The sequence below is a fragment of the Mesorhizobium sp. M8A.F.Ca.ET.165.01.1.1 genome (assembly GCF_004792065.1).
Taxonomy (GTDB): Bacteria; Pseudomonadota; Alphaproteobacteria; order Rhizobiales; family Rhizobiaceae; genus Mesorhizobium.
On record NZ_SRTH01000004.1, the window covers coordinates 284,306 to 341,976 of the forward strand.

Annotated in this window: 47 protein-coding genes and 1 riboswitch (2 of these 48 running past the window's edge); of the genes, 21 read left to right on the forward strand and 26 right to left on the reverse strand. The window is 64.4% G+C overall.

Annotated elements, in window-relative coordinates; genetic code table 11:
- The 9 genes from EN808_RS14625 to EN808_RS14665 all read left to right on the forward strand — a co-directional run.
- Positions 1-182: the end of an extracellular solute-binding protein gene (locus tag EN808_RS14625; protein WP_127276374.1), read on the forward strand. Its footprint begins 1,264 nt before the window's first position; the window shows 182 of its 1,446 coding nt (coding positions 1,265-1,446); the start codon falls outside the window, past its left edge; its stop codon occupies positions 180-182.
- Positions 183-341: 159 nt separating this feature from the next.
- Positions 342-1,265 (forward strand): sugar ABC transporter permease, encoded by a 924-nt coding sequence (locus tag EN808_RS14630; RefSeq protein WP_127870623.1) that lies wholly within the window; start codon positions 342-344, stop codon positions 1,263-1,265.
- A 9-nt stretch (positions 1,266-1,274) separates the two neighbouring features.
- Positions 1,275-2,132 (forward strand): carbohydrate ABC transporter permease, encoded by an 858-nt coding sequence (locus EN808_RS14635; protein WP_127276378.1) that lies wholly within the window; start codon positions 1,275-1,277, stop codon positions 2,130-2,132.
- 2 nt (positions 2,133-2,134) lie between these two features.
- Positions 2,135-3,253: an ABC transporter ATP-binding protein gene (locus EN808_RS14640; protein ID WP_127276379.1), complete on the forward strand. Its 1,119-nt coding sequence runs from the start codon at positions 2,135-2,137 to the stop codon at positions 3,251-3,253.
- Positions 3,250-4,374: an ABC transporter ATP-binding protein gene (locus EN808_RS14645; RefSeq protein ID WP_135916214.1), complete on the forward strand. Its 1,125-nt coding sequence runs from the start codon at positions 3,250-3,252 to the stop codon at positions 4,372-4,374. Before EN808_RS14640 ends, EN808_RS14645 begins: the two co-directional genes overlap by 4 nt.
- Entirely contained in the window at positions 4,374-5,927 is a 1,554-nt protein-coding gene (locus EN808_RS14650) for an FGGY-family carbohydrate kinase (RefSeq protein WP_135916215.1), read from the forward strand. Before EN808_RS14645 ends, EN808_RS14650 begins: the two co-directional genes overlap by 1 nt.
- Positions 5,928-5,937: 10 nt before the next feature.
- Positions 5,938-6,978: a 2-hydroxyacid dehydrogenase gene (locus EN808_RS14655; RefSeq protein ID WP_135916216.1), complete on the forward strand. Its 1,041-nt coding sequence runs from the start codon at positions 5,938-5,940 to the stop codon at positions 6,976-6,978.
- A gap of 40 nt (positions 6,979-7,018) precedes the next feature.
- Positions 7,019-8,536, forward strand: coding sequence for a glycerol-3-phosphate dehydrogenase (locus EN808_RS14660; protein WP_135916217.1), 1,518 nt, complete (start codon positions 7,019-7,021; stop codon positions 8,534-8,536).
- A gap of 48 nt (positions 8,537-8,584) precedes the next feature.
- Positions 8,585-9,526 (forward strand): TIM barrel protein, encoded by a 942-nt coding sequence (locus EN808_RS14665; RefSeq protein WP_135916218.1) that lies wholly within the window; start codon positions 8,585-8,587, stop codon positions 9,524-9,526.
- 63 nt (positions 9,527-9,589) lie between these two features.
- Here EN808_RS14665 and fba read toward each other — a convergent pair whose 3' ends face one another.
- Positions 9,590-10,654 (reverse strand): class II fructose-bisphosphate aldolase, encoded by a 1,065-nt coding sequence (gene fba / locus EN808_RS14670; RefSeq protein WP_135916219.1) that lies wholly within the window; start codon positions 10,652-10,654, stop codon positions 9,590-9,592.
- 272 nt (positions 10,655-10,926) lie between these two features.
- On the opposite strand from fba, the gene EN808_RS14675 reads away from it, so the two are divergent.
- Genes EN808_RS14675 through EN808_RS14685 form a run of 3 tightly spaced genes read left to right on the forward strand, consistent with a single transcriptional unit; the run spans position 10,927 to position 12,953 of the window.
- The gene (locus EN808_RS14675) at positions 10,927-11,697 is read left to right on the forward strand and encodes a DeoR/GlpR family DNA-binding transcription regulator (protein ID WP_135916220.1); all 771 of its coding nucleotides are present in this window, start codon (positions 10,927-10,929) and stop codon (positions 11,695-11,697) included.
- Between the two features lie 18 nt (positions 11,698-11,715).
- Positions 11,716-12,474 (forward strand): triose-phosphate isomerase, encoded by a 759-nt coding sequence (locus EN808_RS14680; protein WP_135916221.1) that lies wholly within the window; start codon positions 11,716-11,718, stop codon positions 12,472-12,474.
- 38 nt (positions 12,475-12,512) lie between these two features.
- A complete protein-coding gene (locus tag EN808_RS14685; RefSeq protein WP_127276395.1) occupies positions 12,513-12,953 on the forward strand; it encodes an RpiB/LacA/LacB family sugar-phosphate isomerase in 441 nt (146 codons plus the stop codon).
- On the opposite strand, the gene dhaL is transcribed toward EN808_RS14685, so the two are convergent.
- From dhaL to EN808_RS14705, 4 genes are all read right to left on the reverse strand, one after another.
- On the reverse strand, positions 12,950-13,585 hold the full coding sequence (gene dhaL / locus EN808_RS14690) for a dihydroxyacetone kinase subunit DhaL (protein ID WP_127276397.1): 636 nt from the start codon (positions 13,583-13,585) through the stop codon (positions 12,950-12,952). The two genes, EN808_RS14685 and dhaL, sit on opposite strands and share 4 nt — an antisense overlap.
- A gap of 9 nt (positions 13,586-13,594) precedes the next feature.
- Positions 13,595-14,602, reverse strand: a complete 1,008-nt coding sequence (locus EN808_RS14695; protein WP_135865205.1) for a dihydroxyacetone kinase subunit DhaK — start codon at positions 14,600-14,602, stop codon at positions 13,595-13,597.
- Positions 14,603-14,677: 75 nt separating this feature from the next.
- Complete coding sequence (locus EN808_RS14700) at positions 14,678-15,151, reverse strand: 6,7-dimethyl-8-ribityllumazine synthase (RefSeq protein WP_135916222.1); 474 nt, start codon at positions 15,149-15,151, stop codon at positions 14,678-14,680.
- A gap of 77 nt (positions 15,152-15,228) precedes the next feature.
- A riboswitch (FMN riboswitch) is annotated at positions 15,229-15,430 on the reverse strand.
- A 59-nt stretch (positions 15,431-15,489) separates the two neighbouring features.
- Complete coding sequence (locus tag EN808_RS14705; protein WP_135916223.1) at positions 15,490-16,704, reverse strand: MFS transporter; 1,215 nt, start codon at positions 16,702-16,704, stop codon at positions 15,490-15,492.
- A gap of 48 nt (positions 16,705-16,752) precedes the next feature.
- On the opposite strand from EN808_RS14705, the gene EN808_RS14710 reads away from it, so the two are divergent.
- A complete protein-coding gene (locus EN808_RS14710) occupies positions 16,753-17,292 on the forward strand; it encodes an Lrp/AsnC family transcriptional regulator (RefSeq protein ID WP_135865212.1) in 540 nt (179 codons plus the stop codon).
- On the opposite strand, the gene EN808_RS14715 is transcribed toward EN808_RS14710, so the two are convergent.
- Together EN808_RS14715 and oiaX are read right to left on the reverse strand one after the other, a co-directional pair.
- A complete protein-coding gene (locus EN808_RS14715; RefSeq protein ID WP_135916318.1) occupies positions 17,289-18,611 on the reverse strand; it encodes a four-carbon acid sugar kinase family protein in 1,323 nt (440 codons plus the stop codon). The genes EN808_RS14710 and EN808_RS14715 overlap by 4 nt on opposite strands.
- Before the next feature lie 8 nt (positions 18,612-18,619).
- Positions 18,620-19,870 carry a 3-oxo-isoapionate-4-phosphate decarboxylase OiaX gene (gene oiaX / locus EN808_RS14720; protein ID WP_135865214.1) on the reverse strand — a complete coding sequence of 417 codons (1,251 nt, stop codon included), beginning with the start codon at positions 19,868-19,870 and terminating at the stop codon, positions 18,620-18,622.
- A 258-nt stretch (positions 19,871-20,128) separates the two neighbouring features.
- On the opposite strand from oiaX, the gene EN808_RS14725 reads away from it, so the two are divergent.
- Positions 20,129-20,842 (forward strand): transcriptional regulator NanR, encoded by a 714-nt coding sequence (locus tag EN808_RS14725; RefSeq protein WP_127277231.1) that lies wholly within the window; start codon positions 20,129-20,131, stop codon positions 20,840-20,842.
- A 4-nt stretch (positions 20,843-20,846) separates the two neighbouring features.
- Here the strand turns inward: EN808_RS14725 and EN808_RS14730 are convergent, their stop codons facing one another.
- The 9 genes from EN808_RS14730 to mtnK form a co-directional block, all read right to left on the reverse strand.
- Positions 20,847-22,685 carry a hypothetical protein gene (locus EN808_RS14730; RefSeq protein WP_135916224.1) on the reverse strand — a complete coding sequence of 613 codons (1,839 nt, stop codon included), beginning with the start codon at positions 22,683-22,685 and terminating at the stop codon, positions 20,847-20,849.
- Positions 22,682-23,716 carry a Gfo/Idh/MocA family oxidoreductase gene (locus EN808_RS14735; protein ID WP_135916225.1) on the reverse strand — a complete coding sequence of 345 codons (1,035 nt, stop codon included), beginning with the start codon at positions 23,714-23,716 and terminating at the stop codon, positions 22,682-22,684. The genes EN808_RS14730 and EN808_RS14735 overlap by 4 nt, the downstream gene beginning before the upstream one ends.
- Before the next feature lie 2 nt (positions 23,717-23,718).
- Entirely contained in the window at positions 23,719-24,783 is a 1,065-nt protein-coding gene (locus tag EN808_RS14740) for an ABC transporter permease (RefSeq protein ID WP_127277225.1), read from the reverse strand.
- Entirely contained in the window at positions 24,783-26,339 is a 1,557-nt protein-coding gene (locus tag EN808_RS14745; protein WP_135865218.1) for a sugar ABC transporter ATP-binding protein, read from the reverse strand. The genes EN808_RS14740 and EN808_RS14745 overlap by 1 nt, the downstream gene beginning before the upstream one ends.
- Positions 26,336-26,980 (reverse strand): DUF2291 family protein, encoded by a 645-nt coding sequence (locus tag EN808_RS14750; RefSeq protein WP_135916226.1) that lies wholly within the window; start codon positions 26,978-26,980, stop codon positions 26,336-26,338. Before EN808_RS14750 ends, EN808_RS14745 begins: the two co-directional genes overlap by 4 nt.
- A gap of 79 nt (positions 26,981-27,059) precedes the next feature.
- The gene (locus EN808_RS14755) at positions 27,060-28,001 is read right to left on the reverse strand and encodes a D-ribose ABC transporter substrate-binding protein (protein ID WP_127277218.1); all 942 of its coding nucleotides are present in this window, start codon (positions 27,999-28,001) and stop codon (positions 27,060-27,062) included.
- 264 nt (positions 28,002-28,265) lie between these two features.
- Complete coding sequence (locus tag EN808_RS14760) at positions 28,266-29,093, reverse strand: phosphogluconate dehydrogenase C-terminal domain-containing protein (RefSeq protein ID WP_127277215.1); 828 nt, start codon at positions 29,091-29,093, stop codon at positions 28,266-28,268.
- A gap of 552 nt (positions 29,094-29,645) precedes the next feature.
- A complete protein-coding gene (gene mtnA, locus EN808_RS14765; RefSeq protein WP_127277213.1) occupies positions 29,646-30,740 on the reverse strand; it encodes an S-methyl-5-thioribose-1-phosphate isomerase in 1,095 nt (364 codons plus the stop codon).
- Positions 30,737-32,008 carry an S-methyl-5-thioribose kinase gene (gene mtnK, locus EN808_RS14770; protein WP_135916227.1) on the reverse strand — a complete coding sequence of 424 codons (1,272 nt, stop codon included), beginning with the start codon at positions 32,006-32,008 and terminating at the stop codon, positions 30,737-30,739. The genes mtnA and mtnK overlap by 4 nt, the downstream gene beginning before the upstream one ends.
- A 137-nt stretch (positions 32,009-32,145) precedes the next feature.
- Between mtnK and EN808_RS14775 the strand changes: the two genes are divergently transcribed.
- The 3 genes from EN808_RS14775 (at position 32,146) to EN808_RS14785 (ending at position 35,833) form a co-directional block, all read left to right on the forward strand.
- The gene (locus EN808_RS14775; RefSeq protein WP_135916319.1) at positions 32,146-33,657 is read left to right on the forward strand and encodes a sugar ABC transporter ATP-binding protein; all 1,512 of its coding nucleotides are present in this window, start codon (positions 32,146-32,148) and stop codon (positions 33,655-33,657) included.
- Between the two features lie 81 nt (positions 33,658-33,738).
- The gene (locus EN808_RS14780) at positions 33,739-34,734 is read left to right on the forward strand and encodes an ABC transporter permease (RefSeq protein ID WP_127277593.1); all 996 of its coding nucleotides are present in this window, start codon (positions 33,739-33,741) and stop codon (positions 34,732-34,734) included.
- A gap of 49 nt (positions 34,735-34,783) precedes the next feature.
- The gene (locus EN808_RS14785; RefSeq protein ID WP_127277596.1) at positions 34,784-35,833 is read left to right on the forward strand and encodes a substrate-binding domain-containing protein; all 1,050 of its coding nucleotides are present in this window, start codon (positions 34,784-34,786) and stop codon (positions 35,831-35,833) included.
- Between the two features lie 68 nt (positions 35,834-35,901).
- On the opposite strand, the gene EN808_RS14790 is transcribed toward EN808_RS14785, so the two are convergent.
- The gene (locus tag EN808_RS14790) at positions 35,902-37,956 is read right to left on the reverse strand and encodes a bifunctional aldolase/short-chain dehydrogenase (protein ID WP_135916228.1); all 2,055 of its coding nucleotides are present in this window, start codon (positions 37,954-37,956) and stop codon (positions 35,902-35,904) included.
- Between the two features lie 87 nt (positions 37,957-38,043).
- Entirely contained in the window at positions 38,044-39,009 is a 966-nt protein-coding gene (locus tag EN808_RS14795; RefSeq protein WP_127870638.1) for a sugar-binding transcriptional regulator, read from the reverse strand.
- Positions 39,010-39,211: 202 nt separating this feature from the next.
- Between EN808_RS14795 and EN808_RS14800 the strand changes: the two genes are divergently transcribed.
- The 4 genes from EN808_RS14800 (at position 39,212) to EN808_RS14815 (ending at position 46,250) form a co-directional block, all read left to right on the forward strand.
- Entirely contained in the window at positions 39,212-40,852 is a 1,641-nt protein-coding gene (locus EN808_RS14800) for an acyl-CoA synthetase (RefSeq protein ID WP_135916229.1), read from the forward strand.
- Between the two features lie 191 nt (positions 40,853-41,043).
- Positions 41,044-41,649: a TetR family transcriptional regulator gene (locus EN808_RS14805; RefSeq protein WP_127277604.1), complete on the forward strand. Its 606-nt coding sequence runs from the start codon at positions 41,044-41,046 to the stop codon at positions 41,647-41,649.
- Between the two features lie 54 nt (positions 41,650-41,703).
- On the forward strand, positions 41,704-42,846 hold the full coding sequence (locus EN808_RS14810) for an efflux RND transporter periplasmic adaptor subunit (RefSeq protein ID WP_135916230.1): 1,143 nt from the start codon (positions 41,704-41,706) through the stop codon (positions 42,844-42,846).
- Between the two features lie 257 nt (positions 42,847-43,103).
- Positions 43,104-46,250, forward strand: a complete 3,147-nt coding sequence (locus EN808_RS14815) for an efflux RND transporter permease subunit (protein WP_127870641.1) — start codon at positions 43,104-43,106, stop codon at positions 46,248-46,250.
- Between the two features lie 73 nt (positions 46,251-46,323).
- Here the strand turns inward: EN808_RS14815 and EN808_RS14820 are convergent, their stop codons facing one another.
- The 8 genes from EN808_RS14820 to EN808_RS14855 all read right to left on the reverse strand — a co-directional run.
- A complete protein-coding gene (locus tag EN808_RS14820) occupies positions 46,324-48,033 on the reverse strand; it encodes an APC family permease (RefSeq protein WP_135916231.1) in 1,710 nt (569 codons plus the stop codon).
- Between the two features lie 252 nt (positions 48,034-48,285).
- Positions 48,286-50,655 (reverse strand): aminomethyltransferase family protein, encoded by a 2,370-nt coding sequence (locus tag EN808_RS14825; RefSeq protein WP_135916232.1) that lies wholly within the window; start codon positions 50,653-50,655, stop codon positions 48,286-48,288.
- 265 nt (positions 50,656-50,920) lie between these two features.
- Positions 50,921-51,544, reverse strand: coding sequence for a sarcosine oxidase subunit gamma family protein (locus EN808_RS14830; RefSeq protein WP_127277898.1), 624 nt, complete (start codon positions 51,542-51,544; stop codon positions 50,921-50,923).
- Positions 51,537-54,509 (reverse strand): sarcosine oxidase subunit alpha, encoded by a 2,973-nt coding sequence (locus EN808_RS14835; protein WP_135916233.1) that lies wholly within the window; start codon positions 54,507-54,509, stop codon positions 51,537-51,539. The genes EN808_RS14830 and EN808_RS14835 overlap by 8 nt, the downstream gene beginning before the upstream one ends.
- Before the next feature lie 52 nt (positions 54,510-54,561).
- Entirely contained in the window at positions 54,562-54,837 is a 276-nt protein-coding gene (locus EN808_RS14840) for a sarcosine oxidase subunit delta (protein ID WP_127870644.1), read from the reverse strand.
- Between the two features lie 14 nt (positions 54,838-54,851).
- Complete coding sequence (locus EN808_RS14845) at positions 54,852-56,105, reverse strand: sarcosine oxidase subunit beta family protein (RefSeq protein ID WP_127870645.1); 1,254 nt, start codon at positions 56,103-56,105, stop codon at positions 54,852-54,854.
- Between the two features lie 36 nt (positions 56,106-56,141).
- A complete protein-coding gene (gene glnT / locus EN808_RS14850; RefSeq protein ID WP_135916234.1) occupies positions 56,142-57,449 on the reverse strand; it encodes a type III glutamate--ammonia ligase in 1,308 nt (435 codons plus the stop codon).
- A gap of 34 nt (positions 57,450-57,483) precedes the next feature.
- Positions 57,484-57,671, reverse strand: partial view of an FMN-binding glutamate synthase family protein gene (locus tag EN808_RS14855; protein ID WP_015318914.1) — the final stretch only. Its footprint extends 1,141 nt past the window's final position; only the last 188 of its 1,329 coding nucleotides appear in the window; its start codon lies beyond the right edge, outside the window; its stop codon occupies positions 57,484-57,486.

Here is a 57,671-nt window from a genome sequence, read left to right on the forward strand (position 1 = left end):
TCGACGCCTCGGCGCCGGGCGCCTCGATCAAGTTCACCGCGCAGCCGCTGTTCTTCGACCTCACCACCGAATGGGCGGCGACGCTGCAGAAGATGGTGGCCAAGGAAGTGCCGGTCGACGAGGGCCTCGACAAGCTCGCCGAAAGCATCAACGGCCAGCTCAAGGAAGCCGGTCTCGGTTAAGTCGCAATGAGGGCCGGCCTGCTTGGCGGGTCGGCCCTCGTCAAACCTTTTCATGTTTGCGATGCGGTGCCGAAAGGTGACCGCCATTTCGCCCGACCGGCCGCCTTGCTCCCTTGGGCGGCCGGCAGGGCGAAGCGACAGCAACAACGGAGCAGCTCGATGACCGCGGTGGTATCGCAAAGGCTCAAGCCATCCGGCTTCAGGATCAGCAAGCGGGTGCTGCCCTATGTGCTCAGCCTGCCGGCTCTGCTGGTCTGCATCGGCATCCTCATCCCGTTCCTGACCTCGGTGGTCTATTCGTTCCAACGCTACCGGCTGAGCCAGCCCTGGGCGCGGCAGTTCAACTGGGGCGACAACTACATCTCCTTCTTCACCGATCCGAAGTTCTGGAACACGTTGAAGATCTCGCTGCTCTATGCCGGCACCACGGTCGTGCTGGAACTGCTTTTGGGTCTTGCTATCGCGCTGCTGCTGCAGAAGCGCTCGACGCTCAACAACTTCATCTCGATCATGCTCCTGATGCCGCTGATGACGGCGCCCGCACTGGCGGCGCTGATGTGGAAGCTGATGACCAATCCCGGCTTCGGCGTGCTGAGCTATCTCGCCAGCCTCATCGGGCTGCAGGATTTCCGCTGGGCCTCGTCGCCGTCGACGGCGCTGTTCACCGTGGTGCTGGTCGACATCTGGGTCTACACGCCCTTCATCATGATCCTGCTGCTTGCCGGCCTGCGCAGCCTGCCGACGCAGCCCTTCGAGGCGGCGGCTCTCGATGGCGTGCCGAGGAGCTTCGTCTTCTTCCGCATCACGCTGCCGATGCTGACGCCCTACATCCTGACGGCGACCTTGTTTCGCCTGCTCGATTCCATCCAGCAGTTTGACATCATCTACGCGATGACCCAGGGCGGGCCGGGCGACACGCTGACGGTCTTCCAGGTCGAGGCCTATCTCAACTTCTTCCAGTCGACCAATGTCGGCCGCTCGGCGGCGCTGATGATCATCCTGTGGGCGATCACCTATTTCCTCTCCAACATCTTCATCAAGAACTGGCTCCGGCTGCGCGAACGCGCCCGTGGCCAGGCATAGGAGGCGGCCATGGAACACACCTCCTTGCTCGAACGCATCCTGCGCGGCGCGGCGCTGACGCTGGTCGTGATCTTCTTCATGTTTCCGATCGTCTGGATCTTCATGATGTCGTTCCAGACCAACGAGACCATCCTGCGCATCCCGCCGCAGCTCATCTTCGAGCCGACGCTCGCCAATTACACGGCGCTGATCACCGGCAAGCTGATGACCGCAGCGGGCACGCTCGACATCGCCTTCATGCGCAACCTCTGGAATTCGGTGTTCCTGTCGGTGACCTCGGTTGCGGTATCGCTGCTGCTCGGCGTGCCGGCCGCCTACGCCTTCGCGCGCCACAAGTTCCGTGGCTCGGAGGACATCGCCTTCACGTTGCTGTCGTTCAAGTTCGCGCCGGCGCTGCTGGTGCTGTTGCCGCTGACGCTCTATTTCCAGAAACTCGGCCTCGCCAACACCTATATCGGGCTGATCTGGGTCTACCAGCTGATCTGCCTGCCGCTGATCCTGTGGATCGTGCGCGGCTATTTCGAGGATATTCCAGCCGACATCGAATACGCCTATCGCATCGGCGGCCATTCCTGGTTCGCCACCTTCCGCAAGATCGCGCTGCCGCTCGCCGGTCCGGGCATCGCGGCGGCCGGCCTGCTCGCCTTCATTTTCGCCTGGAACAATTTCGTCTTCGCGCTGGTGCTGGCTTCGGCCGACAAGCAGCCGGTGACTGTCGGTGCGCTCGCCTTCATCACCTCGTCAGGCATCCAGTACGGCCAGATCTCGGCGGCCATCGTGCTCTCGATCACGCCGACGCTGGCGCTCGCCCTCTACGCACAGCGCTATCTGGTCGAAGGACTGTCGCTCGGCGCGGTGAAAGGATAGACATGGCCAGCCTCGAACTCAGAAATATCGTCAAGCGCTACAAGAGTCAGACCGTCCTCGACAATCTGTCGCTGACCGTCGCCGACGGCGAGACGCTGGTGCTGTTCGGGCCTTCCGGCGCCGGCAAGACGGTGCTGCTGCGCCTCGTCGCCGGCGTCATCGACCCCGAGGAAGGCAAAATATTCATCGGCGGCGAGGACATGACCGATGTCGACGCGGAATTCCGTGGCGTCGGCATGGCGTTCCAGAATTTCGCGCTGTTTCCGCATATGAGCGCGTTCGACAACATCGCCACGCCGCTGGAGGCCAAGCGTTCCTCGCAAGGCGCGATCAAGGCCGGCGTCGAGAGCGTCGCCAAGCTGTTGAAAATCGGCCATGTGCTCTCCCACAAGCCGCGCGCGCTCTCCAACGGCCAGAAGCAACGCACGGCCCTTGCCCGTGCCCTTGTCGGTTCGCCGCCGCTTTTGCTGCTCGATGATCCCTTGCGCAATGTCGATGCTAAGCTACGTTTCGAGATGCGGCTCGAACTGCCGCGGCTGCTCGCCGATCGCGGGGCCACCGTCGTCTACGTCACCCAGGACTACAAGGAAGCCATGGCGCTCGGCGACCGCATCGCGGTCATGTCGCAAGGCGTCATCCGGCAGCTCGGCACGCCCGAGCAAATCTATCGCGAGCCGGCCAACATCGAGATCGCGCGGCTGTTCGGCGACCCGACCATCAACCTGCTCGACGTCAAGCCCGCGCGGGATGCCAGGGGGGTCTATGTCGGCCTGTCCAATGTCCAGGTCCATCTCACCGATGCTCCCGAGACCGCCATCGGCCGCGACTGCATCATCGGGCTGCGGCCCGAGGCACTGCATTTCGTTGGCGACAACGAGCCCGGCGCCATTCCGGTGACAGTCGAGGCCGAGACGCCGCTCAACGAGAAGATCGTCACCTTGGTGCGCACCGTGCGCGGCCGTGAAATCCTGGTCTCGCGTCCGGCCGGAACGCCGGGCCGCAGCGAGGGCAAGGCCCATATCGCCGTCGACGGCAAGAGCGCCTTGCTGTTCGATCACGCCAGTGGCGAGCGCATCGGCGCCAAGAACATCGTCAATCTGCGCAGCGGAGAAGCGGCATGAGCGCCAGCGCACTCACCATTTCAGGCGTCGACAAATTCTATGGTCCGATGGACAGGGGCGTTCACGCCGTCAAGAGCCTGACCATGGAGATCGGCAAGGGCGAGATCGTGGCACTGCTCGGCTCGTCCGGCTGCGGCAAGACCTCGACCCTGCGCATGATCGCCGGCTTCGAGGAGGTCTCGCGCGGCGCGATCGCGGTCGCCGGCCGCCAGGTCCACACCTTGCCGCCGGTCAAACGCAATGTGGCGATGGCCTTCGAGGGCTACTCGCTCTATCCGCCGCTGACGGTGCGCGAGAACATGGCCTTCGCCCTCAAGGCCGCAAGGCTGCCCAGGAGCGAGGTCGACGCCAAGGTCGCCAGCATCGCCAAGCTGCTGGAGATCGAGGACATATTGGAGCGCTATCCCAGTTCCATCTCGGGCGGCCAGCAGCAGCGTGCCAGTCTTGGGCGGGCGTTGATCCGGGAAGCCGACCTGCATCTGCTCGACGAGCCGATGGGGCAACTCGAGCCGCAGCTTCGCGCCGTGCTGCGCGGCCGTATCAAGCACTTCATCAAGGAGCGCGGCCTGACCGCGATCCTGGTCACCCACGACCAGACCGAGGCCAATGCGCTCGCCGACCGCATCGCGGTGATGGAGGGCGGCGTGCTGCAGCAGTTCGACACGCCGGACCGGATCAAGGAGCGTCCGGCGAACCTGTTCACCGGCACCTTCGTCGGCGAGCCGCCGATGAATGTCTTCGAGGCCTTTGTCGGGACCGCCGCCGGCCGCATCAATCTGCGGCTGCCCGACGGGCTGTCGCTCGACTATGACAAGGACGCCTTCAGCGCTCCGGTTCGCGACCAGTTGCTCAGCCGCGAACGGGTGGTCATCGGCATCAGGCCCTACGCGGTCCGGCGCTCGAAGGAAGGTGTACCGGCCACGGTCTCGGCCAACCAGTGGCTCGGCGACCAGACCCACATCGCAGCCGATTTCGCCGGCGGCTCGCTGGTTCTGGTCGAGCATGACCGCACTCGGCTCGACCTCGGCGCGCCCATCAATGTCAGCATCGACCCGAAAAACCTGCACGTCTTCGACCAGGCGAGCGGCAAGGCCATCTCGCACGGCATGGAGCTCGCGTGATGCGCGACATATTCATCGGCATCGACGCCGGCACCTCCGTCATCAAGTCCATCGCCTTCGACACGAAGGGCCGCCAGATCGCGGCGGCGGCGACGCCGAACCATTATGAGACGCTGCCGGGCGGCGGCGCCGAACAGGATCTGGCGCGCACCTGGGCCGATGCCGCCACGACCCTGCGCCAGCTCGCCGACAAGGTGCCCGATCTCGCCAGCCGGACCGTCGCCATTGCGGTCACCGGGCAGGGCGACGGCACTTGGCTGATCGACGGCAAGGGCGAGCCGGTGGCCAAGGGCTGGCTCTGGCTTGACGCGCGCGCCGCCGGCGTCGTCGAGGAAATCCGCGCGCGGCCCGATGACCGGCTCCGTTTCGAAAAGACCGGCAGCGGGCTCGCCGCCTGCCAGCAGGGCTCGCAGTTCGTCTTCATGAAGCGCACCATGCCTGAAATGCTCGGCAAGGCGGCCACCGCCTTTCACTGCAAGGACTGGCTCTATTTCAAGCTGACCGGCGAGCGCGCCACCGATCCGTCCGAAGGGACTTTCACCTTCGGCGACTTCCGCACCCGCGATTATAGCGACGATGTGCTCGACGTCCTCGGCGTCGCCGATCTCAGGCACCTGCTGCCGCCGATCGTCGACGGCACCAGGCACAGCACCGGACTTTCGCCGGCCGCCGCGGCCGTCACCGGCATGCTCGCCGGGACACCTGTCGTGCTCGGTTATGTCGACGTCGTCTGCACCGCGCTCGGCGCCGGCCTTCTCGACCGCGAGCGCAAGCCTGGCTGCTCGATCATCGGTTCCACCGGCATGCATATGCGGCTGGCCGAGACGCCCGACGATGTGCAGCTCAACGAGGCGGCGACCGGCTACACCATGGCGATGCCGGCGCCCGGCGTGTTCGCACAGATGCAGTCCAACATGGCGGCGACGCTCAACATCGACTGGGTGCTCGGGCTTGCCTCGGGCATTCTCGCCTCGCAAGGCATAACCCGCAGCAATGGCGAGATGATCGCGCTGGTCGATGCCTGGATCGCGGCCTCGCGGCCGGCTTCGCTGCTCTACCAGCCCTACGTCTCGGAAGCCGGCGAGCGGGGACCGTTCGTCGATGCCAATGCCAGGGCCGGCTTCATCGGCATTTCCTCGCGGCACGGCTACGCTGATCTGGTGCGCGCCGTCTTCGAAGGCTTGGCTTTCGCGGCGCGCGACTGCTACGCCGCCATGGGACCGCTGCCACGCGAAATCCGCCTGACCGGCGGTGCCGCCAGAAGTCCGGCGCTCCGCAAGATCCTGGGCGCGGCCATTGGCGCCGACACGCGCACCAGCGCGCGTGAGGAGGCCGGTGCGGCCGGTGCGGCGATGATCGCCGCGGTCTGCGTCGACCAATACGCCTCCATGGACGAATGCGTCGGCGAATGGGTGACGCCGTTGCTCGGCGAGGCCGAGCCGAGCGACCCGGACCTTGCCGCGATCTACGACAGGATGACCCCGTCCTACATGCTGGCGCACCAGGCCTTGCGGCCGGTCTGGCGTGCCATGGCCACATCGCAGGAAAATTGAGAAGTCGAGTATGCGTAAAAAGATAGCGATCATTGGCGACAACTTCATGCTGCCGGAGGTGTTTCGCGCCAAAATCGAGAAGGTCGCCAGTGGCGACCTCGATATCAGGACATTGCAGACGGCTTGGCCCGACGAGCCCATGGAATTCGGCAATCCGGCACTTGGCCTCGACAGGGTCAAGGAGTATTTCGGCCATCCCCACGAGGTCGTCGATTTCATCGGCGATGCCGAAATCCTCGTCACCCAGCTCGCTCCCTTGTCGGAAAGCATGATGCGGCGCCTGCCTGATCTCAAGCTGGTGGCGGTGTCGCGCGGCGGGCCGATCAATATCGACATGGAAGCGGCCAGGGCGCAGGGCATCACCGTGGTCAACGTGCCTGGCCGCAATGCCACCGCCGTGGCTGAGTTCACCATCGGCGCCATCCTGGCCGAAACGCGGCTGATCCGCGTCGGCCACGAAGCCCTGCGCAAGGGGGAATGGCGCGGCGATCTCTACCGTGCCGACCGCACCGGCCGCGAACTCGGCGAAATGACGGTCGGCGTCGTCGGCTACGGCAATATCGGCACGAAAGTGGTGCGCCTGCTGCGCGCCTTCGGCTGCCATGTTCTGGTCAGCGATCCCTATGTGCAGTTGAGCGCCGAGGACCGCAACGCCGGCGTCGAACTGGTTGCGCTCGACGATCTCCTGTCGCGCTCCGACGTGGTGACGCTGCATTCGCGGGTGACGCAGGAGACACGCGGCCTGATCGGCAAGGACACAATCGGGCGGATGAAGCCTGGCGTGATCTTCGTCAACACCGCGCGCGGTCCGCTGGTCGACTATGACGCGCTCTACGAGGCGCTTGTTTCGGGGCAGATCGCCAGCGCCATGCTGGAAACCTTCGCGGTCGAGCCGGTGCCATCGGACTGGCCATTGCTGCAGCTGCCCAACGTGACGCTGACGCCGCATATCGCCGGCGCTTCGGTGCGCACGGTGACCTATGCCGCCGAGCAGGCCGCCGAGGAGGTGCGCCGCTACCTGGCCGGCCAGCCTCCGGTCAATCCATGCTGAGAGCCACGGCCATGGAGCGCAAACCCGGCATGGACACGAGATGAGCGGCGGCCCTGACATCGTCGACCTCTTCGTCATCGGCGGTGGCGTCAACGGCGCCGGCATCGCGCGCGATGCCGCGGGCCGCGGGCTTTCCGTCATTCTGTGCGAAAAGGACGATCTCGCCCAAGGCACCAGTTCGCGCTCGGGCAAGCTCGTCCATGGCGGCCTGCGCTACCTCGAATATTACGAATTCCGCCTGGTGCGCGAGGCGCTGATCGAGCGCGAGGTGCTGCTGGAATCGGCGCCGCACATCATCTGGCCGATGCGCTTCGTGCTGCCGCACAGCCCGGACGACCGGCCGGCATGGCTGGTGCGGCTCGGCCTGTTCCTCTACGACCATCTCGGCGGCCGCAAGCGGCTGCCCGCCACCCGCACGCTTGACCTGCGCACCGCGCCCGAGGGCGCGCCGATCAGGGACAGTTTCAAGCGCGGCTTCGAATATTCCGACTGCTGGGTCGACGATGCCCGCCTCGTCGTCATCAACGCGCTCGACGCGGCCGAACGGGGAGCGAAGGTCTTCACCCGCACCGCCTGCACCGCCGCCCGCCGCGAGGGCGGCCTCTGGGTCGTCGAAATGCGCGACGTCAGGACCGGTATCAAGACCAGTGTGCGGGCGCGCGCGCTGATCAATGCCGCCGGTCCCTGGGTCAACGACATCGTCAACCGCGTTGCCGGCCAGAACTCGAGGCGCAATGTCCGCCTGGTCAAGGGCAGCCATATCGTCGTGCCCAAGTTCTGGGAGGGCCGGCAGGCCTATCTCGTCCAGAACAGCGACAAGCGCGTCATCTTCATCAATCCCTACCAGAACGATCTCGCGCTGATCGGAACCACCGACATTCCCTACGAAGGCCGGCCCGAGGACGTGACCGCGGATGAGAGCGAGATCGACTACCTCATCAGAGTGGTCAACCGCTATTTCAAGCGCGGCCTTGCGCGCAACGACGTGGTCTATTCCTTCTCCGGTGTCAGGCCGCTCTACGACGACAACGCCGACAATCCGAGCGCGGTGACCCGCGACTATATTTTCGAGCTCGACGCGCCGGAGGCGCGGGCGCCGCTGCTCTCCGTCTTCGGCGGCAAGATCACCACCTTCCGCAAACTGGCCGAGCATGCGCTGGACAGGATCGCACCGTTCTTTCCGAAGATGGGCAAGCCATGGACAGCGAAGGCGCATCTGCCCGGCGGCGACATCGCCAATGCCGACTTCGAACAGTTTCTCGGCGACCTCGCAAATGAGTATCCATGGATGCCTGCTTCGCTGCTCAAGCATTACGGCCGGCTCTACGGCACCAGGACGCGGTCCGTGGTTGGCGGCGCCCGTTCGCTCGCCGCGCTGGGGCGGTGCTTCGGCAAGGATTTCTTCGAGCGCGAGGCGAACTACCTCTTCGAACAGGAATGGGCGCAAGACGCGGCCGATATTCTCGAACGGCGCACCAAGCACGGCCTGCATCTGTCCGCCGAGGAGAAGTCGGCCTTCGAGCATTGGTGCGCGAGCCGGCAGGCGAGGGCAGGCTGATGGCGCTCATGGCCCCTGTTCGGCGACGGCGTTGAAGGGATAGCGACCTTGGCCTTCACGCTCTCCCTCAACACCAATCCGCTGGTCAACCGCTTCGCGGAGCCGGACGATCTGATCGAGACCATTGCCTACGGCATCGGTATCAGGGACATTCAGCTCACGCATGAATTCGTCAATCCGGGTTGGCCGGCGGCGACGATCGTCAAATTCGTCCGCCTGTTCCGCAACGCTTTGAACCGCACCGGCGTGCGTGTCACCTCCGGCATGACGGGCCCCTACGGCCGGCTCAACCATTTCGGCCATCCCGACGCCGACGTGCGCCGCTACTATGTCGAGTGGTTCAAGACCTTCGCCGATGTCTCGGCCGAGCTTGGCGCCGGCGGCATGGGCACGCAGTTCGCCATCTTCACGCATCGCGACTTCGACGATCCCGACCGTCGCGCGCGCCTGTTCGACATCGCGCTGGACTGCTGGCGCGAGGTCGCCGAACACGCCCGGGCGGCAGGCCTGACCTACCTGTTCTGGGAGCCGATGTCGGTCGGCCGCGAGTTCGGCCACACCATCGAAAACTGCCGGATGCTGCAGGATGCGATCGATGCGGCCGGAATGGCCATTCCGCTTGAGATGATGGTCGACATCGACCATGGTGACGTGACCTCCTCCAACCCAGCCGACATCGATCCCTATGCCTGGGCCGAAGCCTTCCCCCTGAAGTCGCCGATCATCCACATCAAGCAATCCTCGATGAACAAGGGCGGCCACTGGCCGTTCACCGCAGCCCACAACAAGGACGGCCGCATCACGCCTGAAAAGCTGCTGGAAACGGTGCGGCGCGGCGGCGGCACCGACAACGAAATCTGCCTCGAACTGTCGTTCCGCGAGCGCGAGCCGGTCGACCATCAGGTGGTCGCCATGATCCGCGAGTCGGTCGACTATTGGGCGCCCTTCATCGAGACCGGCAGGGCTGACCTGCTGCCAAAGGCCGAATGAAAAACGGGCAGGAGCCGATGCGGCTCCTGCCCGTCGAACTCAGCACATTGAAACAGCCAGAACTCAGGCGAATTTCGGGTCGAGGCTGCCCGACTTGTAGCGCTTGGCCATTTCCGAGACCGGCAGCGGCTTGATCTTAGGCGCATTGCCGGCGGTGCCGAACTGTTCGAAGCGCTCCTTGCAGAGCTTCCTCATCGCCGCCATCGCCGGTGTCAGGTATTTGCGCGGGTCGAACTCGCTGGGGTTCTCGGTCAGCACCTTGCGGATCGCGCCGGTCAGCGCCATGCGGTTATCGGTGTCGATGTTGATCTTGCGCACGCCATGCTTGATGCCGCGCTGAATCTCTTCCACCGGCACGCCCCAGGTCGGCTTCATCTGGCCGCCATATTTGTTGATGATCTCCTGCAGGTCCTCCGGCACGGAGGACGATCCGTGCATGACCAGATGCATGTTCGGCAGGCGGCGGTGGATCTCCTCGATGACGTTCATCGCCAGCACCGCGCCGTCGGGCTTGCGCGAGAATTTATAGGCGCCGTGGCTGGTGCCCATGGCCACCGCCAGCGCATCGACATGGGTGTCGCGCACGAACTGTTCGGCCTGCACCGGATCGGTCAAGAGCTGGTCGTGGCTGATCGCGCCTTCGACGCCGTGGCCGTCTTCCTGCTCGCCGCCGCCGCTCTCCAGCGAACCCAGAACGCCGATCTCGCCTTCCACGGAGACGCCGCCCCAATGCGCCATGTCGACGACGCGCTTGGTGATGCCGGAATTATAGGCATAGTCGGCCGGCGACTTGCCGTCTTCCTTGAGCGAACCGTCCATCATCACCGAGGTGAAGCCGTATTGGATGGCTGTGACGCAGGTGGCTTCGTTGTTGCCATGGTCGAGATGCATGCAGACCGGGATGTCCGGGTGGATTTCCACCAGCGCGTCGATCAGCTTGGCCAGCACCACGTCATTGGCATAGGCGCGCGCGCCGCGGCTTGCCTGCAGGATGACCGGCGACTTGGTCTCCTCCGCGGCCTCCATGATGGCGAGGCCTTGTTCCATGTTGTTCATGTTGAAGGCCGGCACGCCATAGCCGTATTCGGCGGCGTGATCGAGCAATTGTCTCAGTGTGATGCGAGCCAACGATTAGTCTCCCGTATCTGGTTTCAAACCTGTGGTTGCGGGCTGTCCGCGCATCGTTCAGCCCACCGATGCTTCTGGCCGGAATTCCGTGCAACCGCAACCGTGACAGACCGTCCCGGCCGCAATTCTTGTTACAGCGGCGCGATAAAAGCCGGCGAAATATCCCATGGAAATATCTCATTATAACAAAAATTGTGATACATGCGCGACGATGTCTGTTATATCTGGGCTCGATCAAGCAGCCGGAGTTCTGCGTTGGCTGGTCGGCGACAATGAAGAGCGACAACAGACGGCAAGGCATCATGGATTTCCTGGTGGACGCCGGCGCGGCGAGCGTCGACGACCTCGCTTCGCGTTTTGGCGTCTCCAGGATGACCGTGCATCGCGACCTGGACGAGCTCGAGGAGAGCGGCTTCCTGCGCAAGGTGCGCGGCGGCGCCTCGATCCAGCCGAGCAGCCTGTTTGAAAGCGATTTTCGCTACCGGCAGAAGCAGGCGATCGGGGAAAAGCAGCGCCTTGCGGCGGCCGCCGTGGCCGTGATCGAACCCGGCCAGACGGTCATCATCGACGACGGCTCGACGGCGGGCGGCATCGCGCGGCATCTCGCCGATCTCAGGCCGCTGACGGTGATCACCAACAACTTCGCCGTCATCCAGGATCTGGCCGGTGCCGGAGGCATCAACCTGATCGCGCTCGGCGGCCAGTACTCGAAGAAATTCCATGGCTTCTTCGGCCTGCTCGCAGAGGCGTCGCTGCGGTCGCTGCGCGCCGACGTCGCCTTCCTGTCCTCATCCGCCATCCATGGCGCCTCCGCCTTCCATCAAGATCAGGAAGTGGTGCAGGCCAAGCGGCTGATGATGGCCGCGGCGACCCGCAAATACCTGCTGGTCGATCACGGCAAGTTTGGCCGCAGCGCACTGCATTTCCTGACCGATCTCAGCGCATTCGACGCCGTCTTCACCGGGCGCGAGCCAGAGCCCGGGATACGCGCGACGCTGGATGCGGCGGGGGTTTCGCTGACGGTCGTCGCCGACAAGGATTGAGGGTCGAGGAGAGTACGCGTGGTTTACTGGGTCGGTACAAGCTGGAAGATGAACAAGACGCTGACCGAGGCGCTTGATTTTGCCGGGGCACTGGCCGGCTTCGTGCCGGGTTTCGACGATCGCATCCAGCCTTTCGTCATCCCGCCCTTCACGGCGGTGCGCGAGGTCAAGCGGGCGCTGTCGGCAACGCGCATCAAGGTCGGCGCGCAGAACATGCATTGGGTCGATGCCGGCGCCTGGACCGGCGAGATCTCGCCGGTAATGCTGAACGATTGCGGCCTCGACCTGGTCGAACTCGGCCACAGCGAGCGGCGCGAACATTTCGGCGAGACCGACCGCACGGTCGGGCTGAAGACGGCGGCGGCGGTCAGGCATGGACTGATACCGCTGATCTGTGTCGGCGAAACGCTGGCCGAGCGCGAAAGCGGCAAGGCCGATGCGGTGCTGACCGCTCAGGTCGAGGGTGCATTGCAATTCCTCGACGACGAGGCGAGGGGAGCAGAAATCCTGTTCGCCTACGAGCCGGTCTGGGCGATCGGCGACAAGGGCATCCCGGCCAGTTCCGACTATGCCGACAAGCAGCAGGCGCTGATCAAGCAGGTCGCCGCCGGCGTGCTGCCGTCCGTGCCGCCGGTGCTCTATGGCGGCAGCGTCAATCCCGGCAATGCCGCCGAGCTGATCGGCCAGCCCAACATTGACGGCCTGTTCATCGGCCGCTCCGCCTGGCAGGCGGAAGGCTATATCGACATCCTGCGCAGCGCCTCGGCCGCGATCTGAACCAATCGAAAACGCATTCAGTCAGAAAGGACATCACCATGAAAATAGCCATCGGAGCCGACAGCGCCGGCAAGCCGCTGCTCGACGTCATCGCCGCGCATCTGGCGACCAAGCCCGGCCTCACCGTCAGCGATCTCAGCCAGGCCGGCTTCTATGCCGACCTGTCGCAGAAACTCGCCCAGACGATCGTCGAAGGCGAGAACGACCGTGGCATCCTGTTCTGCGGCACCGGCATCGGCGTCTCGATCTCGGCCAACAAGGTGCCGGGCATCCGCGCCGCGCTTACCCACGACACCTACTCGGCCGAGCGCGCGGCGAAATCCAACAATGCCCAGATCATCACCATGGGCGCGCGCGTCATCGGGCCGGAACTGGCCAAGGCCATTGTCGATACGTGGCTGGCCTCGGAGTTCGACGAGAAGGGGCCGTCGGCCGGCAACGTCCAGGCGATCAACAAGCTCGACGCGGCGAAGGCCTAAGCCAGGCTCCGCGTCATCGCGCCGATGACGGTGACGGCTGAGGCCGCGCCCGGGTCCATGTGCCCGAGCGACCGTTCGCCGAGCCGCGACGAGCGGCCCTTGGCGGCGATCATGTCCTTGGTCGATTCAGCACCGCGCTCGGCAGCGGCAAGGGCTGCCTGCAGACTGTCGGCAAGGCTCTTTCCCCCTGCATTGCTGGCGCCAGCCGCTTCCGCCGCCGGTTGCCAGGCATCGACCATGGTCTTTTCGCCGATCTCGGCCTTGCCGCGATCCTTGATGCCTTGCGCCATGGCCTGCAGCAGGGCGATGAATTCGGCATCCGCCAGCGTCGCCTTGCCCTTGACTGCGACGGCTGCACGCATGAAGGCCGTGGCATAGAGCGGGCCGCAGGACGCGCCGACGGCATTGAGGAACGATTTCGCCGCCGTGTTGAGGAGCGCGGTCGGCTCGGTCGCCGCAAGGTCGAGCGATGCCAGCGCATCGCGCACGGCGTTGAACCCGAGCGCCATGGCAATACCGTGGTCGGCGTCGCCGATGACGCCGTCGAGCTGGCAAAGCCGGTCCCTGTCGGCCTCGATCGCCACCGCGATCGCGTCGAACATTCTTTTCAGGTCGGAGGCACCGATGGTCATGGGCGCTCCTCAGCCGGCACGGAACATGGCGCAGTCGCAGGGGTGGTCGAGCACCGCCTGCAATTCTTCGTCGAGATGGAAAAGCGTCACCGAAGCACCGGCCATTTCCAGGGACGTGCAGTAATTGCCGACCCAGGTCGCATGGATGGAAACGCCGATTGCGTCCAATCTCTGCTTGACCCGTCGGTTCATGATGTAGAGTTCCATCAGCGGCGTCGAGCCCAGTGAATTGACCAGCACCGCGACCTTGTCGCCGCGCTTCGGCGCCATCTCGGCGAAAATCTTGTCGAGCATCTCGTCGGTAATTTCGTCGGCGGTCCCGAGCTTGCCGCGCGCGATGCCGGGTTCGCCATGGATGCCCATGCCGATCTCCATCTCGTCCGCGCCGATCTCGAAATTCGGCCGCCGTGTCTGCGGCAGCGAGCAGGGCGACAGCGCCACGCCCATGGTGAAGGTGTGGTCGTTGGCCTTGCGCGCGATGCGCTCGACCTCGTCCAGGGACAGCATCCGGTCGCAGGCGGCTCCGGCAGCCTTGAAGATAAAGAAATTGCCGGCGACACCACGGCGCTTGTGCCGCTGGTCGCGCGGCGCCGAGGCGACGTCGTCGGTGGTGAGCACCGTGCGCACATCGATGTCGTCCATCCCGGCCATCTCGGCCGCCATGTCGAAATTCATCACGTCACCGGCATAGTTGCCGTACATGAACAAGACGCCAGTGCCGCCGCTGACCGCCTTGGCGCATTCCAGGATCGGATCCGGTGGAGGCGAGGCAAAGACGTTGCCGATTGCCGCCGCGTCCGCCAGCCCCTTGCCGACAAAGCCGAGAAAGGTCGGCTCGTGGCCGGAACCGCCGCCGATCACCAGCCCGACCTTGCCGGGCCGTGGCCCGTCGCGGGCGATGATCGAGCGCGGGCTGCCGTCCACGCTTGCGAGATGGCGAGGATGCGCGGCCAGGATCCCTTCGAGCATTTCGTCGACGGCGCGGTTGCCGTCATTGATGATCTTCTTGGTCTGCACCGGCATCCTCCCGAACTCGGTATTTTCGCAAATACTACCGGGTGTTATCGCGATTTCCACCCGGCCGGGAAGATTTCATGCCGCGATCTTTTCCCGCGCCGCGAGAATCTGCACGCAGGCGTTGGCCGCTTCCTTGCCCTTGACCGAGAAGTGCTCGAAGAAGAAGCGGTGATGCTCGGCGCTGTCGTGAAAATTGTGCGGCGTGAGCACCGCCGAAAGCACCGGCACCCCGGTCGAAAGTTGCACGTTCATCATGCCGTCTATGACGGCGCTGGCGACGAAGTCGTGCCGGTAGATGCCGCCATTGACGACGAACGCAGTGCCGAGGATCGCGGCGTAGCGGCCGGTGCCGGCGAGCGTCTTGGCATGCAGCGGGATTTCATAGGCGCCGGGCACGTCGAAGATGTCGACGGCAAAGCGCCCGCTGCCGATCTCGGCCAGTTCGGCCTCGAACGCCTTCACGCACTGGTCGACAATGTCGGCGTGCCAGCGCGCCCTGATGACGGCGATGCGGATTGCTTCATAGTCTTTGTGGGAATGCTGATTCATGGGTCCATCCTTCCGTTTCGAACCAGAATCAGGACGCACGATACGAAATCCGACCCGCCGGGGCGGTTCGTTTTCCGTTTCGTTCTCTTCCATCCGGACTTTAACCGTCGGCTCCGGAATCACACCGGATCTGCTGACCCTTCCAACTGCTGGAAGGCGCTCGCGGGCTTGGGTCCCGCGCATGACCCCGAAAACCGGAAACGGTTTTCGGAAAGGCCTCATGCGCGACTGGGAGTCCTTACCGCCGGTGGGGACTTTCACCCCGCCCTGAGAACATTAACGGCTTTGTATGGAAGGGCAGGGGTGCCGCTGTCAACGCGCCAAGGGCTGGTGGCCGATCACGTTCTGTCGACTGGAGCAATGCGATGAGACGCTGGCTCTACCGGCTGCCACGCTGCGGCCGAGGCGGCAATCAGCATGAGCACCGCCGCGACCATCGCGCAGGCGGCAAAGCCGAAGTCGGAATAGAGCGGCCCGAAGCCGGTGGTGCCGACAAACACCGCGAGGTAGGTCACCGCGCTGTTCAGGCCCATGATCGTGCCCCGCCGTGACGGATCGAGCGCCGACAGGCGCATCACCAGCACGTTCAGCCCGAAATGATTGGCGAGCCCCCAGGCCGCGACCATGGCGAGCGTCAGGCCATAGCTGCCGCTGGTTGCGGCGAGCGCCACGTAGACCATGGCGACGAGCAGATAGGCGAAAGGCATGACACGCCTTGCGCCAAGGCGATCGATGATGCCGTCGAAGAGCGCCGCCGTGCCGAAGCCCGCCCCGTATGCGAGGGCGGCCAGGCCGTTGGCGCTGACCGGCTGCCCAAGTCCGCTGTGAAGGTGATCGCCAAGATAGCCATAGACACCGTAGAAGGCGGTCATGAAGGCGCCGCAGGCAATCAGAAGCGGCACAATGCCGGGAATGTTCAGCGCTGCGAGCGGGGCGGGCGCCGGTCCGGCCTTCCTGACATCCGGCAGCGACGATGCGGTGAGGCCGCCGAGCGCCAGCGCGGCCAGCACGGCGACAGCGGCGAAGACGGCACGCCAGTGAACGAGATCGGCAAGCACCGCCGACAGGGAAACGCCGGCCACCATGCTGAGCGTCCATCCGGTCAGCACCACGCCGATCGTGCCGCTTTCGCGGCCGGGCGGAGCGATGGCCGCGGCACTGGCGTAGATTGCCGGCATGGCGACGCCGGCGGCAATGCCGGCGACAAGCTGTGCCGCAACCAGCGCTGTCACGGTAGGCGCGGCGGCGCTGGCGACCAAGGCCAATGCCAGCAGCAGCAGGGCCGCCTGCAGCATCCGGCGCGCGCCGACCCGGTCGATATGGCGTGCCAGGAACACGGCGCTCGCCGACGTGCCGAGGCCGAAGGCAGCCGCTGCCATCATCACCATGGGAACGCTGGTCGAGAACGATACGGACACCGCCGGAGCGATCGGGCCCAGCACCAGCGAATTCGAGCCGATCACGGCGATGCATCCGGTCAGCAGATAGGCGAGGGCCGGGATGGGCGGTCTGGTGTCCGCGCCCAAGGCTGCGGCTTGATCGTTGTTCGACATATCATCATAATGGCCGCATCAGATTCCGTGGCAATCGGGAATATCGATATGGATGAAGAAACAGATGGCATTCCGCGGAACAGGCCGGCGGCCCGGGATGTCGACGCGACCGACCGAAAAATATTAGGCGTTCTGGCCGACGACGCGACGGTCACCTATGCCGAGCTTGGCGATCGCGTCGGCCTGTCGCCGCCGGCAGCGCATGAGCGGGTCAAGCGGCTCCGGCGCAGCGGCGCCATCCGCAACACGGCCGCCATCATCGATCCCAACGCGGTGCGGAAGCCGCTGCTCACCTTTGTCCACATCGACACCAGTGGCTGGGGCAAGACCCCGGAACTGATGGCGATCTCGGAATATCCCGAGGTCGAGGAGATCCATACCGTCGCCGGCGATACCTGCGTATTGCTCAAGGTGCGTACCGAGGACACCAAGGCACTCGAAGGCCTGCTGTTGCGTCTCTACGAGACACCCGGAGTCACTTCGACGCGCAGCTACGTGGTTCTGGCGACTTACCTCGAACGGCCGGTGCAGCCCGGCATCACGGCGCAGTGGCCGACGCCGAAACACCTGGGCAAGCCGCTGTATTAGCTCCCCAGCCGGATGGTCTCGAAATAGGCGTCGGTGCCGACCTGGCCGCCCTTCAGCGCGATCTCAAGGCCGTCTATCGCGCCGCCGCCATGGGCGACGCAGAGCGGCGACCCCGGTGACTGCGGCAACGGCATGCGCACGGTCAGCGCGTCGATGGCCAATTGTCCGAGCGCGTGGCTGGAGGTGTCGCCGCCGGCAATCACGGCGCGCTTGAGTTTCTGCTCGGCAATCAGCCTGCGCAGGATGGTTCCCAGCGCCCGTCCGAGTGTGTTCCGGGCGCCCTCGATCCGGTCGATCTCAGCACCGCGATCGGCCTGTGGACCAAGCGCGGAGTAGAGGATGACGCTGCGGCCCTTGGCCAGGCTCGCCAACCCGGCCGCGACCGCCTGCTCGGTCGCTTCGCTGGCGCCTTCGCAGACCAGTCGCATCGCATCCATCTCGACGCCGTCGAACCCGTGAGCAAGCGCGTGGCGGATCTGTTTTTCCGTGGTAGGGGAGACGCTACCCGACACCACGGCGAGCCGATCCACGGGGCCGGGCGGTGCGAATGCGGCATGCCCCGATACGATGCCCTTGGCCGCCCATTCGGCCAGCAAGGCATATTCGGCGCCCGAGGATCCGACGACGAAACCATGGCCCTTCCCGTGGATACGCCAGAGTTGTTCGCCGACGCGTTTCTGCGTCTGGTGGCTGTCGACGTCGAACAGGACGATATCCTTGTCTTGCAGGACTTGGTCGACCGTCTGCGCGAGATCGTCCGCCTGCAACGTTGCCAGGTCGACTAGGCCGGAACTAAGGCTGGTCTGGCGCGAAAGGTGGACGAGCAAGTCGGCCTCGTCCATCGGCGTCACCGGATGCCTGCTCATCACCGGATGCCGGTCGATGCGGAAATATGCGCCGCGGAACGCCGCGAAGAGGTTGCCGAAGGCAGTGTAGCGCTTGAGCTGTGGCGCGCCGACCACCATCGGCACGCTTGCCGCCTCGAAAATGCGCCTGCCGATCTCGGTGGCGCGGCCGATGCTGCCGACCGCCGGGCTGGAATCGAAGGTCGAACAGATCTTGTAATGGCAGACCGCCGCCCCGAGGCCTTTCAGCCATTCGAAGGCCGGCGTCAGGTTTTCCTCCATCCATTGCGGCGTTTCGCTTCGGCTGATGCCCGCCAGGCCAACCGCGCGGCAATGCGAAAATCGCGCCAGCAGGGACTGGTCGGGCTGGCGCATGAACAGCACGGTCGGCACGCCGCCGAGTTCGAGCGCCTCCATGACGTCGGTCGACCCGGTGAGGTCGTCGCCGTAATAACTGAGGAGCAGGTTTTGCACGGCCATGCTCATGCCGCCCTGCCGTCGCCGAATTTCTCGATCGATCGGGCCAGTTCGACGTGATCGCGGGCATAGTCCGTCAGCGCGATGCCCTCGACCGCCGCCTGCCAGGCCTGCAGCACGGCCCGTACGCCGGCGCCGGGCCCGTCCGGATGGCTGACGATGCCGCCGCCGCAGAGGTAGAGGAGATCGAGCGTGCGGCCAGTGCGCCGATAGGTTTCGGGCGCCTGGCCGCCCCACTGGCCGGAGCAGGCCACGGGCAGCGCGCAATCGTCTGATGAGAACAGCGGCGTCGTCACCGCCTTGAAGGAGCGGATGAAAGAATCGTCCGGCTCCCAATATTTCGAGCCGATGCCGTTGATCTGGAACTGGTCGACGCCGAGCAGCCGCCAGAATTGCTGCCAGACGCTGAAATCCATGCCGAGGCCGGGATGGCGTGTGAGGATATCCCAGCCATTGCGGTGGGCATGCAGCACCAGCCCGGAACGCTTTCTCAGATATGCCATGCCGCCGAAGCCGATGGAATTGATGTTGACGACGGCGCAATTGCCGCCGGCTTCGAGCACGAGATCGTGGTTGCGCATCATCTCGTCGGGATCGGCATGCGAGATGCCGAAGGCGTACATCACCTTCTTGCCGGTCTTCTGCTCTTGGTCGAGGATCAGCGGCATAATCGCCTTCACCCGCTCGCCCAGCGGCGAATAGGCCGGGCTCATCAACTTCTCGTCGTCCTTGATGAAATCGACGCCGGCCTCGATCAGTTCGCCCACCATTTCGGCCGTCTCATGCGGCCTGAGCCCCAGCGCCGGCTTGACGATGGTGCCGATGATCGGTCGGCCCTCGACCCCGGTCAGCCTGCGGCTGCCGGTCAAGCCGAACTGCGGGCCCGGATGGGCGCCCCGGTATTGTTCCGGCAGCTTCATGTCGATGACGCGGATGCCGGACAGGCCCCTGATCGAATAGGTGCCGCCGATGGCGATGGTCATCAGCGCCGACAGGTCGGTGCCGATCGCGTCGAATGGGAAGCCGATGTCAACATCGGCGCGCCGGAATGGCCCGCTGCCGGACCCGGGCAGCGATGGTTGCTCAGCATCGGGCAGATGCCGGATCGCCAGCACGCGCGCCGCCACGCGCGCCTTCAACTCCTCGGTCTCGCCCGGCAGCGCGACGAAGGTGCCGGTCGACTGGTCGCTGGCGATCTTGGCCGCCAGCGCCTCGATGCTGCCAGGGGTTTCGATGCGATAGGTAAGTGTGATCATGTTCGACCGGCCGCTCGAAAAGGGTTCGAAAAAAGTTTTGTCGCGCAGGAAATCTGGTATAATGAGTACATAAGTATTGCAAGAAATATCCGAGTCTCGGCAAGAGCGGGCGGGCTAGGGCAATTCCAGGAAAACCGTGCAACGGTTTTCTGTCCGGAATTGCGTAAAAGCTGGAGCGTCCCCGCTCCAGGTGCGGGCATTCCGGTAATCCTGCCGGGAATGCTAAACAAGAACCGAGCCAGGGAGTGATTCGTCACGATGAACCGTTCGGAGCCGATCGTCCGGCGCAAACTTTCCGACGAAGTCTTTGCAAGGCTGAAGCGGCTGATCACCAGCGGCGAACTGCAGCCCGGCGACGACATGCCGTCCGAGCGCGAGTTGATGGAGCGCTTCGAGGTCGGCCGGCCGGCGATCCGTGAAGCCATGCAGGCGCTGAGCAATATGGGGCTGGTCGCCATCTCGCATGGCGAGCGCGCCAAGGTGCTGCAACTGACCGCCAAGTCGATCATCAAGCAGGTCGACGGCGCGGCCAAGATCATCCTGTCCTCGTCCAGGGACACGCTGGAGCACTTGAAGACCGCGCGCATCTTCTTCGAGCGCGGCATGGTCAGGGAAGCCGCGGAAAAAGCCACATCGCAGGATGTGCAACTGCTGAAGGCAACCGTGGCCGAGCAGCGCGCCGCGCGCGGCGATTCCGAAGCTTTCATCTCCGCCGATATGAAGTTCCACACCCAGATCGCGTCCATTTCAGGCAATCCGATCTATGTCGCCGTCAGCGAAGCCACGCTGGGCTGGCTGAAGGAATACCACACCGAAATGCTGATCTGGACCGGCAAGGAAAAATACACGCTGACGGAGCATGAAGAGATCATCGACCGCATAGAGCACAGGGATGCCGACGGTGCCGAGAAGGCGATGATCAAACACCTCGAACGCTCGCGAGCTCTCTATGTGATGAATTCCGAGAAGTGACGCTCTAGCCGACACGCATAATGGCGTAGGGCGACATCACGAGATGGTCCTGGCCAAGCGTCGAAACATCGATCGGGACATTATTCGCCGTCAGGTTCGCCAGCCAGACGATGGTTTCCCTGGAGGCAGCGCGGCCGGCCAGCGCCAGAACTCGCGTCTCGTCACTGGTCGTGGCGGAAACATGCGTCAGTCCAGCCAACTCACAAAGCCCTTCGATGGCCCGGAGGATCGGCCGCGGCGTTCCTTGCGCGACGGGTTCGCCTGATCCGGCAACCACGCCGAACGGTCCGGCGAAGCTGGACAGTGTCAGCATCTCCAGTCCCGCAGGCGCGACGCGCGCGGCATAGCCGATCGTCCATGCGGCGGCGAATTGCGCGGCATGGCGGGGGTCGCGGTTCGCCATGGCGATGCGCTGTCCCCGCGAATTGTCCTTGGTCGCCCCACCATAGGGGTTCTGGCGCATGGCAATCGTCGATGGCCCGATGCGATACGGCTTTGTCCCGAAGATCGCCCGGGTGGACCGGGTGATGAAGGGAAGCGTCTCCAGCGACTGCATGACGCTGAGATCGTCGGCGGCATGCACGATCGGACAGGTGCAGTGGGTGATGAAATCGAGCTGGTCGGCGGGAACGCGCTTGCGGTTGAGCTCGGTGAAATAGCTGAACATGCCGCCGCCGAGACGGAGGCCGGGAAAGGCGCGGCGGGCGGCCGCGTAGACGTCCTCGAGCTGCGGACATGCCGGCCAGGGGCTGCCCGGCGGCGTCGACTGGCGGTCGACCGCGGGCGATACCGCGATGGCGTCCACCCGCAGGCCTACCTGGCGCAGCATATTGGCGACGTCGGAAAGTTCGGCGTCGAGGTCGCCGGTGCAGGCGGCCACGCATTCCAGCGTCGTCGAAGCAGGATAGGCGGCGGCGAGTCGGGCATGGGCGCGCAGCGCGTCGAGACCGTGGCCGCGCGTCGGATCGAAATGGAAAATCAGCTGCCGGGGACCGAGCCTTCCCAGCAGCGGCAAATCGGCAAGTGCCGCCTCCACATCCTCGGGATAGATGACGACGCCGATGTCAGGCAGCTTCGCGCCGGCTTGCCCAAGCTCGACGCGGACCGGCTCGGCCGGCACGGCCGAGGCGGGCAGATTGGCGTCGCCTGCGATGCTCAGGCTGATGGTCTGACGAAGGGATTGCCTGGCCGGCAGCACATAGGGCCATGGCAGCGCCAGCGGCCGCACATAGGTCTTGTAGGAGGCATCAGACCAGTTGCGCTGGTCTTCCATCTCGAATGTGTCGCCTTCCATCCGGCATTGCGCGACGACGCCGGGCCGCACCTGATGCGTGATGGCGCGCAAATCCTTGAACGGCTGCCACGGGTCGATCAGATCGGGCAGTTCCGTCTCTTCCACGCTGCCGTCGGTGTGCTCCACCGTCACCGCGCTGCCGGCGAGGCCGGCGATCGGATGCAGGATGCAGAAGCCGCATCGGTTGGTCTCGAAATCGCTCTCCGGCAATGCGGTCACATCGAAGCTGAGATTGCCGTCGGCGGACCCCTCGATCGTCGTGCGGAAGCCGAGCCGGCTGCCGCCCGGACCCGTACAGCTTGCCGCATAGCTGACGCGGAAGCCGCCATCGCGCTGGTCGATTGTGAGATCCGTCAGGACAGGCTCATAGGTGCCCCAGTCACGGTCGCGCACCACATAGGCGATGGCGCGCAGCACTTCGGAGCCGCCATGGCGGATGGTGCGCAGGTTGCCGTTGACCAGCTCCGCGCTGAGCGCGCCGGCCTGCAGCAGGATAGGCGCCGCTTCGGCCGTCCCGGTGCCGTAGAGATGGAAAGCGTCGGCCGTCATTTCAGCAGGTCGTCGATCTGCACCGGCGCGCGGCTTTCGGCGCCGGCATAGGCTGCTTCGACGAGGGCGAACGTCCTCAGATTGTCGGCTCCCGAGGTTGCCGGCTCCTTGCCGGATACGAGGCTGTCGACCCAGTGCCTCTGGATCGCCAGCACGCTTTCCTGGATGTTGTGCCATGGCCGCGAGGCCCAGGGCAGCAGCCGCGGCGAGACGTCCTTGACCGTGGTGCCGTTCTTGCCGGTGACGGTAAGCTGGTAGCCCTGCGCCAGCCGGATCGTGCCGTCGCTGCCGTCGAGTTCGACCAGTGTTTCCGGGAACGGCTCGGTAGCAAGCCTGGTGGCATAGCTGCAATCGACCACGGACGTCGCGCCGCCGGCGTGGTCCATGAGCATCGTCGCGACATCCTCGCCGGCGATCTTGGGATTGATGCGTGTGGTCCGCGCGGTCAGGCTCGTCACGTCGCCGAGCAGGAAACGGGCGATGTCGAGGATGTGGATGCCGAGATCCTCAATGATGAAGCGTTTGCCCGTCGCCAGATAAGGCTGGCCGGAAAACACGTCATAGCCGGAGCGGAAGGAAATCCGCCCGAAGAACGGCGTGCCGATCTCGCCGCTGTCGAGCACGGCGCGCACCGCCTGGATCGGCGACTGCCAGCGAAAATTCTCATGCACCATCAGCGGCACGCCGGCGTCCGTGCAGGCCTTCACCATCGCCTTGGCATCAGCGAGCGTCGGCGCGAAGGGTTTCTGGCAGATGACAGGGACGCGGTTCTCGGCCGCCATCTCGACCAGCGGCCGATGGCTGCCCACGGTGGTGGCGATGTCTACGAAGTCGAGCTTTTCGGCCGCGAACATCGCCGCCGCGTCCGCATAGCGCCGCGCTACGCCGAACTGATCGCCGACGATGCGCAGCCGTTCCGGATCGCGGTCGCAGATGGCGACGATCGAGGCGCCCTCGATGTCGCGCCAGGCATGCATCTGGTTGACGGCGAAGAAGCCGCAGCCGATCAGCGCTCCCCTTAAACCCGCCATGCTCAGCCCGCCTTCGCCATCTGCATCAGGGTGACGCGCTGCTGAAGCCGGCGCTGCGCCTGGTCGACGACGACGGCGACGATGATGACGAGGCCCTTGATCACCATCTGCCAGAAGGAACTCACCCCCATCATCACCAGCCCGTCCGACAGGATGCCGATGACGAAGGCGCCGACGATGGTGCCGCCGATCGTGCCGCGGCCGCCAGACATGGAGGTGCCGCCGAGCACCGCCGCCGCGATCGCGTTCAGTTCGAAGCTCTCGCCCGTCGCCGGGTGCGAAGCCATCAGCTCCGACGAGATGATCAGGCCGACGATCGCGGCGCAGAAGCCGGAAAACATGTAGACGAACATCTTGACCATGTTGACGCGCACGCCCGAGATCCGGGCTGCGCGCTCATTGCCGCCGACGGCGAAGATGTGGCGACCGAGCGGGGTGTAGCGGGCGAGGTAGGCGGCCCCCAGCGCCGCCACGACCAGGATCCAGATCGACACCGGCAGGCCGAGGAGCCGGCCAGCGCCGAGGAAGCCGAAGCCGGTGGTGCCCAATTCCGGCTTGCCGACCAGGTTGGGAAAGGTGCGGCCGTCGGAGGACAGCAGCGCGAAACCGCGCGCCACATAGAGCACGCCCAGCGTGGCGATGAAGGGCGCGACGTTGAGCCTGGTGATCAGCAGGCCGTTGACGGCGCCGATCGTTATGCCGACCAGAAGCGTGATCAGGATGATCTCGAAGACGTTGAAATAGACGGTGTAGCCGATCTGCAGGTCGATGCCGTTCAGCACGAGATAGCCGGCCACCATACCGCACAGGCCGACGATCGAGCCGACCGAAAGGTCGATGCCGCCGGTGATGATGACGAAGGTCATGCCCATGGCGAGGAAGGCGTTGAGCGCGACGTGCTTGGCCATTAGGATCAGGTTCGCCGCCGACAGGAAGTTCGGCGCGGCGATCGAGAAGAACACCAGCACCGCGATCAGCGCGATGAAGGTCCGAAGCTTCATCAGCGTCAGCAACGCGGAGCCGCTGGAGGCGGAAGGAGCGGCCGCCTTGGCCGGAATGTCAGTCATCAGCGTTGCTCTCCATGTGCGGGGGCAAGTTGTGCGGTGGGTCCGTGGCCCAGCGCCGATGCCGCGACGATCGCTGCTTCCGTCGCCTCGGCGCGGTCGAACATGCCGGTCAGTCTGCCATTGCTCATCACCGCGATGCGGTCGGACAGCGCCATCACCTCGTCGAGATCGGAGGTGGCGAACAGGATGCCGAGACCATCGCGCGACAGCTTGCGCATGGTGCGGAAGACGTCGGCCTTGGCGCCGACATCGATGCCGCGGCTGGGTTCGTCCATCAAAAGCACCTTCGGTCCGGTGAGCAGCGCCTTGCCAATCACCACCTTCTGCTGGTTGCCGCCCGACAGCGACGAGACTTCCTGCGCCGGATCGGCGACCTTGATCGCCAGTTCCCGCACCATCTGCACAACGGCCTGCCGCTCGGCGCCGCCCCGGATATGGAACAGGCGTACGAAGCGCGACAGGCTCGCCAGCGTCAGATTGCTGGCGACCGAGAGGATCGACACCAGCCCCTCGCGCTGACGGTCCTCCGGTATCAATGCCAGCCCGCGCTGGATGCGGCGCGTCGTGTCGCGCTCCTTCACTTGCTTGCCGGCGATGAAGATCTTGCCGCTGGCATGGCCGTGACGGCCCATGATGCAGTCGAACAACTCGCTGCGCCCGGCGCCCATCAACCCATATATGCCAAGGATCTCGCCGGCGCGCAGCGCCAGCGAGACATGGTCGACCGCCAGCCCGCCAGTCACGCGCGGCAGGCAGATCTCCTCGGCGCGGAAGATTTCCGCGCCGGGCTGATGGCCGTCGGCTTTGGCGAAATCCTTGGCGTCCGAGCCGATCATCTGCCGCACGATCCACTGCGTATCGACGTTCCTCATCTCCTCTTGGCCGGTGATACGGCCGTCGCGCAGCACGGTAACGGTGTCGCCGATGCGGATCAGTTCTTCCAGGCGGTGCGAGATGTAGACGATGGCGACGCCGCGCGCCTTGAGGTCGGCGATCACCTTGAACAGGATTTCGACTTCAGCCGCGCTCAGCGCCGAGGTCGGCTCGTCCATGATCAGGATCTTGGCGTCGAGCGAAACCGCCTTGGCGATCTCGACCAGCTGCTGCTGGCCGATGCGCAAATCCTCGACCAGCATGTCGGGCCGGATGCCGGCCTCGAGCCGGTCGAGGAATTCGCCCGCCCGCTTTTCCTGCGCCTTGCGGTCGATCTTGCCCAGCCGGTTGGTGATCTCGCGGGTGGCGAAGATATTCTCGGCGACGGTCATGTTGCCGAACAGGTTCAGCTCCTGGAACACCATGCCGATGCCGCGCGCCACCGCATCTCCCGACGAGGAGAAGGAAACCTCTTCGCCTTCGAGCAGGATGCGGCCGGCGGTCGGCTGCTCGACGCCGGCGATGATCTTCATCAGCGTCGACTTGCCGGCGCCGTTTTCACCGACCAGCACGTTGACGGCACCCTTGCGCACCTCGAAGTTCGCCTGCTTGACCGCGACAGTGCCGGCATAGACCTTCGAGACGTCCTCCAGCTTCAGGATGACGTCGTGAGCGGGGCTCATGGCCTCGGCCCGATCTCGGCCTCCGCCGGCGTCACAAGGGGCAGCTCCTGGCCGCCTTCGATCGTATAAGCGCCGAGCACCTTGGCGGTCCGGCCCTCAAGTGCCTCGCGCGGCAGTTTGGACAGCACGGTCTTGTCGGCATAGGCGTTGAAGGCCTTCCCGAACTGGGCGAAGTCGATCTGGTTGGTGAAGTCGTTGAACTGGACGAAATCGAGGCTGTCCCGCAACGCCGTGCCGCGCATGGCCGGCCCGATCTGGACGCGCGCATCGGCCTTGCCGTCGCCGTCCACGTCGATATCCATCGTGCCCGCCCGCGACTGCGTGTTGGCAGCGATGATCTTGCCCTCGACTCGGACCGCGAAGGTCCATGGCGAATTCGTCTGCTTCCTGGGATTGCCGTATTTGGCGCCGGCCGCCGCCGGATCGGTTTTCGCCAGCGCCTGGACTTCGGCCAACGGTCCGGCCTTCTGGACGAGATAGGGGATGACCTTCGAGGCCCAGATGTCCTCGACCATCTTGTCTGGGTTGAAGGCAGGCGCACTATTTTTGCTCCGCGCCATTGGCGTCGGCAGGATCTTGCAGCCGCTCAGGCCAAGGCCAGCGAGCGCGGCGAGAGTTAGCCAGGTCAATGTCTTCGGCATGGCGATCAAAAGCACCCGGAACGTGAATGGAGGCGAGGGGCGAACCTGGGTCCGCCCCTCGCAATTATGGCGCGCCGGCTCAGTTCTTCAGCGCGAAGGTTTCGAGCTTGGCGGCATTGTCGCCGTTGATGAGCACGCAGTCCATCAACTGCTTTTCCTTCTCGGGCGACTTCTTGTTCTTGATGAAGTCGCTGGCCTGTTCGACCGCCATCTGCGCCTGGGCGTAGGCCGGCTGCAGCACGGTCGCCTTGATGCCGCCGGAGGTGATGGAATCGCGCACGTCGTTCGAACCGTCGAAGCCGACGACGATGACATCCTTGCGGTTCGCGGCCGCGAGCGCCGCATAGGCGCCCATCGCCATCGTGTCGTTGCCGGAGATGACGCCCTTGATGTCGGGATTGGCCTGGAGGATCGATTCCATCTTGGAATAGGCCTCGGTCTGGCTCCAGTTGGCCGACTGCTGCGCGACCATCTTCAGGTCCGGATAGTCGTCGATGACATCATGATAGCCCTTGGAGCGGATGCCGGCATTGGTGTCGGATTCCTTGCCGACCAGCTCGACGAAATTGCCCTTCTCGCCCATTAGCTTGACGAACTCCTGCGCGCCGAGCTGCGCGCCCTGGTAATTGTTAGAGACGATCTGCGCCACGGCGACGCCGGTGGCGTTGATCTCGCGGTCGATCAGGAAGGAGGGAATGCCGGCGTCCTTGGCCTTCTGCACAGCGGCGACGGTCGCGTCGGCACCGGCATTGTCGAGGATGATCGCCTTGGCGCCGCGGCCGATCGCGGTGTCGATCAGTTGGGACTGCTTGTTGGCGTCGTCGTCATGCACCAGCACCAGCGCCTCGTAGCCGAGTTCCTTGGCCTTGGCTTCGGCGCCGACGGCTTCCGCCTTGAAGAACGGATTGTCGTGCGATGGGGTGATGATGGCGATGAGGTCGGCCGCGTAGGCGGGCATCGCCGTGCCGATTGCCAGCACACCTGCGAAGGCGGCAAGCGTCATTCTGCGTGTCAGTTTCATGAAGTCCTCCCTTTGAAAAATCTGTGCCTCGGTCGTCGAGGCGACTGCATCTGAATTCGTCAGGCCGCGGAGAATGCGGACCACTTCGGCTCAAGCCGTCGATCGGCTTCTTCAGAGCCGATCCGCGCTCCCGTTCCCCGCCATCCTCCACTCGTCCCGGCTCGAACTCCCAGCGAAGCGTGCCCGATCCGAGCCAGCAACAATTTAGCCAACTGGTATGATGAGTCAACCACAAATTCAGGTGATATGTACCTGATGACTCGTTCAGGTAATCCGCTGGATGCTGGCCGCGATCTCTTCCGGCTCGAAGACGCGCTTCCAGTCGTCGCGCATCAGCACCGGCTTGCCGAACTCGATCGCCTTGTTGCATGCATCGGAGAACACGCCCTGGGTCTCACCGAAGATGACGGCGCCGAGCACGTTCATGTGGCCAAGCAGGAAATCGAGCGCCGCCTGCTGGTCGACGCCGCGCGCCACGACCTCGTCGACCGCTTCCTTCATGACGACCAGCAGCGAGGCGCACACGGTTTCCGAAAGGCCTGGCTCGAGCAGCGCCATCTGTTCGACGGAAACGCGGTGCGAGCGCATCACCGGCGCCCAGATGATCTTGGCGATGGCCTCGCCCTTGGCATAGTCGGCTTCCGGTCCCTGCATCAGCGCGCTGACCATGTGCTGCTTTGCCTTGACGCCGCCGAAATAGTCCTTCTTGGCCGCCATGTCGGTCTCGTCGTTGAAGATCGGCGGATGGCAGGGATGGGTGACGAAGTAGGTCAGGTCGGGACGATCGGGCAAATGGCCGGCGAAGGGTGCTGCGGCATCGAGCACGATCACCATCGTGCCCGGCGCAAGCTTGCTCTCGATGCCGGCCGCGACCTTGCCGATATGAGTGTCCGGCACGGCCAGGATCACCACGTCGGCGCCTTTCAGCGCCTCGTCGGCGCTGACCGTATCGAAGCCCAGTCCGGTCTTCAGCCGCTCACGCCCAGCCTCGCTGACCTCGACATGGCGGATTGTGTAGGGCGAGCCGCGGAAATTGGTCGAAAGGCGGTATCCCATTTTGCCGCCGGCACCGAACAGCGCGATCGTCGTCATCTAGCCCTTGCTCCCTGGTCTTGAACGATGGCTTAGCCGATCGTTGCCTTATATACTGGTATGATCACTCTACCACGTTTTGGCAAGAGGAAATCATCATCCGTCTGTCATTCCGGGCGGACCGCCTCGGGCGTCCGGATCGGATTTCACCGCCTCGCCGTCGCCGCCCGTGCTGTAGAAGGCGGCCCGTCGCGACGGCACTTTCCAGCCCGGCATCGCCAGATCGAGGAGAGCAACGATATCCTGGACGATGTCCCGCGCGCCCGACGGCAGACCGCCGGTCTGTATGTGTGGTGATGATGGGGACGTGCAGGCTGGCGAACAGGTGGCGACGGCGCTTGTCGATCCGCTGAAGATCAACGTGCCTTATTAGCCTGCCCGCGATTGGAGTGCCTGCGTCATGGTCCCCGGCCGCCAAAACACGCCCATGGATACCATTATTCGCGGCGGCCCGCGGTGCTCACCGCACTTTGTCAGCGTGCTGGAGATCGCCAGGCGGCACGGCCCGGACCGTGAACGTTTGGTTCTGAACGCGCGCCTTCGCGCAACCGATTATCCCCGCTCGGGGAACATCGCCCTCAGCCCTTCGCGCGAGGCCTTGGCGATGCCACGCTCGGTGATCAGTCCGGTCACCAGTCGTGCCGGCGTCACGTCGAAGGCGGGGTTCCTTGCCGGCGTCGCTTCGGGCGACACACGCACCTGGGCGATCTCGCCCTTGGCGGTTTTGCCCCAGACCAGCGACACCTCGTCGCCCGAGCGCTCCTCGATCGGGATTTCAGCGAGGCCGTCGCCCACTGTCCAGTCGATGGTGGGAGAGGGCAGCGCGACGTAGAACGGCACGTCATTGTCGGCGGCGGCGAGCGCCTTCAGATAGGTGCCGATCTTGTTGCAGACATCGCCATCGGCAGTCGTGCGGTCGGTGCCGACGATGACCATGTCGATCGCGCCGCGCTGCATCAGATGGCCGCCGGCATTGTCGACGATCAGCGTGTGCGGCACGCCGTGGCCGGCCATCTCCCAGGCGGTCAGTTGGGCACCCTGGTTGCGTGGGCGTGTTTCATCGACATAGACATGGACTGGAATGCCGGCCTCGACGGCGAGATAGATGGGTGAAGTGGCTGTGCCGTAGTCGACGGTCGCCAGCCAGCCGGCATTGCAGTGGGTGAGGATATTGACCGTCTCGCCCGGCTGTTTGCGCGCCGCGATCGCCTTGATGATTTCAAGGCCGTTCTTGCCAATGGCGCGGTTCAGCCCAACGTCCTCGTCGGCGATTTCACTGGCGCGCCGGTAGGCGGCCGTGGCGCGTTTTTCTGGCGGCAACGGCCGCAGGAAACGCCGCATCTCGTCCAGCGCCCAGCGCAGGTTGATCGCCGTCGGTCGTGTCTCGTGCAGTGTTTCCCAGACGGCATCGAGCGCTTCGTCGGATGCGTCATCCGTCATCTGCATGGCGACGCCATAGGCCGCGGTGACTCCGATCAGCGGTGCGCCGCGCACCCACATGTCCCGGATCGCGGTGGCGACGCCGGCGACCGTGCCGAGCTTCTCGATGCGGAATTCATGCGGCAGCCAGCGCTGGTCGATGATCTCCACCGAGCGGCCGTCGCCGCTGAGCCAGATGGTCCGATAGTGGCGGTCGCCGACGTTCAAATGCTGTTCTCCTGTTCGATCAGCGCGGCCAGGTTGTTGACCTCGTCGATGCTGTGAATCTGGTGCCGGTTGACGGCGATGTGGCGGCCGAATTTCAGCGCCTTCGCCTCACAACTGGCGCGTAGGTCTTCCTCGGCAATGGTCTCGAAGTCGGCATTGTGGGCGAGGCCAAGGATGCGTCTGTGCACCTCGATGCCGGCAAAACCGAGCAGATCGGTCCAGATCTGGTGCAGCACATGGTCGAGCGCCTGCTCGGCGGCGAGTATGTCGCCCTGATCCTCGAACAGGCTCTTCTGGTAGAGCATGCCGGTGCGCTCGCTGCGCCACAAATGCGAGAACTCGGCGCGAAACACCGCCCAGGTCTCGACGACGACATCGAGCAGATAGGCGCGCATGGCGTCGCGCTTGCCGTTCTGCTCATGCCCGCGTTGCGAGAAGAAGGACATCCAGAAATTGGCGAGTAGCATGCCGACGTCGAACGCCATCGGACCGTAGAAGGCGAATTCCGGATCGATCATCCGCGTTTCCTGGTCGGTGACCATGATCGAGCCGGAGTGCAGGTCGCCATGAAGAAGCGTCTCGGCATTGGCGGCGAAGATATGCTTCAGCCGCTGTGCCTCGACCTTGAGGTCGCGGTCGGCCCGCAACTCGGCAACCAACGCGTCGAGCTGCGGGCTGGTGTGGCGGTTCATCTTGGCGTCGAAGTAGGGGTCTGAGAATACGAGATTCTCGGTGATGTCGCAGAGTTCGACATTGTCCGCGAACAGCGCCAGGTCGGCCTTGCGCTCTTTGGTCGCCATCGACAGATCGGAACCCCGGAACAGGGTGCGGGCCATGAACAGGCCGATATCCCGGGCAATGTTCGGCAACTGCCGGCCCTCGATCAGCGCCCGCCGCAGGATGATGTGCGGCGACAGATATTCCATGATGATCAGCGCCTGGGTCTCGTCGAAGTAATAGATCGCCGGCACCGAGCCCGGCGCGCGCGCCTCCTGCCGGGTCAGCGCGTGATACTCGAAGAAGGAGCGCTTCAGGGGCAGCGGCCAGCTGTCGCCGACGAGGCGGACATAGGGCAGGGCCTGCTTAACGATGGCGCCGCCACTGGCGCCTTCGACGATGAACACCAGGTTCAGATTGCCGTCCCCGACTTCGCGGACTTTCCAGGCGCTCGCGTCCCCGCCGATCTTCGCGCACAGCGCTTCGTTCGTGCCGAGACGTGTTGCGAGCGTCTCCACCGACAATGCTTCGAACGGCAATTTCCCAGTCATCCTCGTCCCTCCCGCCTGTGTGCTCCGATCATAAGGGAGCCTTGGCGGCGGGGCCAAGCTAGGAAGCTGTCTGGCAATTGTCAATCGTGTTGACAATTGCCGATATTGACCATAGCGTCGTCGTCAGGGAGGAACGCATGGTCGGCAATGCCGTGTTCCGCGTAGAGGGACTGAGGAAATCCTTTGGCCGCAACGAGGTGCTTGGCGGCATCGCGCTGGACCTTCATGCCGGTGAAGTGACCGTGCTGATGGGCGCCAACGGCGCCGGCAAATCCACCCTCGTCAAGATCGTCAGCGGCGTCTACGAGCGTGGCGGCGGCACCATGACGCTCGCCGGCCAGGACTTCGCACCGAACACGCCGGCGGAAGCGATCCGCGCCGGCGTCGTCACCGTGCACCAGAACATCAATGACGGTGTTGTCGCCGACCTCGATGTCGCCACCAATCTCACGCTCGACAGGCTGAGCGGCAAAGGCGTGCCGACCCTGTTCAACCCCGTCCGCGTGCGCCGCGAAGCCAAGGCGGTCGCCGATCGCATGGGGTTGGCCATCGATCTCAAGGCACGCGTCAGCGATCTGTCGCTGGCCGACCGCCAGATGGTGGCGATTGCCCGAGCGCTGGCGCACCAGCCGAAAGTGCTGATCCTCGATGAGCCGACCTCATCGCTCTCCAGTGCCGAAGCCGACAGGCTGTTCGCGCTAGTCGACCGGCTGCGCGAGCAAGGCGTGGCGATCCTCTATATCTCGCACCGCATGTCGGATATCAGGCGGCTCGCCGACCGCATCGTCTCGATGCGCGATGGTGTCGTCTCGGGCGCCTTCGACACCAAGCCGCTCGACTATGAAGGCGCGGTCAACGCCATGCTCGGCCGCAAGATCCATCTCGACCAGATCGTCGCCAGGAGTTCGGCCAGGGCGGTCCTGGCCATCGAGGGGCTGCGCATCGCGCAGGGTGCCCGGCCGATCTCGCTGACGCTTGGCGATGGCGAGGTCGTCGCCATCACCGGCCTCGTTGGCGTCGGCAAGACCGCTCTTGCCGAAACGTTGTTCGGTGTGCGCCGGCCGCTCGCCGGCACCATGACGATGAACGGCAAGCCTTACGCGCCGCGCTCGGCGGGCGACGCGATCGCCGCCGGCGTGTTTCTCGTCGCCAAGGATCGCGCCAGCAGCGGCATCATCGGTGGCTTCAACATCGAGCGCAATGTCAGCCTGCCTTTCCTGAAGCGTATGTCGAATTTCAGCGTGCTCAAACGCCGCCTCGAACGCGCCACCGCGCACCGGCAGATCGAGCAACTGGCCATAGTCTGCCGCTCGGAGAAGGACGAGATGTCGGCGCTGTCCGGCGGCAACCAGCAGAAGGTGATGGTCGCCCGCTGGATGGCGCAGAATGCCGCGCTGTTCATCCTCGACGAGCCGTTCCAGGGCGTCGACATTTCGGCAAGGCGCGACATCGCCGCCAAGCTGAGGGCAAGCGCCAATGGCCGTGCCACGCTCTTGTTCGTCACCGAACTCGACGAAGCGCTGGAGACGGCCGATCGCATCCTGGTGATGTCGGAGCATACGATCGTCGGCGAACACCGCAATGCCGATGTCGACCTCGACCGCCTTTTGGCCGAGGTCGCCGGCGGACCGCTGCACAGCGCTGCCTGAGGGTGGCGGTGAATGGAATTGGAATGGAGAGACCATGGGTTGGAGTTGGGTAAAAACGGCAGCGGCGCTGGGGTGCGCCGAATGACGCTGCGCGACTATGCCATCCGCTATGGGTTCATCGTGCTGCTGTTCGGATTGGTCGCCTATTTCGCGATCGCCGCCGACGGGTTCGTCTCGCCGCAAAGTGCCGTCTTCATCTTCCAGTCGGTCGCCATCACCGGCGTGCTGGCGCTCGGCGTTACCGCCACGCTGGTTGTCGGCGGCTTCGACCTGTCGATCGGCTCGGTCGCGACCTCGGCCATGATGGCGGCGGCCTATGTCATGGTGGTGCTGGAGCAAAACGCGGTCGTGGCCGTCATTGTCTGCCTGCTGATCGGCGCCCTTGTCGGCCTGATCAATGGCTGGCTGATCGTCTACATGCGCGTGCCGGACCTCTTGGCGACGCTCGGCATGATGTTCCTGCTGGTCGGCCTGCAGCGCATCCCGACCGAGGGCCGCTCGATCGCCACGGGCATGACCATGCCCGACGGCTCGGTCGCCAACGGCAAATTCTCCGATGCCTTCCTGGCGCTCGGCCGCCACCGCTTCGATTTCTTCATCCCGAACCTCATTCCGGTGTCGGTCGTCGTGCTTCTGGTGCTGGCGGTGCTGATCTGGTTCTTCCTCGAATACACCCGCTTCGGTCGTATGATGTATGCGGTCGGCTCCAATGAGCGCGCCGCCGAACTCGCCGGCGCGCCTGTCAAGGCATACAAGATCTGGGCCTACGTTATTTCAGGCGTTTTTGCCTCCATTGGCGGCATTTTGCTCGCCGCCCGGCTTGGACGCGGCGACATCGCCTCGGGTAATAATCTGCTGCTCGATGCGGTTGCCGCGGCGCTGATCGGCTACGCGGTGCTCGGCGCCGCCAAGCCGAACGCCTTCGGCACCGCCATCGGCGCGCTGTTCGTCGGCATCTTGCTGCAAGGCCTGACGATGATGAACGCGCCCTACTACACGCAGGATTTCGTCAAGGGCGTGGTTCTGGTCGTCGCCCTTGTCTTCACCTTTGCCCTTTCGGGCAGGGGCAGGGGCTAGCATTCGGCCGGACAGGATTTTGGGTTCAACAGAAGTGGAGGAAAACAAGGTGAACATCACAAGAAGAGTTCTGGGGAAAGTGGCGCTCGGGCTGGCCGGCGCAACCATGCTGATGCAGGGGGCATTTGCCGCGGACAAGCCGGCGCCGTTCGACAAGCCCGGCGTCAAGATCGCGCTGGTGCGTTATCTCTCGACCGGCGACTTCTTCCAGGCCTATCTCTCGGGCGTCGAGGCGCAGTCGAAGGCGCTTGGCATCGACCTTCGCGTGCTCGACAGCCGCCAGGACGCCGCGCTTCAGTCCGACATGGTCGACCAGGCCATCGCGCTCGGGGTGCAGGGCATCATCATCCAGCACGGCCTGACGGAATCGATGAAGGACGCCGCCCAGCGTGCCGTCGACGCCGGCATCAAGGTGGTGGCTTTCGACGTCAATGTCGAAAACCCCAAGATCCCGCAAGTCGAACAGTCGGACAAGGACCTGGCGCGGCTGGCGCTCGAGCAGGCGGTCAAGGACAATGGCGAAAGCTGGAACGCGGGCTACGTCTATGTCGCCGGCATTGCGCCGCTCGACCGCCGTAACGAAACCTGGGTCGACGTGAAGAAGAAATATGCCGGCATCAAGGAGGCCGCCATGTTCGGCACGCTCGACAACCCGATCGCCAACTCCGTCGCCAACCAGGCGCGCTCGGTGCTGTCGGCGCACCCCGACATCAACGTGATGTTCGCCCCCTATGACGAATTCGCCAAGGGCGTGAAGATCGCCGTCGACGAAGCGGGCCTGAACAAGAAGATCAAGATCTATTCGGCCGACATTTCGACGTCCGACATCGCTGCGATGCGTGAGCCCGACAGTGCCTGGGCCGCGACCGCGGCGACCAACCCGGCCGTCGTCGGCCAGGTCTCGGTGCGCGCGCTGGCGCAGCTGCTCGCCGGCGAAGATCCCGGCCACAACGTCATCGTGCCGCCGACGCTGATCACCCAGAAGGAGCTGATCGACAAGGACATCAAGAACATGGAAGACCTGTCGGCCAAGCTGCCGCAGTTCGCCCATGCCGATGTCGCCATGCCCGCCTGGATGCCGAACCCGAACGCTAAGTGAGGCTCGCCAGTACAGGACGGAAAAGGGCGGCCGGTGAGCCGCCCTTTTTGTTGCCTGTCGGGAGATGCCTAGCGCAGCGCCGCTGCGATGTTGCCGCCGTCGACCGTCGTCACGTCGGCGGTGGTGCGATCGGCCAATGCGTGATGCAGGAAGGCCTGCGCCACATCCTGCGCCGTCACCTCCTGGCCGAGCAGATTGCCGGACATGTATTCCTTCTCCGACACGCCGCGCGCGCCCGAACGGCTGGCAATCATCGCGTCGGTCAAAAGCCCGGAGCGGATGCGGTCGGCATTGACGGCATTAGAACGGATGCCATGGGCGCCGTAGTCGAGCGCGTATTGCCTGGACAGGAACAGCGTCGCCGCTTTCGGCACGCCATAAGCGCCGAATTTCGGGCCCGGATTGACCGCTTGCTTGGAGGTGTTGAACAACAGCGCGCCGCCGGTGCCCTGTTCCAGCATGATGCGCACGGCGTTCTGCGCCGCCGACTGGTGGGCGAAGAAATTGAGCTCGAAGCTCTTGCGCAGCAGCGCATCGTCAAGCTCGCCGATGCGGCCTTCCCAAGCGGCACCCGCATTGGACACCAATATGTCGACGCCGCCGAAGACGGCGACCGCCTTGTCGAAGGCGGCACGCATCTGAGCCGGGTCGGTGATGTCGGCGCCAACACCGATCGAATTGTTGCCAGCTTGTTTGGCGGCATTGGCGGCCTTTTCGGCGTCGAGATCGACAACGACGGCATGAGCGCCATTGTCGGCGAACAGTTTTGCGGTCGCCGCACCGATCGCGCCGGCGCCGCCGGTGATCAGCACCACCTGTCCGGTCAGCGGCTTCGGCTTGTTGGAGGCGAGCTTGGCCTGTTCCAGCGACCAGTATTCGAGCGGGAACAGGTCCGCCTTGGACAACGGGTGGAAACGCCCGACCGCCTCGGCGCCGCGCACGGCCTCGATCCACATTTCGCCGACGTCCGATGCGATCCTGGCATCCTTCAGCGTGCGGCCATGACCGAACATGCCGAGCCCCGGCACCAGCGTCAGTCGCGGCATGGGATCGAGCATGGTGCGCTTGACGTCGTCGAGCGCGTCATTGGTCTCGAAATAGGCGCGGTAATCGCTGACGAAGGCGTCGACATGGCTCTTGATGACGGCCTTGTAGTCGCCGGCCTTGTCGGCATCGGGCGCCGGCACGGCCATCGGTCCGGTCTTGATGCGGATCGACAGATCCGGCGTCGACACGCCACGCCCGGCATAGTCGGCAATGTCAGCCGAATTGATGAAGTCGACGATCGAGTCGGAGGTGCGGAAGTCGCTGATCATGCGGTCGAAGCGGCCTTCGCCGCGTGGCGCCGCGACCGCGCCGCGCAGCATGGGCGCGATGGAAGCCGGCGTCGCCAGCCTTGCCGGCAATGCTGCCTTTGCCACCTTGGGCTTGGCATGCTTGGCCACATAGTCTTCGGCGACGTTCACATAGTGGATCATCCGGTCGTAGGCCTGCCTGGCATCGTCGCCGAAGGTGAAGATGCCGTGCTTGTCGAGGATCAGGCCTTCTACCGTTGGGTCGGCGTCGAAGACATCGGCCGCCGCTTTGGCGAGATCGAAGCCCGGCATGATGTAGGGCACGTAGCCCATTTTTGCTCCGAACACCTTTGCCACCAGCGGCTTGCTGTCTTCCTGGTCGACAATGGCCAGGATGGCGGTCGAGTGGGTGTGATCGACGAACTTGTGCGGCAGGAAGGCATGCAGCAGCGTCTCGACCGAGGGGTTGGGCGAGGCGGGGTCGATCAGGTTTGCCCGCTGCAGCGCGACCATGTCCTCGTCGGAAAGCCTGTCCAGCTTGCGCGCCTTGAGCAGCGCGCCCATCTTGACGGCGGGCAGGCCCTGCGGCTCGATGACGGCCATGTCCCAGCCGCTGCCCTTGACGCACAGCACGTCCCACTCGTCGCCGACGAGGTCGGTCGCCTTGATCTTGCAGGAGGTGTTGCCGCCGCCATGCAGGACCAGCTGTGGCACGCCGCCTAGAAGCCGCGTCGTGTAGACACGCAAGGCGAGATCGCGGCCGACGCCCTTCTTCGCATAGTCGGCAACGAGTTTTTCGGCCGCGTCGTCGTTCCACAGGTTCTTCATGTTCGCTTCGTCCAGTTGCTGTCTTTAGGTGGTGAAACAGGAATGCCGCGACGCCTTGATGACAATGCGTCGGCAAAGGGTTTATTTTCAGGATGCCTTTTCTGCTGACGTTCCGGCATGATCGAGCAGCCGCTGCGCCATATGCGCGCCGACAACCAGATGCGTGCAGAGGCCGCCGGCGATGGCCGCGAGCAGCGGCTCGAACTTGCTGTCCTCCTGCACGACCATGAGCCGTTTCCCGATGACGCGCAGCGAAGCAAGCCCCGCCGAGATGACCCGCCGGTTGTAGCTGCAGTCGAGCAACTCGCCACCGGCATCGATGATCTGCCCGGCGATGACACCGGCCGCACCTTCCTTGCGCAGTGCCGCCATCTCGGCTGCCGTCAGCGCGCCACACTTCACCAGATGGCTGTCGGCATCGACCGCGCCGATGGAGTAGAGCGCAAGATCGCAGTCGCTGATCCCAGCAAGCTGGTCGCGGATCACCGGCTCGGCGCGCAGGCCTTGCGCCAGTGCCTCGGTCGACAGCACCAGGGGTGCGTAGAAGTTGAGGCCCTTGGCGTTGAGCCGGCGCGCGATTTCCATCGTGCACTGGTCGGGCCGGTAGGAGTAGGGCGCGCCGAGATTGCCGCAGAGCTGCACCACGGTGACGTCCTGCAGGTCGGCATAGGACATGATGTCGGCGATGGTGTAGACGGTGCGGCCCCAGGCAACGCCGATGCGGTCGCCTTTCCTGACGAGTTCCAGGAACACGCTTGCCGCCAGCACCGCGATATCGGTCGACGGGTCGGCGAGATAGGCGTTTTCAGGCGCGATCCAGACGGCGTCGAGCTTCAGGGCGTCTTCCAGCCTGCGCGCCATGACGTCGTCGGTGAAGAGCTGCGTCGAGGTCGAGATGTTGACGATGCCAGTCTCGCGCGCCTTGCGCAGATACATGGCGACGGAGGCGCGCGAAATGTTGAGCTGATTGGCCACTTCGTCCTGCCGAAGCCCATGGGCATAGTAAAGCCAGGCCGCCTTGTGAATGAGCTGTTCTGCCGGTCGGATCGCCATGCCACCTCCTTGGCTGACAATAGTCACGGCTCTCGACAAAAGTCAAATTTGGATCGACAGGAAGCGATCTTCTGCCGCCGCGGCTCGATGCAGATCACCATTCCAGCAAGTCGCCGCAGCATAGCATTTTCAGCCATCCAGGGGGATAGCGTGACGACGAACCTGGGGTTAGAAAGCTCGAAAAGACTTTGGGGAGGATGGGATGGCCAATCCCTACGAACAGGATCTCGACAGGAACGCCGCCAACCACCAGCCGTTGACGCCGCTCACCTATCTGGAGCGCGCGGCTAAAACCTATCCCGACCATATTGCCATCATTCACGGCAGGCAGCGCATCAGCTACCGCGCCTTCTGGCGCCGCTCCCTGAAGCTCGCCTCGGCGCTGCACAGGCACGGCATCGGCAAGGGCGATACGGTGTCGGTCATGCTGTCGAACACGCCGCCGATGCTGGAGGCGCATTTCGGCGTGCCAATGACCAAGGCCGTGCTGCATTCGCTCAACACGCGCCTCGATGCCGCGGTCATCGCCTTCCAGCTCGACCACGCCGAGACCAAGGTGCTGATCGTCGACCGCGAGTTTTCCGGGGTCGTGCGAGAAGCGCTCGGTCTGGCCAAGGTCAAGCCGCTGGTCATCGACTACGACGATCCCGATTACGCCGCTGATGCGCCCCACCCGAAAGGCGAGCGGGTCGGCACGGTGGACTACGAGGCCTTTGTCGCCAATGGCGACGAGGAGTTCGCCTGGTCGATGCCCGACGACGAATGGGATGCCATCTCGCTCAACTACACGTCGGGCACGACAGGCAATCCCAAGGGCGTCGTCTATCACCACCGTGGTGCTGCCCTGATGGCCTACACCAACACCATCCATGCCGGCATGGCGAAGCACGCCGTCTATCTCTGGACCTTGCCGATGTTCCACTGCAATGGCTGGTGTTTTCCCTGGACGCTGGCCGTCCAGGCCGGCACGCATGTCTGCCTGCGCTGGGTGCGGCCGAAGCCGATCTACGACGCCATTGCCGACCATGGCGTCACGCATCTGTGCGGGGCGCCGGTCGTCATGTCGGTGCTGATCAACGCCAGGGATGAGGACAAGCGCGCGTTTGCGCAGACGGTCACCTTCAACACGGCTGCCGCGCCGCCGCCCGAAGCCGTGCTGTCGGGCATGGCCGATGCCGGCTTCGCCGTCACCCATCTCTACGGGTTGACCGAGACCTACGGTCCGGCTGTCGTCAACGAATGGCATAATGGCTGGGACGCACTCGACAAAGGGGCGAGGGCGGGCAAGAAGGCACGGCAGGGCGTGCGCTATGCCGCGCTCGAAGGCCTGACGGTGATGGATCCCGAAACCATGGCCGAAACGCCCGCCGACGGCGAAACCATCGGCGAGGTCATGTTCCGCGGCAACATCGTCATGAAGGGTTACCTGAAGAACCGCAAGGCAACGGACGAGGCTTTCGCCGGCGGCTGGTTCCACTCGGGCGATCTCGGGGTCATGCACCCAGACGGCTACATCCAGCTCAAGGACCGCTCCAAGGACATCATCATCTCCGGTGGCGAGAACATTTCCTCGATCGAGGTCGAGGACGCGCTCTACAAGCATCCCGCCGTCGCCTCCTGCGGCGTCGTCGCACGCCATGACGACAAGTGGGGCGAGGTGCCTGTCGCCTATGTCGAGCTGAAGCCGGGCAAGGAGGCGAGCGAGGCCGAGATGATAGAGCACTGCCGGGTGTTGCTCGCCCGCTTCAAGGTGCCAAAGGCGGTGATCTTCGCCGAAATACCGAAGACCTCGACCGGCAAGATCCAGAAATTCCGGCTGCGGGAAATGGCCAAGGTCGCCTGAAGCCCTCCGTGGGCCTTTTCGAGAGAATTATTTTCAGAGGCCCGCATCCTGGGGGCGTCTTGTGACGTCTATGGGATGTCACCATTTGTCACCTATCGTACGCGTACGTCGAATCCGTGTTGACAGAGTGCCCCTTTCGATTTACGAGTGATGAAAATCGAAATTCGTCACTCGTTATTTGACAGAGAGCTATGTCCGAAGCCGCCAACATCGTCGCCGACGTCGCCCGCCAGGAAAATGTGACGCGCATTCTCGATTGCGCCGAGCGCCTGTTCCGGCACTATGGCTACGGCAAGACCAATGTCGCCGACATTGCCCGCGAACTCGGCATGTCGCCGGCCAACATCTATCGTTTCTTTGCCTCCAAGGTCGAAATCCACCAGGCCGTCTGTGGCCGGATGCTCGGCGCCAGCTACAAGATGGCCTACGAGATCATGCACCTGCCGATCAGCGCCGAGGAGCGGCTGCGGCGTTACGTGCATGCGCAGTACAAGATGACGATGGAGGTCATGCTCGACGACCAGAAGGTCCACGAGATGGTCATCGTCGCCCTCGAGCGCGACTGGGGCGTCATCGACAAGCATGTCGACAGCATCCACGATCTCTTCGCCGAGGTAATCCGCGAGGGCATCGAGGCCGGCGAGTTCAGGAAACAGGACCCGGTGACCGCATCGCGCTGTTTCGGTGCCGCCACCGTCATCCTGTGCCATCCGCAGATGGTGGCGCAGTGCCTCGCCAAGACCAATCGGGCGATGCCCGACGAGCTCATCGATTACGCCATCAGAGCCTTGAAATAGCCGCCGCCAGCCGGTGCCGGTGTCGACCGTCCGCCTCCAGTCGGGAGTATCAAGATGTTTTTGCCCAGTTCCATCCTTCGCAAGCTGCCAGCCGCCGGCCTGATCATCGCATCGCTTGGGCTTGCCGGCTGCTCGCAGGAAAAGGCGGAGGTGAAGGACATCATCCGCCCGGTCAAGGTCGTCGAGATCGCGAAGGCGCATGACACCCGCACGCTGTCCTATTCCGGATCGGTGCGCGCCCGCACCGAGAGCACACTGGGGTTCCGGGTCAACGGCAAGATCACCGAGCGTCTCGTCGACATCGGCCAGCACGTGGCGCCTGGCGATGTGCTCGCCCGCATCGATCCCTCAGACTATGACCTGTCGGTCAAGAGCGCGCAGGCCGCGCTGGATGCCTCAGAACGTCAGGTCGAGACCGTCGAACTCGCCCGCAAGCGCGCCGAGCAGCTTTTCGCCAAGAACTTCGCGCCGAAATCGCAGCTCGAGCAGGCGACGCTGACCTTTGACCAGGCCGTCGCCACGCGGGACTCCGCCCGCTCGACGCTTGCCCAGGCCCGGAACCAGGTCGGCTATACCGACCTCAAGGCCGACAGGGACGGCATCGTCACCGCGGTCAACGCCGATGTCGGCCAGGTGGTTGGCTCGGGCACGCCGGTGATCACCGTCGCGGTCGATGGCGAAAAGGAAGTGCTGATCGCGGTTCCGGAAATGGAGATCGCGCAGTTCAAGCCGGGCAAGGACGTCAAGGCGGGCTTCTGGTCCGATGCCGCTCTGGCGCTCGACGGCAAGGTCCGCGAGGTCGCCGGCAGCGCCGATCCGCAGTCGCGCACCTTTGCCGTCCGCGTCAGCCTGCCCAACGACCCGCGCGTGCTGCTCGGCATGACCGCCAGTATCGAGGCGTCGGCAGCCAACGAAAAGCAGCTCGTCTCTATCCCACTGAGCGCGCTCGCCGAGAAAGACAGCCAGTCGATCGTCTGGACGGTCGATCGCGGCGCCGACACGGTTCATGCCCGTCCAGTCAAGGTCGCCGAGTTCGCCGCCGACGGCGTGCGCGTGGCGGAGGGATTGAAACCGGGCGATATCGTGGTCGCCGCCGGTACGCAGTTCATGACCGAGGACCTGAAGGTGAAACTCGCCGGCGGCGTCACACAGCAGTCCGCCTCGGCCGAAGGCGAGGACGCCAGCAAGCTGCGCTGACGACAGACAGATCGGCCGCGCGTTCCCGCGGCCGCAGGTTTCCGGGCGGCGTGCCCGAAGGTCGAGACGTCAAGGCCGATGTACCCCCGCATCGATCCTCGCGTCCCACCGCGATGAGTGTCTCTCCGCTCGAAGAGCGACGCCGCCCGGAAACCAGTATCGAACGCAGATGATTTCGTTTCGCGCGCCGCGCTGCTTCGAAGCACCTTCCTCGAAGCACAAGGGCGCCGGCAACCAAGCAAAGTGGACCAGCACCGATGACGACCTCCACTGAAGAAAAGCGGCCCTTCAATCTCTCTCGTTGGGCAATTGGCCATCCCTCCATTGCGCGCTTCCTATTCGGGCTGATCATCATCGCCGGCGCGCTCGGCCTGATGCGCATGGGCCAGAAGGAGGATCCCGATTTCACCTTCCGCGTCATGGTCGTGCAGGCGATCTGGCCGGGCTCCTCGATCCAGGAGATGGAAGACCAGGTCGTCAACAAGATCGAGCGCAAATTGCAGGAGACGCCGCATCTCGACTTCGTGCGCTCCTTCACCCGCGCCGGCAGCGCCATCATCACCGTCCAGATCAAGGGCGACACCAACGCCGCTGAAGTGACGGATGCCTTCTATCAGGTGCGCAAGAAGGTCGGCGATATCCAGGGCGACCTGCCGCAGGGCCTGCTCGGCCCCTATTTCAACGACGAGTTCGGCGACACCTTCATCACGCTGCATTCGATCAGCGGCGACGGCTTCTCCTATCCGGAGCTGAAGAAGTTCGCCATCCAGGCGCGCGACATGCTGTTGACGACATCAGGCGTCGAAAAGGCCGTCATCATCGGCGACCAGCCGGAAAAACTCTATATCGACGTCTCGTCCAAGGCGCTGGCCGAACGCGGCCTGACGCTGACCGACCTGCAGAACGCGATCAAGGGCCAGAACAACGTCGATCCAGCCGGCTCCGTCGATACCGGCGTCAATTCGGTGCGCATCTCCGTCGAAGGCGACGTCGCCAAGGCCGCCGACATCAGGGAATTGCGCCTGCGCGCCGGCGGCCAGGTGACCCGGCTGGGCGACATCGCCACCGTCACTTCGGGGCTGGAAGATCCCTTCCAGCGCAAATACCGCTTCAATGGCCACGACAGCGTGCAGCTTGGCGTCGTCATGGCCAAGGGTTTTAAAGTCACCGATGTCGGCAAGGATGTCGAGGCGACCTACAAGCACTTCGAGGAAGCGCTGCCCTATGGCGTTTCGGTCGACCAGATTTCCGACCAGCCGGGCGTCGTCACGGACGCGGTCGCCGAATTCATGCATGCGCTCGGCGAGGCGCTGCTGATCGTGCTCGTCGTCTCGTTCCTGTCGATCGGCTGGCGCTCGGGCCTGGTGATCGCCATCGCCATACCGCTGGTGCTCGCCGCCACATTCGCCATCATGTATGAAATCGGCATCGACCTGCAGCGCATTTCGCTGGGCGCGCTGATCATCGCGCTCGGCTTGCTCGTCGACGACGCCATGATCGTCGTCGAGATGATGGAGCGGAAGCTCGAGGAGGGGTTGGTCAAGATCGAGGCGGCGAGCTTCGCCTATTCCTCGACCGCCTTCCCGATGCTGACCGGCACGCTGATCACCACCGCCGGCTTCATCCCGGTCGGCTTCGCCGCCTCGACGGCTGGCGAATATGTGCGCACCCTGTTCTATGTCGTCGGCATCGCGCTGATCGTGTCGTGGTTCGTGGCGGTCTATTTCACGCCGTGGCTGGGGCATATGATCCTCAAGCAGCGCAAGCATGCCGGCACCCACCACGACGCCTTCGACACGCGTTTCTATCGCCGGCTTCGCTCGACCGTCGGCTGGGCGGTGCGTCACCGCATCATCGTGCTGGTGATGACGCTGGTGACTTTCGGCACCAGCCTGTGGGCCTTCCAGTTCATTCCGCAGAACTTCTTCCCGCAATCGTCGCGGCCCGAAATCCTCGTCGACCTCTGGCTGCCGGAAGGCACCTCGATCAAGGAAGTCGAGACGCAGGCCAAGGCCCTGGAAGCCAAGATGATGGACGACAAGGACAAGCGTTTCATCGCCACCTATATCGGCGAGGGCGCCCCGCGCTTCTTCCTGCCGCTCGACCAGCAACTGCGCAACCCGAATTTCGCCCAGATGCTTGTCATGGCCAATGACGAGCCGGCCCGCGAGCGGCTGATCGTCAAGCTGCGCACGGTTCTGGCGCAGGATTTCCCGTCGATCCGTGCCAAGGTCGACCGCCTGTTCCTCGGACCGCCGACCGGCTGGCCCGTGCAGATGCGCGTCATGGGTCCGGATCGTCAGGAGGTGCGCCGCATCGCAGACCAGGTGAAGGCGAAGTTCCGCGAGGATCCGCTGCTTGGCGCCGTCCATGACGACTGGCTGGAGCCGGTGCCGGCGATGAAGCTGGTCATCGATCAGGATCGCGCCCGTGCGCTCGGCGTCACCTCGCAGCGCATCCGCCAGATGCTGCAGGCCGCGATGTCCGGCGCGCCGCTCGACGATTTCCGTGACGGCGAGGAGACGGTGTCCATCGTCGCCCGCGAGCCGGATGCCAGCCGCAGCCTGCTGTCCTCGGTCGACTCGGTCTATATCCCGACCGATTTCGGCGGCTTCGTTCCGCTGTCGCAGGTCGCCAAGGTCATGCCTGTGCTGGAGCAAGGCATAGAGTGGCGCCGCGACCGCCTGCCGACCATCTCGGTGCGCGCCACATTGCCCGACGGCGTGCAGTCCAACGACGTCGTCACCAAGATGTACAAGGACATGCAGGGTCTGCGCGACGGCCTGGCGCCCGGTTACAAGATCGAGATTCAGGGCGGGGCCGAGGATTCGGCTGAAAGCCAGGCTTCGATTGCCGCCAAGGCGCCGATCATGCTGGCCGTCATCGTCGTGCTGCTGATGATCCAGCTGCAGAACTTCGGCAAGGCGATGCTGGTGCTGGCGACGGGCCCGCTCGGCATCATCGGTGCTGCCGCCGCTCTGCTGATCAGCGGCGCGCCATTCGGCTTCGTCGCCATCCTCGGCGTTATCGCGCTGCTCGGCATCATCATGCGCAACTCGATCATCCTGGTCGACCAGATCGACCAGGACATCGCCAGGGGCATGGACCGTTCCGAAGCGATCATCGGCTCGGCGGTGCGCCGCTTCAGGCCGATCGTACTGACGGCGATGACCGCGGTGCTGGCACTGATCCCGATCTCGCGCGCCGTGTTCTGGGGGCCGCTCGCCTATGCCATGATGGGCGGCATTCTGGTCGCGACCGTGCTCACCATCCTGGTGCTGCCGGCGGGCTATGCGCTCTTCTTCGGCCGCGAGCCGAAGAAGGTGAAGACCGACGAGCAGGCCCCTGAGCCAGGAGAGATCGAAGGCATCGAGCGGCCGCAATTGGCTTTGGCGGCGGAATAAGAAAAAAACCGGCCGGTCGATTTGCGACCGGCCGGTTTTCCTTGATGCAGTGGCTTGGGCCGCGGTCAGATCATCAGATGACGAATACCCAATTGGCGATGAGCATGACCGCCACGCCGGCGACCAGCGTCAGATAGGGCAGCATGCCCGCCTTCTTGACCGAGAGGTCGGCTCCCGCCATGCCGAGGTCGGCCAGCATGTGGTCCGGGAATTTGCCCTTGTCCTGGATGTAGTGGCGGAAGCAGAACACCGGGATGATCAGCGCCGCGGTGATCAGGCCGGCCCACAGGGCCATCGGGTTCCACACCTTGGCGCCTGCGCCCATGAAGATGGCGTTGACATAGGCGAAGATCGCCCCGATCCCCAAGAGCCAGCTAGGCGCCTTCCACGGCCGTACGATATGGCCGTTGTCGATGCGGTGGATCCAGCCGGCATTGAGGTTCAGGAAGTTGAAGATGATGTAGCCGCAGTTCGACACGGCGAGGATGAAGAAGAAGCTCGTCGCGTCGGCCGAGGCGATCGCCAGAACCGCCAGGTTGAAGCAGAGGTCAGTCCACATGGCCCGCGTCGGCGCGCCGTGTTCGTTGACGTGGCTGAGATAGCGCGGCAGCCAGCCGTCGACCGAGCCCTGGTAGAGCGTGCGCGAGGAGCCGGCCATCGCCGTCATGATGCAGAGCACCAGGGCCAGGATCATCAGCATGACAAGCAGGCTGTGGATAATCTTGCCGCCGCCGACCATGCCGGCCAGCGCGTCGGCCACGCCTGAGCCGTCGACGATCGGCGTTGCCAGCATGCCGTTCAAGCCCAGCACGCCCTGGAAGGTGAAGGGCACCAGGATGAACAAGAGCATGCAGAGCAGGCCGGAATAGAAGATGGCCTTGAACGTATCGGTGCCGGGGTTCTTGAACTCCGACGTGTAGCAGACGGCGGTCTCAAACCCATAGGTCGACCAGGCGGCGATGAACATGCCGCCGAGCGCCAATGTCCAGCCGGCGATGTTCCAGGAGCCGGGGTCCGGCGCGTAGGCGGCTGCCAGCGGCACCAACGGCGAGAAGTTTGCCCAGTCGATCTGGCCGGTGAAGATCGGCACGACGCCGACGATCAGCATCGGGATGATGACAAGCAGGCCGATATATTTCTGCACGCTGGCGGTGCCCAGGATGCCGCGATGCTGGATCGAGAAGATGATCAGCATCAGCACCGCGCCGATGAAAAAAGTGGCGTTGAGCGTGAACGAGACCGGGCCCAGCGTGTGGCTCCACAGCGTCCAGTTACGGATGGCCGGCGTCGCGGCGGCGGTCACCGCGGTGACGGCGTCTGCGGGAACCGTTCCGGCATGCGCGGCGATGTAGGCCACCACCTCGGGCGAGGTGTCGGTGAAGATCGGCACCGGCGCCAGCGCGTTGAGGATATAGGCGGCGGCGATCGAGCAGCCGAGCGACAGCACCGGCGACCAGGCGAACCAGTTGCACCACACCGACAGCGGCGCGATGAACTTGGAATAGCGCAGCCACGCCGTGGCGCCGTAGATCGAGGCGCCGCCGGACTTGTTCGGAAACAGGCCGGCGATCTCGGCATAGGTGAAGGACTGCAGGAAGCCCATGATCATGGACACCGTCCAGATCAGGAAGGCCAGCTTTCCCGTCGTGCCGGCAATGCCGCCGATCGAGAACAGGACCAGCGCCGGAACGCCGCTCGCCACCCAGAAGGCGCCGCGCCAGTCGATATGCCTGAGCAGCTTGCTTTCGGCAGGCTGGTCCAGGACCGTACTTATCGTGCTCATGTCGATGAGTTCCCCTTTTCGATGTTCCCCGCCAGCGATGCCTCGGCTACGCGAAGCTTGCTCCCCGGCTAATGACCGTTCCGGCCGCAGTGTTTCCACTCAGTCGTATTTTTTTCTTAAGAGTGAAGATTGATCCGACGCGCCGTCACGTCAAGCGATTTGTGAAACCGTGCACATCACGCTTGCGCGCGCTGATGACAAAGCGTCCGGCGGGGTGGCCGGCGGGCGCTTTGCGAACCCAAAAAGGGCAGGTCAGGAGCGTGGTTTGGTCTTTTGCGGATCGTAGTGGGCAAAGGCGACGACCCGGGCCGGCAGCCGCTTGGCATGGCCGTCGAGTTTGCCGATCTCGACCTCCGTGCCGATGGCGGCATGAGTGACGTCGAGACGCGCCAGCGCGATGTTCTTGTTCAGCACTGGCGAGCGCATGCCCGACGTGACGACGCCGATCTGGGCGCGGCCGACATGGACGCAGTCGCCATGGCCGACGGCGACATTGGCGTCGATCTCGAGGCCGACCAGCTTCGTCTGCGGATGGTCCTTGCGCCGGATCAGCGCCTCGCGGCCGATGAAATCGTCGGTCTTGCTCTTCAGCGGCACGGTAAAGCCGATACCGGCCTCGAACGGATCGATCTTGTCGGAAAATTCGTAACCGGCGAAGATCAGCCCGGCCTCGATGCGCACCATGTCGAGTGCCTGCAGGCCCATCGGCTTCAGCCCGTGCGGCTGGCCGGCTTCCCAGATGGCGTCGAACACCTTTTCGGCATCGCGCGGATGGCACCAGACCTCGTAGCCGAGTTCGCCGGTATAGCCGGTGCGCGAGACGACGATGGGAATGCCATTGCCGCCACCGATCCTGGCGACGGCGAAGCGGAACCATTCGAGTTCCTCGATCGAGGGCTGTAGCGGCGAGGTCCAGATCACCTGTTTCAGGATGTCGCGGCTCTTTGGCCCTTGCACAGCGATGTTGTGCATCTGGTCGGTGGACGAGCGCACCAGCACGTTGAGGCCGAGCTTTGTCGCCGTCTCGCGCAGCCATTCGCCGGACAGATCGTCGCCGCCGACCCAGCGGAAATTGTCCTTGCCGAGCCTGAGCAGCGTGCCGTCGTCGATCATGCCGCCATGCTCGTAGCACATGGCGGAGTAGACGACCTGGCCAGCGCCGAGTTTCTTGACGTCGCGCGTCAGCGTGTATTGCAGCAGCGCTTCGGCATCCGGGCCGGTGACCTCGAATTTGCGCAGCGGCGACAGGTCCATGATTACCGCGTCCTGCCGGCAGGCCCAGTATTCGGCGATGGCCCCTTCTTTGGCGAAGGAATTGGCCAGCCAATAGCCCCTGTACTCGACGAAGTCGCGCGTGTGCTTGGCAAAGCTCTGGTGAAAGGCTGTCTCGCGGGTCATTTTCGGTTCCGAATCGGGCGTCATGCGTCTGGCGATCGCTCGCGAGAATTTGTGCTGGCCGGAATAGGTCCGCACGTGGATGTCGGTCAGGTCCCAGCCATTGGCCGGTGTCGTGTCGTCGGGACAGGCTGAGGAAACGCAGACGATGTCGGTCAGCGCCCTGAGCAGGACATAGTCGCCGGCGCGCGACCATGGCTCGTCCGACACCATGACGCCATGGGCGTCAATCGCCGTGTTGAAGAAGAAGTTGATCGCCATCCAGCCGGCGCGGGGATTGACGCCCTTGCCGGTGAGCGCGCGGTTGAAATTCTCCGAGCAGTTGGTGTGGCCGGGATAGCCGATGTCGTCGTAATACTTCGCCGCACAGGCGAGCGCGAAGGCGTCGTGCCGGCCGCACATGTCCTGCACCACCTCGACCAGCGGCTCCATGTCCTGGTCGTAATATTTCGAATGCAGGCCGGGCATCGGATAGCTCGCGCCCATCAGCGTGCGCGTCGTCGTGACGTCGAGCGGATGGTCGAGGCCCTTGTCGAGCTTGCGCGCCGAGAAGCATTGGAAGTCGGTGCACTGGCGGCCGTCGACATCGATGATCTGCAGATAGTCGCCGGCCTTGACGAAATAGGATTCGGCGGTTGCCGAATGCACCCTGAGATCGAGCACCGGATCGGCGAGCGGATCGGCAAGCTGCCCTCTCGTCTTCAGCCGGATGGTGGCGCGGCGCACGATCACGGTCAGCGTCGTCGCCGTGTTGTGGCCGTCGACCAGCATAGGCCCGCCAGGCGCCGCGATCAGCAGCGCGCCGTCGCGCTGGACCGAAAAGCTCTGCTCGGTGCCGGCCGGCGTGGCGCCGCCGAACACGCGCACCGCTCTGGGCTGATCGAGTTGTACCTGCCGGCGCTCAAGGCCGCGGCGCAGCGATGCGATGCTGTCATCGCCCTCTGCGAGCAACGCCTTGATGCCGGCGGCATTGCTGTTGGATTTCTCGCCGAGAATGCCGGGGTCGGTGACGCCCGACTTATCCCAGGCCAGCAACTCGCAGGCCTGACCACCCTCGACGTTGCGCACCGTGACCGTATCGCCCGCCTCGACCTCGATCAGCACCGCGCCATTGCCCTGGATCGTGTAGCGTTCCATCCCCGCCGGCAGCGCGATCTGGCCGGGCCTCAGGATGAGACTTGGCCTTGGCGGTCCGGCAGTGACAGCGGGGTAGGGCGACTGGCTCATCTCAGCTTGCGGTTCGAGAAACTAGTTTGCCTGTGTGTAAAATTATTTTCGCTGAGAGAATAGCAGGGTGGTCGCTTTTGGCAAGGCGCCGCCTGATCTTCCCTTCTCCCCTTGTGGGAGAAGGTGGCCTCGCGAAGCGAGGTCGGATGAGGGGTGTTCCAGGGAACGCAAACGTCTCACTCCGCTGGAACACCCCTCATCCGTCTCGGCGCTATCGCGCCGATCCACCTTCCCCCACAAGGGGGGAAGGAAGGGGGCGTCGCCGCTACGCCAATTCCTCGGAATGCCCGATCTCGACGCCATACTCCGCGGCCGAGTCCAGAATGGTGTGCCACAGGCTCTCGGCAAAGGTCGCGAACACCAGCAGATTGAACACCGCCTGTCCGTCGCGATCCGCGCCGCGCCACAGTGTGACGCTGGTGTGGTCCATCGACGTGGCTGCCGCCGCGCCTACGCCAAAAACATCGGGGTGCAGGTCGATCGACGACAGCTTGGCCAGCATGGTCCGCGCCTTGGCGCCGGAGATGCTGATCAACACCCGCGCATGCGACTGGTCGGAAAGCGAGGCCGAGCCGGTAAAGCCGGGCTCAAGGGCCTCGATCGAATGCTTGCCGCCTGTCGACAGGGCAAGGAACTGATCCGGCCCCGACCAGATCAACGTGGCATCCGCCGCGCCGAGCGCGTTCGGCGTTTCCGGAGCAGCAACGCCAAAGCGAGCCTTGGCCGCCTCGGCCATCTCAGCCGCCTTGCCACGCCGCGCCATTACCTGGACGAGGTCGAGATTGCGGATCTCGGTCAGCGACACGCCGGCATCGCCGCTCGCACCATGAGGCCCGGCAACGAGTGCGCGATCAAGCGGGCTGCGGGTCTCCCAGGAAAACTCAGCCACGCTGGCGCCCTCCATCCGGATCGTAGAAGACGGGATTGCAAATCTCGACGTCATAGTCTTCGCCGCGCAACGGATCGTGCGCATGCACGATCTCGCCGATACGCTCACGGCCGCGCTCGACAAGGGCAAGCCCGATCCAGTGGTCTGATGTCGGCGAGAAGCAGACCGAGGTGACATAGCCCTGGTCGTTATCAGGCCCGGGCGTCTGCCCCTTCGGAATGATGTGCGCGCCGGAGCGTAGCCGTCGCGCCTTGTCGGTCGGCTTGATGCCAACGACCACCTGCCGGTCCGCTGCAATCAGCGCCTCGCGTCCGGCCATGACGCGGCCAATGAAATCCTTTTTGGTCGACATCATCTTGCCGAGGCCAAGATCGGCCGCGGTTGTCGTGCCGGAGAGCTCCGGTCCGGCGACATGGCCCTTTTCGATGCGCATGACGCCGAGCGCCTCGGTGCCGTAAGGCGTCACACCGAACGGATGGCCCGCAATCATCAGATTGCGGGCCATCGCCTCGCCGTAGCGTGCCGGCACCGAAATCTCGAACGCCATTTCGCCGGAGAAGGAGATGCGGAACAGCCGCGCCTTGACGCCGCCGCGCAACGCGACTTCGCGCGCGCCCATGAAAGGGAAACCTTCGTTGGAGAGGTCTTCCGAAGGATCGACGATCTCTTTCAACAGATCGCGGGTCTTGGGTCCGGCAATGGAGAACTGCGCCCACTGGTCGGAGACCGAAGTAAGCTGGACATCGAGTTCCGGAAACAGCACCTGCCGGCAGAACTCGAGATGCTGCATCACCAGCCCGGCCTTGGCCGTCGTGGTGGTCAGGAAATAGTGGTCCTCGGCCAGCCGCGACGTCGTGCCGTCATCATAGACGATGCCGTCCTCGCGCAGCATCAGCCCATAGCGCGCCTTGCCGACGGCAAGATTGGAGAAGGTGTTGATGTAGACGCGGTCGAGGAAGGCGCCGGCGTCCGCGCCATGCACGTCGATCTTGCCCAGCGTCGAGACATCGCAGAAGCCGACGCCGCCGCGCACCGCCTTGACCTCGCGGGTCACCGATTCCAGCCAGTCCTTCTCGCCGGCGCGCGGATACCACTGTGCCCGTTTCCATAAACCGGTGTCGACGAAGATCGCACCCTGCTCGGCGGCCCAGTGATGCGACGGCGTCAGCCGTGTCGCGTGAAAAGTCTCGTCGCGGTGATGGCCGGCGAAGGCGCCGATGGCCACCGGCACGTAAGGCGGCCGGTAGATCGTGGTGCCCGTCTCGGGAATGGATCTGCCCGTGACCGCCGCCATGATGGCGAGGCCGGCGACATTCGAGGTCTTGCCCTGGTCGGTCGCCATGCCAAGCGTGGTGTAGCGCTTCAGGTGCTCGACCGATTCAAAACCCTCACGCTGCGCCAACTCGATGTCGGATGCGGTGACGTCATGCTGCTGGTCGACAAAGGCCTTGCCCTTGCCGGCGACATGCCACAGCGGCGTCAGCGAAAAGGCCTCGTCATCGGCCACCGGCGTGGAGCCTGAACCATTGCCACGTCCGGCATCGCGTGCCGCCGTCACGCCCGCCGCAAAACCTTCGCGCAGGCAGGCGCCAAGTCCGAAGGCACCGTTTGCGGCGCCCGCTGCGACCATGCCGGGCGGTGCGCCGTCAGGCACGAAGGCGGCGATGTCGTCGCGCCATTTCGGCCGGCCGCGATGGTAGGAGGTGAGCCCCACGGTCGGGTTCCATCCGCCGGAAACGGCAAGCCCGTCGGCTTCCACTTCGGCACGCGCGCCGCCGGGGAGCGAGACCGAAATCTTGCGCACGCCACTCTTGCCGCCATCGATGCCTCTAACCGAGCCATGCAGAACGGGAAAGCCGCCCTTGCTGGCAAGCGAACGATGCGCCGGCGAAATCTCCGCGCGCGCGTCGATCACGGCCGCCACTTGCAAGCCGGCACCGAGTGCGGTCTCGACCGTGCGCCAGCCATCCTCGTTGTTGGTGAACAGCGCCATGCGCTTGGCCGGGGCCGCCGCGTAACGTGTGATATAGCTGCGCATGGCGGACGCCATCATCACGCCTGGCGCGTCGTTGCCGGCAAAGACGATCGGCCGTTCGAGCGCGCCTGCGGCGACGACGCAGCGCTTGGCCACGATCCGCCACAGACGCTGCCGCACCTGATGCTCGGGCGGCGAGGGCACGTGGTCGTTGACGCGCTCGATCGCGCCATAGGTGCCGCCGTCATAGACGCCGAACAGCGTCGTGCGCGTCATTATGCGCACGTCGGGCAGGGATCCAAGTTCAGCCAGCGTCCGTGAAAGCCATTCGGCCGCCGGCATGCCGTCGATCGTGCCGCCATCGGCAAGCAGGCGGCCGCCGGGGGTAAAATCCTCCTCGCACAGGATGACGCGCGCACCCGTGCGGCCTGCGGCCAATGCGGCCGCGAGGCCGGTCGGGCCCGAGCCGGCGATCAGCACATCGCAATGCGCCCACGCCTTGTCGTAGTGGTCGGGATCGGCGATGCCCGCCGCGCGGCCAAGGCCGGCGGCGCGTCGGATTGCCGGCTCGTAGATCGCTTCCCAGAACTTCGCCGGCCACATGAAGGTCTTGTAGTAGAAGCCGGCGACGAAGATCGGCGCGAACAGCTGGTTGACCGACATGACGTCGAAATTGAGCGACGGCCAGCGGTTCTGGCTGGCGGCCTCAAGACCTTCATAGAGTTCGGCCGTCGTCGCCTTGGTGTTCGGCTCGCGCCGCGCGCCGCTGCGCAGTTCGACCAACGCGTTGGGCTCTTCCGACCCCGCTGTCAGGATGCCGCGCGGCCGGTGATACTTGAACGAGCGGCCGACCAGCTTGACGCCGTTGGCAACCAGTGCCGAGGCAAGCGTGTCGCCTTTGAAGCCGGAGTAGCTCTTGCCGTCGAAACTGAAATTCAGCGGCGCCGAACGGTCGACGAGACCGCCGGAAGAGAGGCGATGAGAGGTCATGGTGTCCGGCCTCTCATTTCATGGCGAAGGGCGGCGACGTTAGCAAAATTGCTCATTTCGCAACCTGCCTCGCCCCGGCGCCCGCTGCCGGCTCAACGGCCGAAATCTCGTGCGTCAGCGTGTTGCGGGTGACCTTCAGCCAGGCCCGGCAGCCGCCGCCGTGATACCAGTTCTCGTCCATCACGCCGGCGATATTGTCGCGCAGATAGACATAGTCATAGACGGCGTCCTCGCCGGCGTCGGCCGCCGGCCGCACCGGCTTGGCGTCGCCGAGATAGGTGAATTCGCCGAGGTCGCGTTCGCCGCAGAAGGGACAGGTAATGCGCATGGTTCCAGCCGCCTTCAGTGCAGGTTCGGTTGGGCGCCCTGGCCCTTTTCGTCGATCACCGCACCGGTCCGGAACCGGTCGAGGCGGAAGCGCGCGGCCTCCTTGTGCGATTCATCGCGCGCGATCAGATGGGCGAAGACAAGGCCCGAGCCGGGTGTCGCCTTGAAGCCGCCATAGCACCAGCCGGCATTGAGATAGAGCCCGTCGACCGGTGTCTTGTCGATGATCGGCGAGCCGTCCATCGACATGTCCATGATGCCGCCCCACTGGCGCAACAGCCGCACGCGGCCGATCATCGGGATGATCGCCATGCCGCCCTCGCAGACATCCTCCATCACAGGCAGATTGCCGCGCTGGGCGTAGGAATTGTAGCCGTCGATGTCGCCGCCGAAGACGAGGCCGCCCTTGTCGGACTGGCTGACATAGAAATGTCCGGCGCCAAACGTCATGACGCCGGGGATGAGCGGCTTGATCGCCTCGGAGACGAAGGCCTGCAGCACATGGCTTTCGATAGGCAGGCGCAGGCCCGCCATATCAGCGACGCGCGAGGAAGAGCCGGCAACCGCCATGCCGACCTTGCCGGCGCCGATCCTGCCGCGCGAGGTCTCGACGCCGGTCACCTTGCCGTTCGCGTCCCTGACAAAGCCGGTGACTTCGCAATTCTGGATGATGTCGACGCCAAGTTCACTGGCAGCGTGGGCGTAGCCCCAGGCCACCGCATCGTGGCGCGCCGTGCCGCCGCGCCGTTGCAGCAGCCCGCCTTGCACCGGGAAGCGCGCATGGTCGAAATTCAGGAACGGCAGCATCTTCTTCAGCGCCGGCTGGTCGAGCAGTTCGGCATCGATGCCGTTGATGCGCATGGTGTTGCCGCGCCGCGCATAGGCATCGCGCTGCGCGTCGGAATGATAGAGGTTGAGAACGCCGCGCTGGCTGACCATCGCGTTGTAGTTGAGGTCCTGCTCCATCCGCTCCCACAGCTTCATCGACAATTCGTAGAAGCCGGTGTTGCCGGGCAGGCCGTAATTGGAGCGGATGATGGTCGTGTTGCGGCCGGCATTGCCGGAGCCGATCCAGCCCTTTTCCAGCACCGCGACATTCTTGATGCCGAACTCGCTGGCCAGGAACCAGGCGGTGGCGAGCCCATGGCCGCCGCCGCCGATGATCACCACGTCGTAGCGGTCCTTCGGCGCAGCGTCGCGCCAGGTGCGTTGCCAGTTTTTGTGGCCGGAAAGAGCGGCGCGCGCGAGCGAGAAGATCGAGTATTTCATACGTTCATTCCGAGGTCGCTCGCACCGCCAGGACGATCAAATGTCCAGCGTGTGGTCGCGCTCCCATTGCGTGAAGTGCGAGGCATAGGAATTCCATTCCTGGTGCTTCAGCTTTAGATATGCCGACGAGAATTCCTCACCCAGCGCCGCCTTGAGCGATTTGTCCTTGTCGAACTCGCGCAAGGCGTCGAGCAGGTTGAGCGGCAGTTTCGGCGCGCCCTTCACCGTGTGGCCGTGCTGGTACATGTCGATGTCGTAGCGCTTGCCCGGATCGGCCTTCGAACGGATGCCGTCGAGGCCGGCGGCGATGATGACCGCCTGCAGGAGATAGGGGTTGGCCGCGCCATCCGGCAGGCGCAATTCGAAACGTCCAGGGCCGGGCACGCGCACCATGTGGGTGCGGTTGTTGCCGGTCCAGGTCACCGTGTTCGGCGCCCAGGTCGCACCCGAAATGGTGCGCGGCGCGTTGATGCGCTTATAGGAATTGACCGTCGGGTTGGTGATCGCGGCGAGTGCGGAGGCGTGCTTCATGATGCCGCCGAGGAAGTTCTTGCCCTTGGCCGACAGGCCAAGCTCCATTGAATTGTCGGCGAAGACATTGGTCTTGCCTGATTTGTCCCAGACAGAGATGTGGGCATGGCAGCCATTGCCGGTCAGGCCCTGGAAGGGCTTGGGCATGAAGGTGGCGCGCAGGCCGTGCTTTTCCGCGATCGACTTGACCATGAACTTGAAGAACGAATGCTTGTCGGCGGTCGGCAGCGCGTCGTCGAAGGCCCAGTTCATCTCGAACTGGCCGTTGGCGTCCTCGTGGTCGTTCTGGTAGGCGCCCCAGCCGAGCGCCAGCATGTGGTCGCAGATCTCGGCGATGACATCGTAACGGCGCATCACGGCTTGCTGGTCGTAGCAAGGCTTCGATGCCGTGTCGTATTCGTCGGAGATCGCCTTGCCGTCAGGCGAGATCAGGAAAAACTCGGCTTCGACGCCGGTCTTGACATGCATGCCGTCGGCGGCTGCCTCGGCGATCAGCCGCTTCAGCGTGTTGCGCGGCGCCTGGTCGACCTCCTTGTCGTCCATGATGCAGTTGGCCGCGACCCAGGCGACTTCCGGTTTCCACGGCAACTGGATGACGGAGTCCGGATCCGGCACCGCCAGCATGTCGGGATGCGCCGGCGTCAGATCGAGCCAGGTGGCGAACCCGGCAAAGCCCGCACCATCCTTCTGCATATCGGCGATCGCCTGCGCCGGCACCAGCTTGGCACGCTGGCCACTGAACAGGTCAGTGTAGGAAATCATGAAATATTTGACGCCGTTCTTTTTGGCGAAAGCGGCGAGATCGTTCCCCATTATAGTTCCTCGCTTATGGTATTTCGGGTGTGTGTTAGAAGCCGTTCTTCCCCGGTATCCAGTTGGTGCCGGCCAGCGGCACGCCGGCCATGGCGGCTGCCTCGATCGTCAATGCGACGAGGTCCTCGGGTTCGAGATTGTGCAGGCTGTTCTTACCGCAGGCGCGGGCGATGGTCTGCGCCTCCAGCGTCATCACCTTGAGATAGTTCGCCAACCGGCGGC

What these genes read in the sequence shown, in the direction of transcription:
- EN808_RS14630 (WP_127870623.1), top strand. Translation starts at nt 342, where the DNA reads ATGACCGCGGTGGTATCGCAAAGGCTCAAGCCATCCGGCTTCAGGATC.
- EN808_RS14635 (WP_127276378.1), top strand. Translation starts at nt 1,275, where the DNA reads ATGGAACACACCTCCTTGCTCGAACGCATCCTGCGCGGCGCGGCGCTG.
- EN808_RS14640 (WP_127276379.1), top strand. Translation starts at nt 2,135, where the DNA reads ATGGCCAGCCTCGAACTCAGAAATATCGTCAAGCGCTACAAGAGTCAG.
- EN808_RS14645 (WP_135916214.1), top strand. Translation starts at nt 3,250, where the DNA reads ATGAGCGCCAGCGCACTCACCATTTCAGGCGTCGACAAATTCTATGGT.
- EN808_RS14650 (WP_135916215.1), top strand. Translation starts at nt 4,374, where the DNA reads ATGCGCGACATATTCATCGGCATCGACGCCGGCACCTCCGTCATCAAG.
- EN808_RS14655 (WP_135916216.1), top strand. Translation starts at nt 5,938, where the DNA reads ATGCGTAAAAAGATAGCGATCATTGGCGACAACTTCATGCTGCCGGAG.
- EN808_RS14660 (WP_135916217.1), top strand. Translation starts at nt 7,019, where the DNA reads ATGAGCGGCGGCCCTGACATCGTCGACCTCTTCGTCATCGGCGGTGGC.
- EN808_RS14675 (WP_135916220.1), top strand. Translation starts at nt 10,927, where the DNA reads ATGAAGAGCGACAACAGACGGCAAGGCATCATGGATTTCCTGGTGGAC.
- EN808_RS14685 (WP_127276395.1), top strand. Translation starts at nt 12,513, where the DNA reads ATGAAAATAGCCATCGGAGCCGACAGCGCCGGCAAGCCGCTGCTCGAC.
- dhaL (WP_127276397.1), bottom strand. Translation starts at nt 13,585, where the DNA reads ATGACCATCGGTGCCTCCGACCTGAAAAGAATGTTCGACGCGATCGCG.
- EN808_RS14700 (WP_135916222.1), bottom strand. Translation starts at nt 15,151, where the DNA reads ATGAATCAGCATTCCCACAAAGACTATGAAGCAATCCGCATCGCCGTC.
- EN808_RS14705 (WP_135916223.1), bottom strand. Translation starts at nt 16,704, where the DNA reads ATGTCGAACAACGATCAAGCCGCAGCCTTGGGCGCGGACACCAGACCG.
- EN808_RS14710 (WP_135865212.1), top strand. Translation starts at nt 16,753, where the DNA reads ATGGATGAAGAAACAGATGGCATTCCGCGGAACAGGCCGGCGGCCCGG.
- oiaX (WP_135865214.1), bottom strand. Translation starts at nt 19,870, where the DNA reads ATGATCACACTTACCTATCGCATCGAAACCCCTGGCAGCATCGAGGCG.
- EN808_RS14725 (WP_127277231.1), top strand. Translation starts at nt 20,129, where the DNA reads ATGAACCGTTCGGAGCCGATCGTCCGGCGCAAACTTTCCGACGAAGTC.
- EN808_RS14730 (WP_135916224.1), bottom strand. Translation starts at nt 22,685, where the DNA reads ATGACGGCCGACGCTTTCCATCTCTACGGCACCGGGACGGCCGAAGCG.
- EN808_RS14735 (WP_135916225.1), bottom strand. Translation starts at nt 23,716, where the DNA reads ATGGCGGGTTTAAGGGGAGCGCTGATCGGCTGCGGCTTCTTCGCCGTC.
- EN808_RS14740 (WP_127277225.1), bottom strand. Translation starts at nt 24,783, where the DNA reads ATGACTGACATTCCGGCCAAGGCGGCCGCTCCTTCCGCCTCCAGCGGC.
- EN808_RS14745 (WP_135865218.1), bottom strand. Translation starts at nt 26,339, where the DNA reads ATGAGCCCCGCTCACGACGTCATCCTGAAGCTGGAGGACGTCTCGAAG.
- EN808_RS14750 (WP_135916226.1), bottom strand. Translation starts at nt 26,980, where the DNA reads ATGCCGAAGACATTGACCTGGCTAACTCTCGCCGCGCTCGCTGGCCTT.
- EN808_RS14755 (WP_127277218.1), bottom strand. Translation starts at nt 28,001, where the DNA reads ATGAAACTGACACGCAGAATGACGCTTGCCGCCTTCGCAGGTGTGCTG.
- EN808_RS14760 (WP_127277215.1), bottom strand. Translation starts at nt 29,093, where the DNA reads ATGACGACGATCGCGCTGTTCGGTGCCGGCGGCAAAATGGGATACCGC.
- mtnK (WP_135916227.1), bottom strand. Translation starts at nt 32,008, where the DNA reads ATGACTGGGAAATTGCCGTTCGAAGCATTGTCGGTGGAGACGCTCGCA.
- EN808_RS14775 (WP_135916319.1), top strand. Translation starts at nt 32,146, where the DNA reads ATGGTCGGCAATGCCGTGTTCCGCGTAGAGGGACTGAGGAAATCCTTT.
- EN808_RS14780 (WP_127277593.1), top strand. Translation starts at nt 33,739, where the DNA reads ATGACGCTGCGCGACTATGCCATCCGCTATGGGTTCATCGTGCTGCTG.
- EN808_RS14790 (WP_135916228.1), bottom strand. Translation starts at nt 37,956, where the DNA reads ATGAAGAACCTGTGGAACGACGACGCGGCCGAAAAACTCGTTGCCGAC.
- EN808_RS14795 (WP_127870638.1), bottom strand. Translation starts at nt 39,009, where the DNA reads ATGGCGATCCGACCGGCAGAACAGCTCATTCACAAGGCGGCCTGGCTT.
- EN808_RS14800 (WP_135916229.1), top strand. Translation starts at nt 39,212, where the DNA reads ATGGCCAATCCCTACGAACAGGATCTCGACAGGAACGCCGCCAACCAC.
- EN808_RS14805 (WP_127277604.1), top strand. Translation starts at nt 41,044, where the DNA reads ATGTCCGAAGCCGCCAACATCGTCGCCGACGTCGCCCGCCAGGAAAAT.
- EN808_RS14810 (WP_135916230.1), top strand. Translation starts at nt 41,704, where the DNA reads ATGTTTTTGCCCAGTTCCATCCTTCGCAAGCTGCCAGCCGCCGGCCTG.
- EN808_RS14815 (WP_127870641.1), top strand. Translation starts at nt 43,104, where the DNA reads ATGACGACCTCCACTGAAGAAAAGCGGCCCTTCAATCTCTCTCGTTGG.
- EN808_RS14820 (WP_135916231.1), bottom strand. Translation starts at nt 48,033, where the DNA reads ATGAGCACGATAAGTACGGTCCTGGACCAGCCTGCCGAAAGCAAGCTG.
- EN808_RS14825 (WP_135916232.1), bottom strand. Translation starts at nt 50,655, where the DNA reads ATGAGCCAGTCGCCCTACCCCGCTGTCACTGCCGGACCGCCAAGGCCA.
- EN808_RS14835 (WP_135916233.1), bottom strand. Translation starts at nt 54,509, where the DNA reads ATGACCTCTCATCGCCTCTCTTCCGGCGGTCTCGTCGACCGTTCGGCG.
- EN808_RS14840 (WP_127870644.1), bottom strand. Translation starts at nt 54,837, where the DNA reads ATGCGCATTACCTGTCCCTTCTGCGGCGAACGCGACCTCGGCGAATTC.
- EN808_RS14845 (WP_127870645.1), bottom strand. Translation starts at nt 56,105, where the DNA reads ATGAAATACTCGATCTTCTCGCTCGCGCGCGCCGCTCTTTCCGGCCAC.
- glnT (WP_135916234.1), bottom strand. Translation starts at nt 57,449, where the DNA reads ATGGGGAACGATCTCGCCGCTTTCGCCAAAAAGAACGGCGTCAAATAT.